Source organism: Halomonas sp. IOP_31, from assembly GCF_021151495.1.
GTDB lineage: Bacteria > Pseudomonadota > Gammaproteobacteria > Pseudomonadales > Halomonadaceae > Modicisalibacter > Modicisalibacter zincidurans.
This window is the reverse complement of sequence record NZ_JAIRBP010000015.1, coordinates 1-56339: the sequence shown is the minus strand read 5'-3', so window position 1 is coordinate 56339 and position 56339 is coordinate 1. Positions and strand designations below refer to the sequence as shown.

Sequence of the window (56339 nt, the reverse complement as noted above, 5' to 3'; positions counted from 1 at the left end):
CGGCCATCGTGACGAGTTGCTGATCTCCACCAAGGCGGGCTACACCATGTGGCCGGGGCCCTACGGCGACTGGGGCAGCCGCAAGTACCTGACGGCGAGCCTCGACCAGAGCCTCGAGCGCCTGGGCGTCGATTACGTCGACATCTTCTACTCGCACCGCTTCGATCCCGAGACGCCGCTCGAGGAAACCATGGGCGCGTTGGACAGCGCGGTGCGCCAGGGCAAGGCGCTTTACGTGGGCATCTCCTCCTACAACGCCCAGCGCACCCGCGAGGCGGTGGCGATCCTGCGCGAGCTCGGCACGCCGTGCCTGATTCATCAGCCGAGCTACTCGATGATCAATCGCTGGATCGAGGACGACGGCCTGCTCGACACCCTCGATGAGCTGGCTATGGGCGCGATCGCCTTCTCGCCGCTGGCCCAGGGCATATTGACCGGCAAGTACCTGGGCGGCGTGCCCGACGACAGCCGGCTGGCTCAGGGTGGCGCGCTGCGCGAAGCGCACCTGTCGGCGGACAACCTCGAGCGGGTGCGTGCGCTGAATGCGATCGCCGAGCGGCGTGGCCAGAATCTGGCGCAGATGGCGCTGGCCTGGGTGCTGCGCAAGCCCCAGGTCACCTCGGCGCTGATCGGCGCGAGTCGCCCGCAGCAGGTCGTCGATTGCGTGGGGACGCTCGCGCGTCTCGATTTCAGCGACGACGAGCTGGCCGAGATCGATCGTTACGCCGTGGAAGGTGGCGTCAACCTGTGGGCGGCCTCGGCGGAGCGCTAGACCTGCAGGGCTTGGCCCGGGCCGACAGGCTCCTGGGCTGGAAGTGGAGCGCGGCCACCAGGCTGACAAGACGATCGCATGCCTGGAATGCACATCAAGGAGGGACCCATGGCTAACCAGACGCAGGCACCGGGACAGCCAGCCCCGGCGCCGGATAGCGGGCCGGACGAGGAGACGATCCGCCTGGCCACGCAGATCTTCAATGCCGCACGGGAAGGCGAGACCGAGAACTTCCGTCACTGGCTCGGGCAGGGCCTGCCGCCCAACATGCGCAACCAGAAGGGCGACAGCCTGTTGATGCTGGCCAGCTACCATGGCCACGTCGAGACCACCCGCGTGCTGCTCGAGCATGGCGCCGACCCGGAACTGCGCAACGACAACGGTCAGAATCCACTGGCGGGCGCTGCGTTCAAGGGCAACCTGGCGATGGTCCGGTTGCTGCTGGAAAACGGCGCCGCGGTCGACGGCTCGTCACCCGACGGCAAGACCGCGTTGATGTTCGCGGCGATGTTCGACCATGCCGAGATCGTCGCTTGCCTGCTGGCCAAGGGCGCCGACCGACATGCCCGCGAGAGCAAGGGCATGACCGCCCACGACCTGGCCACGGCGATGGGCGCCAAGGCCACGCCGGCGCAATTGGCCCGGCCGGCTGACACCGGTGGGTAGCGTGCGCTAGCCCGGATCGAGCGCGCCGGGTTCGTCGACGTCCTTGATGACGCCCGGGTCGGCGGTGGCGATCTCGACGCAGGCTGCCGGGTTGTCGAGCAGGATATGACGCGCGCCGCCGTCGCCGTCCAGTTGGCACAGCACCGGCCAGAATTGCCGCCCGAAGACGACCGGATGGCCGCCTTCGCCCTGGAAGGTCGGACGCACGATCAGCGCTTCGCCGGCCCGTAGGGCCAGCGCCGCGAAGGTGGCATCGCGCACCCACGGCATGTCGCCGAGCATCACCGCCACGGCCCGGGCCCGGCTCTCCCGCAGCAGCGCACACATGCCGAAGGCCAGGCTGGCGCCCATGCCGCGCCGAGCGTCGGGATTGACGAGCGTGACGATGTCGTCCGGTATGCCCAGCCTGACGGCATCGTCATCGCCACCGATGACCACATGAATGTCGCGAAAATGCGGACGCAGCGTGGCCAGGGTGGCGACGAGCAACGTGCCGCGGCCGGGCAGTTCGGCGAGGCGCTTGTCGCTGCCGAAGCGCCGCGACTGACCGGCGGCGAGCACCAGCGCGGCGATGCTGTCAGAGGGTGTCGCGTGCTCGGCCATTAACAGTGGACTCTCATCACGTCGGCGATCGTGGCCCGGTCATCGGCGCTCTTGCGCGAGCCTATCACGCCGAGATGCCGGCGAAGGACCCTAGGTCGAGACAGCCACGGGGCTTGGTCGCCGCGAGCCCAGTCGAAAGCGTGCGGCAGCACACGAATATCCATGTCGAGCATCGCAGCGTCCGTTGTAGGTTGGCCGCCTGGAAGCGGCTGGCGAGGGTAGCCCTTACTATGGTTCGAAGGCGCGTGTCGTGCCAACTCATTCTTCTTTCAATGCTCCACCAAGGTCGTCTTGCCGCCCCGGCCGGCAGCGACGAGGCTGAGTCGATACCGACAATAACGCCGAGGCTCGCATGGCCAACCAGTCGCTCGCCGGGAACCAGCCCGAGCAGTGGGATGCCGCCCTGCTGCTGCACGGCCTCGACGCCATGACCGAATGGGTGGTGGTGGTCGACGCCGAGGGTCGCATCAGCTACCTCAACGCCCCCTATGCCGACTTTCTCGAGATCGATCCGGTCGCGGCGATCGGTCGCCCGGTGAGCGAGATCATCGAAAACACCCGCATGCCCGAGGTGCTGGCTTCGGGCAAGGCCGAGCTCGCGCAACTGCAGATGGTGCGCGGCCACCACATGATTGCCCATCGCTACCCGATTCGCGCCGGCGGCCGGGTGATCGGGGCGATCGGTACAGTGATCTACCACGACACCTGGGAATGGCGCCAGATGAACGCCCAGGTCGAGGCGCTGGAGGCCGAGGTCGACTACTACCGTCAGGCGCTCGATGTCCGCGTCGGGGCGCGCTGGCAACTGACCGACGTGGTCGGCGAGAGCGAAGCGATGCGCACGCTCAATGCCAAGGTCCGCAAGATCGCGCCGGGCGATGCCTCGGTGCTGATCCGTGGCGAGTCGGGCACCGGCAAGGAGCTTTACGCCCATGCCCTGCATCGGCTGTCGGAGCGCGCCGCCGGGCCGTTCATCAAGCTCAACTGCGCGGCGATCCCCGAGCAGTTGCTCGAGGCCGAGCTGTTCGGCTACGAAGAGGGCGCCTTCACCGGTGCGCGCAAGGGCGGCAAGCCGGGCAAGTTCCAGCTCGCCCACGGCGGCACGCTGTTTCTCGACGAGATCGGCGACATGCCGCTGGCGATGCAGGTCAAGTTGCTGCGCGTGCTGCAGGATCGCGAGATAGAAGCGGTCGGCGCGACCCGGCTGGTACCGGTCGACGTGCGGGTGATTGCCGCGACCCATCGGCCGCTCGAGAGCCTGATCGCGCGCGGCGAATTCCGCGAGGACCTGTTCTATCGCGTCAACGTGGTGCCGCTGATAATTCCCGCGTTGCGCGAACGCCGCGAGGACGTGCCGGGGCTGGCCCGACACCTGCTCAAGCGGCTGGCCGAGCGGCGCGGCCGGCGCTGCCCGACGCTGTCCGACGCGACGCTTGAGTGCCTGTGTCGGCACAGCTGGCCGGGCAACGTCCGCGAGCTGGAAAACGTCCTCGAGGCGGCGTTCTACCTGGGCGGCTCGCGGCTCGAGGTCGACGATCTTCCCGAGGCGTTGCGCTGTACGCCGGCGCTTTCACGCCATGGCGACGGCTCGCTGCGTGCCACCCTGGAGGCCGCCGAGCGCGAGGCGCTGGAACGCGCGCTGATCGAAAGCGGCGGCAACCGCACACGGGCCGCCAAGCGGCTGGGCATCGCCAAGTCTTCCTTTTACGAGAAACTCGCCCGGCATCGCCTGGCCGAGGTTTCCACGGTGTCCTGAGTCCGAAAGAACGGATGCCATCCGAATATTCGGACAGTAGCGGGGCGCCCTTCCCGCGCTTGCTTTTCGCGCTGGTACGTCGATGCGTCCGATAAAACGGACGCTTGTCGCCGTGCCCCGCGTCAAGCAACCGCCATCCACCCATGGTTGACGTTAAGGTCAGCATGCAACTGGTTGAAATATAAAGCGCGATTCCAGGCTGGCCGCTGACTTGCTGGGTCAGTTCACCCCGGGTTCGCGGGGACAACAACAACGTCAAGGAGACGCATCATGCCAAGCGCTGTTCTCACCCGTTCGCTGCTCGCCTCGGCGGTCGGCCTGGCCATCGCCGCCAGCCTCACTGCCCCGGCCCGTGCCGAAGGTCCCAAGCGGCTCGATGTGGCAAGCACTTTCTCGACCCAGAACTTTCTCGGCGCCGGTGCCGAGCGTCTGTCAAAGGAGCTCGAGACCGCCACCGGCGGCGCCGTGTCGCTGCGCGTCTACGACCCAGGCGATCTGGTACCCGCCTTCGAGGTCTTCAACTCGGTCTCCTCGGGTGCGGTCCAGGCCGGCTGGGACTGGATCGGCTACTGGGCCGGCACGGTGCCTGTCACCAACCTCTACGGCGCCTTGCCGTTCGGCCCGTCGCCGGAGGCCTTCATGTCGTGGATGTGGGCCGGCGAGGGCACCGAACTGCTGCAGAAGGCCTACGATCCCTACGGCGTGAAGGTGTTGCCGTGCTTCATCTCGCCGCAGGAAACCGGCGGCTGGTACAACAAGGAGATCAATTCGCCGGCGGATTTCGACGGTTTGTCGATGCGCATCTCGGGGCTCGGCGCCAAGGTGCTCAACAAGCTCGGCGCCTCGACCCAGCTGGTGCCGGGCGGCGAGATCTATCTGGCATTGGAGCGCGGGCGCGTCGACGCCACCGAGTTCTCGGTGCCCCAGGTCGACGCGGCGATGGGCTTCGACGAGGTCGCCGAGTACTACTACTTCCCGGGTTGGCATCAGAGCGCCAGCTGGTTCTCGCTGCTGGTCAACCAGAGTGTCTGGGATGAGTACAGCGACGAGCGCAAGGCGCAGTTCGAGACCGCCTGCCGGGCGACCCTGCAGTGGTCGATGGCCGAGGCGCCGCCCGAGCAGATGCGCACCATCCGCAAGCTTGAAGAGAAGGGCGTCAAGGTCAAGCGCTTCCCCGACGAGGTAATCAACGCGCTGCAGGATGCCTGGGTCGAGGTGCGTCAGGAGGAGATGGCCAATAATCCGGCCTTCAAGGAGGCCTACGAGTCGCTGATGAAGCACGTCGGCTTGATCGACGAGTGGTACAAATTGCAGGCGCTGCCCGCCCCCAAGCCGATTCAGGACAGCGGCCAGGAGGATAGCTGATGCCACGCACCTCCCTTGCGCCCTGGCGCGAGCGTGGCGGTGCGGTGTGTGACGGCCTGGCCCGGCCCCTGGTCGGGCTCGGGTTGTGGGTCGGCCGCGTTACCAGCTGGCTGGTGCTGCTGGTGATGCTGGCCGTGCTCATCACCGTGACGCTCAACGCGCTGGGCATCAACCAGATCGCCGCCTGGCAGAATGACGTGCTGTTGTTCGGCAAGGCGCTGACCATCAACAGCGTCACCGAACTGCAATGGCATCTGTTCGGTATTCTGACCCTGCTCGGCGGCACCTATGCGCTGCATCACGACAGTCACGTGCGCGTCGACCTGATCTACCAGAAACTCTCGCCGCGTGGTCGCGCGGTCATCGACATCCTGGGCCACGTGGTCTTTCTGATTCCGTTCTGTCTGCTGGTGGCCTGGCTCTCCCGGCACTTCGTGATGATGTCCTACGTTTCCGGCGAGCAGTCCAATTACGGCGGGCTCACCGATCGTTACCTGATCAAGGCGATGTTGCCGATCGGCCTGGTATTTCTGGCGCTCGGCGCGCTGGGCCAGGTTCTGCACAATCTGGCCGGGCTGTTCGATCCGGCCCGTCTGACGCCCGCCGCCGACGCCAAGGAGGCGCTGCATGGCTGAGTTCCTGTCGGAATACGCGCTGGCCCTGACGATGATCGCCACCCTGCTGATAGGCATCTTCAGCGGTTATCCGGTGGCCTTCCTGCTCGGCGGACTGGGCATCGTCTTCGCCTTCATCGGCGGCATTCCGATTCCGTTTCTGGGTACCGTCGGCTCGCGGATCTTCGGCGGGGTGATCGAGAACTGGTTGATGATCGCCATCCCGCTGTTCGTGTTCATGGGCTTGATGCTCGAGCGTTCGGGGGTCGCCAAGCGCCTGCTGTTGACCCTGCAACGGCTGTTCGGCCGCACCCACGGCGGGTTGGCGGTGTCGGTGGCACTGCTCGGCGTGGTGATGGCGGCGAGCACCGGGATCATCGGCGCCTCGGTGGTGATGCTGGGCCTGCTAGCGCTGCCGGTGATGCTCAAGCAGGGCTACCGCGCCGAGATGGCCTGTGGGGTGATCGCCGCCTCGGGCACGCTGGGCATCCTGATCCCGCCGTCGATCATGCTGGTGTTGATGGGTTCGATCCTGCAGGTCTCGGTGGGCGCGCTGTTCAAGGCGGCGCTGCTGCCCGGGCTGCTGCTCGGCGTGCTGTACATCGGCTATCTGCTGATCACCGCGCGGCTCAAGCCCGAGTGGGCGCCACTCGCCGATCCCCATGCCTTCGACGTCGACACCACGCCGCTGCCGATCGCTCTGTTGCGCGACCTGCTGGGGCCGGTGGTACTGATCGTCGCGGTGCTCGGTTCGATCATGGCGGGCATCGCCACGCCCACCGAGGCCGCAGCGATCGGTGCCGCGGGCAGCCTGCTGCTGGCGCTGGCGATGCGCAGCCTGGATTTCGCGACGTTGCGCGATGCCGTGCGCGACACCTCGCGGACCTCGGCGATGATCCTGTTCGTGGTCATCGGCGCGACCGGCTTCTCGGTGGTCTTCAAGCGTCTGGGCGGCGACTACATGATCGAGGAGCTGATCACCGGCACCGGCTTCGGTCCCTACGGCCTGCTGCTGTTGATCATGGGCCTGATCTTCGTGCTGGGGTTCTTCCTCGAGTGGATCGAGATCAGCTTCGTGGTACTGCCGCTGGTGGCCCCGGTGGTCGAGGCGCTCGATTTCGGCTATGGGCTGTCCGGTCAGGCGCTGTTGATCTGGTTCGCCATTCTCGTGGCGATCAATCTGCAGACCAGCTTTCTGACCCCGCCGTTCGGCTATGCGCTGTTCTACCTCAAGGGCATCACCGAGGGACGGATCGGCATCGGCACCATCTACCGCTCGATCATTCCCTTCGTGCTGCTGCAGCTGACCGGCCTGATTCTGTGCATGGTGTTTCCGGCGTTGGTGTTGTGGCTGCCGGGACTGCTATAAGGAAACACTGAAGAAATGTCTGCGCTTACCAATCGCTGCGTTGCGCGGTGCTCGACAACTCGCCTAACAACCAGTTATGTCTCGTTGTCTGTGCGCCGTGCGCCTTGCGCTTGGCAATGCTCGTCGATTTCTCAGCGCTTCCTGAAAGGAGGAGGTGGCTGTGCGTAAACGCGTGCTGATCGCCGGCGGCGGCGAGCTGATCGAGGCGTTAGCGCGGGCCTTCCTGGAAGAGGGCGCGAGCGTCGCGTTGCTGACCCCGGATGCCGCCAGCCTCGAGCACGTGCTCGACGGCCTGGGTGGCGAGCGCCATGATCGCTTCGGCCGGGTCGCCGGCGACGGTGCGCTGGATGCGCTGCTGGGGCGGCTCGAGCGGCTCGACGTGCTGGTCTGCGCGCCACCGACACTGCCACGCAGCGTGGCGTTGGCGCAGCGCCTGGACGAACAGGTGGTCGGGCCGTCGAGCCTGCTGCAGGTGGCCCGCGCCTGGATGCACAGTCGCGGCGGCGGGCGCCTGGTGGCGGTCGCCCCGGAAGGCGACAGCCAGGCGGCGAGCATGGTGCGCGAGGCACTGGCCGCACTGGTGCGCCGGCTGGCCGAGGCCAGCGGGCCGGGTATTCGCATCAACCTGCTCTGCCCGCAGGGCGCGTCGAGCGCCTCGGTGGCCGACTGCGCGCGGTTTCTCGCCGGCGGCGGCGGGCGGGCGCTCAACGGTCAGGTGCTGACGCTGACCCTGCCGCCCTGAGGTCAGCTAGCGCGGCACCAGCCCTTTCAAGAACACCGCCACGCAGTGGCGCGCCCGCTCGTCGCATGCCTCGGCGGTGGGGGCGATCTTACGCCCGAGCAGGGCATCGATGTGCCACTCGCCGAGCAGCATGCCCATGAACATGCCGGCCGCCTCGCGCGGGTCGTCGATGGTCAATCGGCCGTGGTCGACCTGCTCGGCGAGATAGGTGGCAAGTTCCTGGCGGATGCGATCGGGGCCGCGACTCAGGAACATCTCGCCGAGCTCGGGCACTCGCTCGGCCTCGAAGGCCAGCCCGCGCTTGAGCCGGATGACCCCGGGATCGAAGTTCAGCTCGAGCATGCGCCGGCCCAGTTCGTGGAGCACCTGCTCGGGCGCCGTGGCCTCGCGACGGCCCTCCTCGAGCACCGCCCAGGCGGTGGCGATGTGGCGCTCCATGGCGGCGACGAACAGCCCCTCCTTGTTGCCGAACTGCTTGTACAGCGTGGCCAGCGAGCCGCCGGCGCGGGCCACCACATCGTTGACGCTGGCGCCGGCGTAGCCCTGTTCGAGAAATACGTCGCGGGCCGCGTCGAGCAGCCGCTCGCGGCGCGCGACGCCACGCGGGGTCAGGGCTGCATCGGGCTTGTCGAACGGGGCTGGCCGGGTCATGGCGCTCCTTGGTCGTCTTGGCTCATCGCGTGGGCGGGCGCACCTGCCCGATCGCACCCATTGTAAGGATTGCGGCCGTGAAGGCGATCTTGCTGGTCATGTAGTGTAGCATTCATTACACTGCGAGCCCTGGTTCGTTGTCCACTCGCTTGAGTGGTGGCGAAAAGCCTGACAGCAGCTTCAAGGCAACAGCTACAGCTTCAAGGAGGGGCGCATGAAGGCGGGTGGCACATTGAGCGGCAAGAAGCTCGTGGCGGTGCTGGTGGCGATCGTCGCACTGGCGGCGCTGGCCTGGTGGGCCATCGGCTGGTGGCAGACCGGGCGCTTCCTGGAGGAGACCGACAACGCCTACGTGCGCACCGACAACGTCGCGCTGCGCGCCGAACTCTCGGCGCGTATCGCCGAGGTGATGGTGGACGACAACCAGCGAGTCGAGAAGGGCGATCTGCTGGTGCGCCTCGACGACGCCAGCTATCGCGATCGGCTCGCCCAGGCCGAGGCCCAGCAGGCGGTCGCGGCGGCGTCGCTCACCCAGGCGAAGCGCCAGTACGAGCTGCAGAAGGCCGCGATCGATCAGGCCCAGGCGCAGGTGCGGGCCGCCGAATCCGATGTCGAGCAGGCGCGCCAGCATCTGGCCCGCTCATCCAAGCTTGAGTCCCGCAACTACGCCTCGCAGCAGCAACGCGAGGACGATCAGGCCGCGCTGCGAGTCGCCGAAGCGACCCTCGCCGCACGCCGGGCCGCGGTGGTTTACGCACAGCGTCAGCTGGCGGTCGCCGAGTCCAGCATCGAGAGCGCGAGAGCCAATCGCGACGCCGCGGCGGCCGATCTGGCCTACGCCCGCCATCAGCTTGACAAGACCCGCATCATCGCCCCGCGCGACGGCGTGGTCGGCAACATCACCGCCGAGGCCGGCAGCCTGGCGCAGCCCTCGCTGACTCTGATGCAGCTGGTGCCGATCGAGTCGGCCTATGTCGCCGCCAACTACAAGGAGACCCAACTGGCGAGGATGCGCGTCGGCCAGAGCGTCGAGCTGCGCGTCGATGCCTACCCGGATATCGCCTTCGAGGGCGTGGTCGACAGCCTGGCGCCGGCCACCGGTACCGAGTTCAGCCTGCTGCCGCAGGACAACGCCACCGGCAATTTCAACAAGATCGTCCAGCGCGTGCCGGTCAAGATCCGCGTTACCGGCCCCGCGGAGGCGCTAGGGCGGTTGCGCGCCGGGCTGTCGGTGGTCCCCGAGGTCGACACCCGCGAGCTCGAGCCGCGCGATGACGCCCAGGTTGCCCGCGCGAGCGCCGAGAAGGGGTCCCGGGAACAGCCCGGATCATGAGCGAGGCGACCGCCACTTCAGCGGCGGGCGTCAGCGACATGCCGCCCTGGCCGCAGCGCCTCGGCTTCATCGCCGCGGTGTTCGGCATGTTCATGGCGATCCTCGACATCCAGATCGTCGCCAGTTCGCTCAACGAGATCCAGTCGGGGCTGTCGGCCAGCCAGGACCAGATCTCCTGGGTGCAGACGTCGTACCTGATCGCCGAGATCGTGATGATCCCGCTGTCGGGGATGCTGATGCGCATTCTCTCGACGCGGGTGGCGTTCACCCTGTCGTGCGCCGGTTTCACCCTGGCCAGCCTGGGCTGTGCGCTGGCCACCTCGATCGAGCAGCTGATCGTGCTGCGCGCCATCCAGGGCTTCATGGGCGGGGCGATGATCCCGATCACCCAGGCGGTGAGTTTCTCGATCTTCCCGCGTCGGGTGATGGGCGGCGTCCAGGCGGTGATCGGCATGGTGGTGACCATGGCGCCGTCGATCGGCCCCACGGTGGGCGGCTACATCACCGAGACGCTGAGCTGGCACTGGCTGTTCCTGGCCAACGTGATTCCCGGCGTGCTGGTGTGCTGGGCGGCGTGGACCTTTCTCGACATCGACAAGCCCAACCATGCCGTGGCCCGGCGCCTGGACCTCATCGGTCTGGTGTTGATCGCGGTATTCCTCGGCTCGCTGGAGTTCGTCCTCGAGGAGGGCCCGGGCGACGACTGGTTCGCCAGCGAGCGCATCGTGGCGTTCAGCGCGACCTGCGTGCTGGCCGGGGTGTGGTTCTTCGCCCGCACATTGCGCCACGACCATCCGATCGTCGACCTGCGCGCCTTCGCCAACCGCAACTTCGCGCTGGGCGCCGGGCTGGGCTTCGTCATCGGCATCGCGCTCTACGGGCTGGTCTACATCATGCCGCTGTTCTTCGGCTACGTGCGCGGTTACTCGAGCCTGCAGATCGGCCAGGTGATGTTCGTCACCGGGGTGACGATGTTCCTGTGCGCGCCGGTGGTCGGCCAGCTGTCCAACCGCGTCGATCTGCGCGTGCTGCTGTTCTGCGGGCTGTTGCTGGTCGGCACGGGCACCATGATGAACGCCAACCTCACCGTGGAGTCAGGCTTCTGGCAGTTCTTCGTGCCGCAGATCGTGCGCGGGATGGGGCTGATCATGTGCATCATCCCCGCGTCGCGGATCGCGCTGGGCACCCTGCCGGCCCACGAGGTGGGCAACGCCAGCGGACTGTTCAACGTGATGCGCAACCTGGGCGGCGCGGTGGGCCTGGCGCTGCTCGACACGGTGCGCGACGTGCGCGAGGACTTCCACTGGAACCAGCTGATCCCGGCCATCGACGCTGGCCGCGAGGTGGTGGTGGCGGAGATCGCCAAGTATCAGGCGCTGCTTGCCGGCCATGTCCCGGATAGCTACCAGGCCGCCGTCGCCATGCTGGCGCAGCGGGTCTCGCAGCAGGCCCAGGTGCTGGCCTTCAACGACATCTTTCTGTGGCTGGGGCTGATCTATGTGGCCAGCGTGCCCTTGGTGTTCCTGCTCAAGCGCATCGATGCCTGAGCCTGTCCGACACTGGCCGCGCTCGGCCATACGGCGTTAAAGATCATCTCAAGGTACTCCTTTACAACGATAAGCTCGTGCGCTGGCCCGGTCCGCCTTTTCGCTGATTTGCACCTTGCCTGACCATTGCTCGCCGGGCTTTCAGACATGACTTGGGGACAAGTTCCTCGCCGGATTTCTTTCCCAAAAGCTTGTCGGGCTTTAGCCCCGGCACCCCTCGTCAGTTCAACTGCAACGGCCCTGGATGATTGGCACACGATACGTTCATGGCGCATCCTGTGCGGCATGAACCCAACCTCATCCCCGACCGACGTCCTCGGTGACGCTCTCGCCCGGCTGCGCGCGACGCTGGCCGAGCGGCGTCATCGTGCGCTGCTGTGGCTCGATGGCCCACTGGATCGCGTGCTGGCGCGGGCATTGGCGATATGGCAGGGCGCCGACTGGTCCGCGCCGCTGTGGCTGGGGCCGGACAGCGAGGCGATCCGCGGCGCCGGCTTGCCACCGTTGCCGGCCCGCCTAGCGCGCTCCCGGCTGGGCGGCGAGCATGACCTGGTGATCATCGATGCGCTGTCGCCGGGCGCCGGCTTCGATCCCGATGCCTTCGGTGCGCTGGCCGGCACCGTGCGCGCCGGCGGCCTGCTGGTGCTGCTCACTCCCGAGGCGTGGCGCGACGGGGTGCCGGCCGCCGATGCCGACTACGCGCGGCTGGCCGCCTGGCCGCACCCGCCCGAGGCGCTGAGCGCGCGCAACCTGACGCGCATCGCCCGGCGCCTCGCAGCCTCGCCCTGGGTCCTGCACTGGCCGGCTGCGGCCTCTGCCCCCGAATTGACTCTGCCCGATGCGGTAATTCCCACGCCGCTGAGCGCCGCCGACGATTGCCTGACTCACGACCAGGCCGCCGCGGTGTGCCGTCTGACGCGCCTGCGCCGGCGCCGACCGCTGGTACTGAGCGCCGATCGCGGGCGCGGCAAAAGCAGCGCGCTGGGCATCGCCGCGGCGCGGCGCCTGCAGGCCGGCGAGCGCGAGATCTGGCTGACCGGGCCACGCGCCGCCGCGCTGGAAGCGGTGTTCGCACGGCTCGGCGAGGTCTTGCCGGAAGGGCGTCGCGAGGCCCACGCCTTTCATGCCGAGCTCGCCCATGGCCCGGCGACGGTGCGTTTGCTGGCGCCGGATGCGCTGAGCGAGGCTTTGGAGGGCCCGGGCATCGATCCACGCTCGCCGCCGACGCTGTTCGTCGACGAGGCCGCAGCGATACCCGCGCCGCTGCTGGGGCGCTGGCTGGCGGCCTTTCCGCGTATCGCCTTCGCCACCACCGTGCACGGTTACGAGGGCACCGGGCGCGGCTTCGAGCTGCGCTTTCGCGCGCGGCTGGACAGCGAGACGCCCGACTGGCGCGCCTGTCGGCTGGAACAGCCGGTGCGCTGGGGCGAGGGCGATCCGCTCGAGGCGCTGACCCGCGAGCTTTTACTGCTCGACGCCGAGCCCGCCGCCGACGCGACCGTCGCCACGCCACTCGACGCCCAGCCGCTCGTTTGTCGCGAGCTCGATCGCCAGGCGCTGGCCGACGACGAGGTCGGCCTCGGCGAGCTGTTCGGCTTGCTGGTCCAGGCCCACTACCGCACCACCCCCGGCGATCTGCGCCAGCTGCTCGACGGCCCCGAGCTGACGTTGATCGGCGCCTACGTCGGCGCGCACTGCGTGGGCGTATGTGTCGGCCAGCGCGAGGGCGGCTTTCCGCCGCCGCTGGCCGAGGCGATCCATCACGGCCAACGGCGTCCGCGCGGCCATCTGCTGGCCCAGTCGCTGGCCGCCCACGGCGGTTTCTACGCCGCCGCCGAGGCGCGCTGGTGCCGAGTGTTGCGCATCGCCGTGCACCCCGCCGCCCGCCGCCGTGGTATCGGCTCGGCGCTGATCGAACGGCTGGCGGCCCGCGCCCGCGCGGCCGGCGACGACTATCTGGGCACCAGTTTCGGCGCCGAACCGGGGCTGGTCGCCTTCTGGCGCGCCCAGCGGCTGGTCGCGCTGCGCCTGGGGCTGTCGCGGGAAGCCTCGAGCGGCGAGCATGCGCTGATGATGGCGCGGGCGCTGCGCCCAAAAGCGCAAGACGCGCTGCACGAGTGGCGGATGAGCTTTGCCACGCTGCTGCCCAGCCTGCTCGGTGCCGAGCTCGACGGACTCGACGCGGCGGTGGCCATGGCACTGCTTGATGAGGCGCTGCCGGCGACCGACGCGCCGCCGATGGATGCCGAGACACTGGCGCGGCTGGCCTGGTTCGCCGCCGGCGGCGGCGAACTGGCGCTGGTCCGGCCGTGGCTGGCGCGGGCCTGGCGGGCGGGGCGTGTCAGCGCGCCCGGGGCGCTGGCCGAGGCGGACTGGCTGGCGCTGGTCGCGCCACTATTCCAGGGACGCGAGCCCGCCGGGGCCAACCGCCCCCGGGGGGCGGCGGGCCGCAAGGTGCGGCAGGCGCACTGGCGCGGGCTGGCCGGACGGTTGCGCGCAGCGCTGGGCGGCGAGTGATGCGTCGAGCGCCCCGGGCATCATGATGTCAACGCCACAAGGCGTCAGCAATCGTCTCCGGCGTTGCAATTATTCGTCTGGTAGCATTCGCCAGTACAATGAGCGTCGATTGTTTTGCCAACTGCGGGATCTGCTCATGAACGACCATCTGGACAGCCTGACGCCGGCGCCGCTGTGGCGCCATTTTCGCACGCTGTGCAATACCCCGCGGCCCTCCGGCCACGAGGCCCAGCTCGCCCGCACGATCGTCGACTGGGCGAGTGCCCGGGGAATGAGTCACGATTTCGACGCCGCCGGCAATCTATTGATTCGCAAGCCGGCCTCGCCGGGCCGCGAAAAGGCGCCAGGCGTCGTGCTGCAGGGCCATCTGGACATGGTCGCCCAGGCCAACGCCGACCGGCCCCACGACTTCACCACGGACCCCATCGAGACCTATGTCGCCGATGGCTGGCTGCACGCCCGCGATACCACGCTGGGCGCCGACAACGGCATGGGCGTGGCGGCGGCGCTGGCGATCCTCGAGGACGACACGCTCGAGCACGGTCCGCTCGAGGCGCTGTTCACCGTCGAGGAGGAGTCGTCGATGGGCGGCGCGCTGAAGCTCGCCGAGGGTTGGCTCGAGGGCGATATCCTGCTCAACCTGGACTCCGAGGATCGCGGCCAGGTCTACATCGGCTGCGCCGGCGGCGCCGACGTGGTGGTCGAGGCCAACCTGCCGACCAGTGCGCTGCGCGACGACGAGCGGGTCTGGCGGCTGTCGCTGACCGGCCTGGCGGGAGGGCATTCGGGTATCGACATCGACAAGGGCCGGGGCAACGCCAACCGGTTGCTGGTGCGCGTGTTGCGCGCGCTGGAGCCGTGCGGTGCGCGGCTGATCGACTATCGCGGCGGTACGTTGCGCAACGCCCTGCCGCGCGAGGCGTTCGCCACCCTGGCGCTGGCCGCCGACGAGAGCGAGGCCGCGCAGGCGCGCCTCGCCGAACTGCAGGCGGAATTGGTCGCCGAGCTGGCGGGCGTCGACGAGGGCCTGACGCTGGCGCTTTCCATGGCGCCCGAAGCTGCGCCGGGCATGGCATCCGAAGCTGCGCCGGGCATGGCATCCGAAGAAACCATGCCTGCTGGCACTCAAGAGGCGCTGACCGCCACCGCCAGCCATATGCTCATCGCCGCGCTGCACGTCGCGCCGTACGGCGTGGAGCGCATGAGCGTCGAGGTACCCGGGGTGGTCGAGACTTCCAACAATCTCGGCGTGGTCTCGCTCGAATCGGGGCGCTTTCACCTCTGCGCGCTGGTGCGCTCGCTGCGCGACAGCGCCACGGCGGATATCGCCGATCGTTTTCGCGCGCTGTTCGGGCTGATCGGCGCCGAAACCCGGGTCGAGAACGCCTACCCGGGCTGGACGCCGGAGCCCGACAGCCCGCTGCTGACGCGCTTTCGCGAGCTGCATCAGCAAAAGCTGGGCGTCGATCCCGAGGTCAAGGTGATTCACGCCGGGCTCGAGTGCGGGATCCTCGGTGGCAAGTACCCGGCGCTCGAGATGATCTCGTTCGGCCCGCAGATTCGTGGCGCCCATTCGCCCGACGAACGGGTCGAGATCGATTCGGTCGAGGAGTTCTGGTTGCTGCTGCGCGCGCTGATCGAGGCGTTGGCCTCAGGGCGCGCGGCCTAGTGTCCGATCGAAGCGGATAGGCTATCGGTCGAGGCGCTTATCGTGCCATCGTCTGAATCCCTATCTGATAGAAATAGAGCGGTGGCCGCTCCAAGGCGTGCGTAATCCGGGAAGAGGTCTTATATCTTGAGCAGTTCTCGTACGATCAATGGCCTCCTCTTCATCGTGGTGTCAATCGCCGCGGCCGGCGTGGCGTGGTTGTATTTCGGCGAGCGGGCCGAATTGAACGTCGAGGCGTCCGTCAGCGAGCCGGTAACGGTGCTAGCACAGCGTACACGCCCGCAGCCGCTGGCGGATCGCATCCAGGCCCTGGGAACCGCCCGCGCAAACCAGGCGGTGGAGATTACGCCCGAGATTTCCGGCGTCATCGATACGCTGCCCTTCAAACCGGGCTTGACGGTTCAGGCCGGCGAAGTGCTGGCGACGCTGGAAGCCGCTGGCGTCAAGGCCAATCTCGAGGCCGCGCAGGCGAGAGCCGCGCAAAGCTCGAGTGACTATGAACGCCAACGCGAGCTGTTTGGTTCCAACATGGTATCGGAATCGCAGCTGCAGTTATCCGAGACCCAACTGCGCACCGATCGGGCGGGGGTCGCTGTGGCCGAGGCGGCGTTGGCCGATCATGTCATTCGCGCACCATTCGGCGGTCGCCTCGGGCTGCGCGAGGTGAGTGTGGGCAGCTTGGTGCAGCCGGGTACCGTGATCACCACGCTCGACGATCTGACCCCTGTCGAACTCGAATTCACCGTGCCGGGGGTATTCGTGGGCACGCTGGAGCCGGGGCAAATCCTCACCGCCCGCTCGGCGGCTTATCCGGATATCGAATTCAGCGGGACCGTGCAGAATGTGGCGACACGCGTCGATCCGGTGACACGCTCGGTACGGGTGCGCGCGGCGCTACCGAACACGAAGCGGTTGATCAAGCCCGGCATGCTGCTGACCGTGCGCCTCACGCGCGATACCAAGTCGGCGTTGATGATCCCCGAGCAGGCCGTGGTTACCCAGAACGATCGGCAGTTCGTGTTCGTGATCGAGGACGGCGTGGCCAGAAGACGCCAGGTGCAAACCGGCGCACGTCGACCGGGTCTGGTCGAGATTACCGATGGGCTGGCCCCTAACGAGTCGATCATCGTGGAGGGAACCCTGAAAGTGCGCGACGGCACGCCGGTGACGCGGGTCGACGGGCCACAAGGCGGTGCGTTCGAGCCGGCGGGGAACGCGCCATGATGCTATCGGACGTCTCGGTGCGCCGTCCGGTATTCGCCGCGGTCATCAGCCTGCTGCTGCTGATCGTGGGTCTGATGGCGCTGCGTCTTCTGCCGTTGCGCGAATATCCGGATATCAGCCGCGCGTTCGTCTCGGTCGATGTGGTTTACCAGGGGGCCTCGGCCCAGGTCGTCGAAACCCAGATCACCGATGTGCTCGAAGAGCAGCTCGCCGGCATAACCGGGCTCGAGGAGATGACCTCGACGAGCGTCGACGAGCAGGCCGAGATCAACATGGAGTTCAGCCTCGATACGGATATCGCCGAGGCGGCGAACGACGTGCGGACTCGGCTGGGTCGTATCCGCGACAATCTGCCGGATGGGGCCGAGGCGCCGTCGATTCGCACCGCGGACTCCGGTGCCGAGGAGGTGATGTCGCTGACGCTCACCAGCGATCGCTTGAGTCCGCTTGAGATCACCGACTATGTCGAGCGCTACCTGGTCAACCGGCTGAGCACGGTCGATGGCGTCTCGCAGGTGCAGCTTTCCGGCGAACGCCGCTACGCCATGCGGCTGTGGCTCGACCGGGAGGGGTTGGCGGCCCGCGAACTCACCGTGGAGGACGTGGCGCAAGCGCTGAATACGCAGAACGTGGAACTGCCGGCGGGCCGTCTGGAGTCCGAATCGCGCGAATTCACGCTGCGCACCCTCTCGGGATTCACCCAGGCGCAGGATTTCCGCGAACTGGTGATTGGCCGTGGACCCGACGGCAACCTGGTGCGTCTTGGCGAAGTGGCCGACGTGGAGCTGGGTTCGGAAAGCCAGCGCAGCCTGGCGCGTTCAAACGGTCAGGTGGCGGTAAGCCTGGGTATTACCCCACAGGCGCAGGCCAATCCGGTCGCGGTATCGAGCGAGGTGCGAGAGCGCCTGGGCCCCATCCGCTCGACCCTGCCCGAAGGCATGCGGCTCGATGTGACCTTCGACAGTGCCGAATTCATAAAAGCCTCGATTTATGAGGTCTACATCGCGCTGGGGGTTTCGCTGGCGATGGTATTGCTGACCATCTACGGCTTTCTCGGCACTCTGCGCGCCACGCTGATTCCGGCGGCGGTGGTACCGATCTCATTGTTGGCGGCGACCATCGCGATGGCCGCGCTGGGCTATTCGCTCAACGTGCTCACGCTGCTGGCGCTGGTGCTCGCCATCGGCCTGGTGGTGGACGATGCGATCGTGGTGCTGGAAAACATCTACCGGCGTATCGAAGAGGGCCAGTCGCCGTTGCTCGCGGCATTGGACGGCTCGCGCGAAATCGCCTTCGCGGTGATTGCCACCACGCTGGTGCTGGTGGCGGCGTTCGTGCCGATCTCCTACATGGGCGGCGATGTCGGTCGCCTATTCGCAGAGTTCGGCCTTACCGTGGCCGCCGCCGTCGCCTTCTCCGCCCTGGTGGCACTCACGTTGACGCCGATGATGACCTCGCGGCTGTTCAAGGGCCGCGCCAAGCGCAGCGGGTTCGCCCATTGGGTGGATGCGCGCTTTCGCCGCATTGGCCAACGCTACGCGGCGATGCTCAGGCGGGTGGTGGCGCATCCCTGGCGCATGCTGACGGTTGCCTTGCTGGTATTGCTGGCTGCCGGCGCACTGTTCCGGGCGCTGCCCAGCGCGTATACGCCGCCCCAGGACCGCGGCGTGATCCGCGCGTACATGGTCGGCCCGCAGGGCGCCACGCTCGAATACACCCGGCGTTATCTCGACCAGGTCGAAGCGGTATTGGCCGAGTATCGTGCCGCTGGCGTGGTCGATCATTACCTGAGCCGTATTCCCGGTTCCTACGACGGCAATGCCGTGAACACGGCTCGCCTGACGATCACCCTGGTGCCCTGGGATGAACGCACCCGCGATGCGGCAACGATCGCCGCCGATCTGCGCGAGCGCTTTAAGTCACTGGCCGGCGTCGAGGTGTCGGCCTATGCCCGCGGTGGGCTGGGCGGTGGCGGCGGCGATGGGGCCATGGAGATGATACTCGGCGGCCAGGATTACCAGAGCCTGTCGCGCGAGGCCGAGGACTTGATGGCGTATCTGGAGTCCCAGCCGGCTTTCGTCGATGTCGAAACCGAATATAACGAGCGCAAGCCGCAGATTCGCATCGCCATCGACCGCGACCGCGCCGCCGATCTGGGCGTATCGGTCGCCGCGGTGGGTCGCACGTTGCAGACGATGATGGGCGGGCAGAGCGTTACCACCTTCTCGCGCGGCGGGGAGGAGTACGACGTCATCGTTCAGGGCCGCAAGATCGATCGGCGCACGCCCACCGATCTGCGCAATCTGTATGTGCGCTCCGATACCTCCGGCGAACTGGTGCCGTTGGCGAGCGTCGTCGCGCTCGAAGAGACCGCCGGGGCCGACACACTGAGTCATTACAACCAGCTACGCGCCGTCGAGGTTTCCGCCGGTCTGGTACCCGGCTTTCCGCTGGGGCGGGCGATCGATATCGTCGATCAATACGCGCAGCAGCTTCCGCCCACCATTCAGCTCAACTACGATGGCGCGGCCGGCGATTTTCTAAAAGCCGGTGCCTCGCTCTACATCACGCTGGGACTCGCGCTGGCGATTGTCTATCTGGTGCTGGCGGCGAATTTCGAGAGCTTCCGGCAACCGCTGGTGATCATGACCACGGTGCCGCTGGCGCTGACCGGCGGGCTCATCGGGCTATGGCTTACCGGCATCACCATCAATATCTTCTCCCAGATCGGCGCCATCCTGCTGGTGGGGCTGGCGGCCAAGAACGGCGTGCTGATCGTCGAGTTCATCAATCAGTTGCGCGATCGGGGTCAGGCGTTCCACGACGCCATCGTCAATGCTGCCGGCATCCGTCTGCGCCCGGTATTGATGACCTCGCTGTCGGCCGCCGCCGGCGCAGTACCGCTGTTGCTGGCGACCGGCCCCGGTGCGGAAGCCCGGCGCGCCGTGGGTGTGGTGGTGTTTTTCGGGGTGCTCTTCGCGACGTTTCTGACGCTGTTCATCGTGCCGGCGGCCTACGCGCTATTGGCCCGCAACAGCCAATCGCCCGACCACGTGGCGCGGCGCATTCGCCGTGAGCGGCAGCAAGCGGAGACGCTGGCCCGGGGCCAGCCGCCTAGCGTTTTGTAGCCGGGCGCGTTCAGGCTTGCCTGGCGCGGCGTTCGCTGATGTCGGGGGCGCGGCGCACGGCTTCCAGGCCGGCACGGGATATCAGCCCTTCGCGATGGGCGTGTTCGGCCATGCGCACGCTGTCGCTGGCCAACACCAGGGTGCAGCCGTCGGCGGCGACTTCGTCGGCGAGCGCCTCGATCGCGGCGTCGCGCGAGGTACTGCGGCCGATCTTGCGGATGTAGATGGCGCGGATGCGCCCGGGGTATTCGCGCACGATGCGGGTGTAGGTTTCCGGATCGTGCTGGCCGCTGTCGCCGATCAGCACGAACGGCAGGGTGTCGTAGAGGCTGAGCATCTTCTCGATCATCTTGGCCTTGTGATCGACCGCCTTGCGCGGCAGCGGGCGCTGCAGGCTCAGCCCCCATTCGCGCAGGAACAGGATCGGGCCCACCGGGATGCGGTTGCGCTGGAAGAACGCCTCGAGAATTTCGTAGATGCTCCACGGCCCGCGCGAAACGTAGAGCAGCGGGCGCCGCCGCTGGCCGTCGGCGCCGGCGAACAGCGCCTGATAGAAGGGCGCCACGCCGGCAAAGGCGGTGCGCCGGTCGGCCTTCTCGAAGAACAGCCGATAGAACATCTTGAGCTTGTTGGCGACGCCGGTGTACATCACGGTATCGTCGATGTCGCTGATCACCGCCAGGTCGACCGCCGGCGGCGGGACATAGACCTCGGTCTTGCCGCTGATCGTGTGTTCGTCGTCGAGATACACGTCGAGCGTCGCCTGATGCCAGCTGCGGTCGTCGGGCAGCGGCCGATCCAGCGCCATGTGCACGTCGAAATAGCCGTCGCGATCGGTCTCCACGGTATGCCGGCTGCCGTCGATCTCGACGACTACCGTGGCCGCCTTGACGCCCCAGCGCACGCTACGCCGCAGCACGTCGAGCAGATCGCGAAGCAGCGTACCTTCACGCGCCGGCAACCCCAGGCTGGGTTGACGGAAGACCCGCCCCATCAGGTAGGCCTCGCGCGTCGAGCCGTAGCCGCGATAGGCCTGCACCACCACCCCGCCGCGTCCGCGATCGGATTTCATCGGTCGGGCGGCGAGTTTCAGCAGTTTGCGCAATGCCTGATAGGGCGTTCGAGGGCCGTGGGCCATGCGAGCTCCGGGTCGAGAAATGATGGGCGCTAACGTGCAAACGTCCGCCGCGCCGATGGCAGGGCGGACGTGAACAGGCGAGACAACGGCTCAGGCGTGCTGTTCGCTGTGACGCCCTTCGCCGATCTCCTCGATCAACTTGCTGCAGAACGCGTCGAGATCCGCCGGCTTGCGGCTGGTCACCAGCCCGCTGTCGACGACCACTTGCTCATCGACCCACTCGGCACCGGCGTTCTTGAGATCCTGGGCGAGGCTCGGGAACGAGGTCATGCGGCGGCCCTTGACGACACCGGCATTGATCAGCAGCCAGGGGCCGTGGCAGATCGCGCCGACCGGCTTGCCGGTTTCGAAGAAATGCCGGGCGAAGGCCTGGGCCTTCTCGTTGACGCGCAGGCTATCCGGGTTGAAAAGGCCGCCCGGCAGCACCAGGGCGTGGTAACTCGCGACATCGGCGTCGTCGAGCGCGACATCGACGTCGTAGGTGTCGCCCCAGTCGGTTTCCGCCCAGGCGCGGATCCCTTTCTTGTCCGGGGCGACGACATGCACGGTGATGCCCTGCGAATCGAGTTCCTTCTTGGGCACCGCGAGCTCCGATTCCTCGAACCCGTCGGTGGCGAGAATCGCAACGCGCTTTCCACTCAGCTTCTGGCTCATGGCTACCTCCTTGCGGCACAGTGAGCGGCACGGCATGAGGCCGTGCTTCAGAGACTTTCTGGGGATCATCGGCGACGATCACAAGGGCGATCGCCGGACGATGTCCCTTCAGCATAGGCAATGGCGCTAAGACGGCAATCGTCGCGCCGCCAGCGGCGGCATTCAGAAACGACGCCGCCGCCCCGTGGGGCGGCGGCGTGCAAGCGCTAACGAACGGTGCTCAGCCGAGATAGGCGTTAAGCATCCAGATGGTCTTTTCCTGCTCGCGGATATAGTCGCCGACCTGCGAGGCGGTGCCTTCGTCGTCGGCGTCGGCGGCCAGGCTGAGCAGCTCGCGCTGCAGTTCGATCAGCGTCTGATAGCCCTGGACGATGCCGCGCACGCAGGCCTCGCCCTGGTGAACGTCCTTGTCTTCCTGGATGGAGGCGATCTTGACGTAGTCGCTGTAGGCATGGACCGGCTGATGGCCCAGGGTCAGAATCCGCTCGGCGACTTCGTCGACCTTGGTCAGCAGGTCGTCATAGAGCTCCTCGAACTTGGTATGCAGCTCGAAGAACTGATGGCCCTTGACGTTCCAGTGGTAGCCGCGAACGTTCATGTAGAAGATCTGGTAGTTGGCCAGCAGCGTATTGAGCTTGTCGGCCAGTTCGTTGGCGCTGCTGTTGTGCAGGCCGATGGCGTTGGTATCGCTCATTAATGCCCCTCCATAAAACGGTTGTCCGATGGTAGCTGCCCACGGCGAACGCGGACAGCCATCGCGATGCATCGTCGAGATAGCGCTATCCTATTGATTTGGGGCATTCCCGCCACTTTCAAGGGGGCGATGAGACGCGTGGCTCTGGACGCGACAAGACCATCAGCCGGGCCACGGCTTCGGCGCGCTCGGCGAGCAGTTCACCACAGCGCGCCAAGGCCTCGTCGAGGCTCATCGGGCCGTCGGCCAGCGCCAATGCGGCACAGACGCCTTCGTCGTGGGCGGCCTGCCAGCCCTCGCCCAGCCGACCGGCGAGCACCACCGTGGGCACGCCGTGCGCGCGGGCGCGCCGGGCGATGCCGATCGGCGTCTTGCCGGCCAGGCTCTGGCCGTCGAGCTGACCCTCGCCGGTGATCACCAGGTCGCTGTCGGCGAGCGCTTTATCGAAGTTGGCCTGATCCATGACCAGCTCGATTCCCGGGCGCAGTTCGGCATTCAGCAGCGCGCGGGCGGCAAAGCCCATGCCGCCGGCAGCACCCGCCCCGGGATAGTCGCGCTCGTCGCGGCCCAGCGTGTCGGCGAGGCAGTCGGCGAAGTGGGCCAAGGCGCTGTCGAGGCGCTCGACCTCGGCCTCGCTGGCGCCCTTCTGGGGGCCGAACACGGCGCTCGCCCCACGCGGCCCGGTCAGCGGGTTATCGACGTCGACGGCGGTCTCGACCCGTAACCCGGCGAGGCGCGGGTCGAGCCCGGAAAGATCCAGGCTGGCCAGCTTGGCCAATGCCGCGCCGCCGGGGGCCAGCGGCCGGCCGGCGCGGTCCAGAAGGCTCGCGCCGAGCGCCGCGAGCATGCCCGATCCGGCATCGTTGGTGGCGCTGCCGCCCAGCGTCAGGATCAGCCGCTCGGCGCCGGCGTCGAGCGCGGCCAGAATCAACTCGCCGACCCCGCGGGTGGTGCTGGTCAGCGCGGTTCGCTCGTCACGCCCCAGGGCCTGCAGGCCGCTGGCCTCGGCGAGTTCCACGTAAGCGGTGCGGCTGGTCGCGTGCCAGCCCCAGGCCGCCTCGGCGGGCCGGCCCAACGCATCGTGGACGGTGGCGGTGCGCCGCTCGGCGCCGGTCGAGGCGAGCAGCGCATCGAGCGTGCCCTCGCCGCCGTCGCCCATCGGGCACTCCACCAGTTCGGCGTCGGGCAGCACCCGACGCAGGCCACGGGCGATCGCCGCCGCCGCCTCGCGGGCGCTCAGCGCGTCCTTGTAACTGTCGGGAGCAATCAGCACCTTCATGGCATTCCTCAGGTAGTAAGATCGAATGTCGAGTGAGCCCGGCGCGCCACGCAGGCTTTGCCAATATGCGCCAAGCCAGCGATAAAACAAAACCCATGGCGGTTCGTGGCGCCGCGGATATGCTTGAATGGTGGCCTGTCGGTTATCGGAGCGGGCCGGACGCATGCTGCTTTGGTCCTGTTTGGCGCGACCCGGCGAACGCCCGACAATAAGCCGCGCTACGCTTTAAGAATACCGATTTCCGCCGCTTTGGAGGCGCTCGCCATGACTAGTGGGCTTCGCGTATTGGCCGTTATCGTCAGCCTCGTTCTGGCCGGCTGTCAGTCAGGCCCCGGGCCATTGGCAGCGGGCGCCTCGGCCTCGCTGCCGGCGGCCTGCAGCTGGCCCCGGCGCTCCGAAGCGTCGGTACAAACCTGGGTGCGGGCGGGGATCGCCGAGCTCGAGGCGCGCGGTTTCGACATCCGCAACGCCGATCTGGCGCTGGGCGTGGTCAGCGCCGAGCGTCGTACCCGCCAACCGGGCAGGGGGGCCGTCGATCGCCCCTGGTACGACGGCATCTCCTTCTGGGGCGGCTCGCATCGCCGCGCGGCGAGCGGGTTCGGGCTGGGCTTCGGCGTCGGCGGAGGCTTCGACGATCCGGTACAGATCGAGCGCGTGTCGCTGGTCGTCGGCGACCAGACAATCAAGCTGACCCGCGACTCGAGCGTGATCGACGCCGGTGGCTACGTGCTCGATGCGCGTGCCTACAATCGCGACGCCTTCTGTCGCCAGGTCAGCGGTGCCATCGAGTCGCGCTTGCTGAACATGCCGGAGGCCTCATGAGACGCCTGGTGCCGGTAACGGTATTGCTGCTGATGCTGGCGACGTCGGTGACCGGTTGCGCCACGTCCCGCGTCGCCCCCAGCGAGCGACTGGCGGTGATGGACGCCACGCCGCGCCGGACGCTGGCCAGTGCCATCGACGAGCTGGTCGCGCGGGGTTTCGTGATCCGCCTGGCGAACGCCGAACTGGGGCGGGTCGACGCCGTGCTGGCGACTCGCTCGGGCTATGTGCTAACCCTCGTGGCCAGCCCGGCGACTGCCGGCACCCGTCTGGCCATCCAGGGGCGCCAGGGCGGTCAGCCGCTCGATCCGGCTCGCTTCGACCCGCTGCTGGCGGCGATCCAGGCGCGGCTCGCGACGGCCAGTCCTGCACCGTGAGTCCGGTTCGCCGACGCCGGTTGCGTCGCCTGGCGGCGCTGGCTGGCGGCTTTGCTACCGTTGCGCTGCTGTGGTGGGTCTGGCACTGGCAGTTCGACAATGCCCTGCGCGAGGCGCAGCGTCACGCCGATACCCGACTGGCGCTGTATACCAGCAGCCTCGAGGGTGCGCTCGAGCGTTTCGCCTACCTGCCCGATCTGTTGGCGCGCCAGCCGCTGATTCGCTCGGCGCTGGGCCGCCAGCCGCAGGATACTCTCAATGCAGCGATGATCCGGCGGATCAACGCGCACCTGGCGCGGGTCGCGGCAAGTTCCGGCGCCGAGGCGATCTATATGATGAACGCCCGGGGGCTGACCGTCGCGGCGAGCAATGCTGCCCGCGAGGACAGCTTCATCGGCCAGCGCTACGACTACCGGCCCTACTTTCGACAGGCCATGCGTGGCGGGCAGGGCGAATTCTTTGCCGTCGGCAGCACCACCGGCCGGCCGGGGTATTTTGTTTCGGCCCCGGTGACGGCCGGCGATGTCTCGGTCTCGGTAACGGCCGGCGAGACCGCATCTCGAGGAGCGTCCGCAGCGCCGCCGCTCGGGGTAGTCGCGGTCAAGGTCTCGCTGGAGTCGCTGCAGGCCGATTGGCGACAGGCCGGCGAGAAGGTGATGCTGAGCGATGCCAATGGCGTGGTGATTCTCTCCAGTCGCGCCGACTGGCGCTATCGCTACATGGGTGGACTGGACGCCGAGGCGCTGGGCGAGATCCGCGCCCAGCGCCAGTTCAACGGCACCGAACTGCGCGCGCTGGGCGAGCGGTTGGGCGATGGCTCGCTGTTGATCGACGGCAACGGCGTCGGCAAGCGCTTCTTCACCGTCACGGCGGACAGTACGGCTGGCGGCCTGGGCTGGCGAATGCATTATCTGGTGCCGGTACGCCCGTTGTATGCCAGGGCGCGCAATGCGGTGCTGGTCGCCGGGGCGCTGTGCCTGGCCTTGCTGCTGCTGGGACTCTGGCTGCGCGAGCGCCAGCAACGTCTGTGGCTGCGCGAGCGCGAGGCGCGGCTGATGCGCGACGCCAACGAGCGCCTGGAGAGCCGTGTCGAGGCGCGCACCCGCGAGCTGGAATCGGCCCAGGCCGAGCTGGTCCAGTCCGGCAAGCTGGCGGCGCTGGGCACCATGGCGGCGGGCATCGCCCATGAGCTCAACCAGCCGCTGGCCGGCATCCGCACCTATGCGGCGAGCGGCGCGCGGCTGCTCGAGCGCGGCCGGCCCGAGTCGGCGCAGGACAACTTCCAGCGCATCCAGGCGCTGTCCGAACGGCTCGCCACGCTGATCCGCCAACTCAAGCTGTTCGCCCGAAAGGGCGGCGCCCGCGAGCCGATCGACCTGCTAGCGCGGCTCGACTTCGTGCTCGAGCTGCTCGACGAGCGCATCGTGCGACAGGGGGTCGAGCTCGAGCTGCCCGAAAGCGTGCAGCCGGTCTGGGTGGCCGGCGACAGCGTGCGCATCGAACAGCTGCTCACCAACCTGCTGCGCAACGCCCTGGACGCCCTGCGCGAAGTCGCCGCGCCGCGACTGAGCGTGGACGTGGCGCTGAGCGACACGCGGGTGGTGCTGACGGTCGCCGACAACGGGTCGGGGATCGACGAGGCATTGATCGGGCAGCTCTTCGACCCGTTCTTCACCACCAAGGAGGTCGGCGACGGGCTGGGGCTCGGGCTGTTCATCGCCTACGGCATCGTGCAGGATCTCGCTGGACGCATCCGCGCCGAGAATCGCACTGGTGCGCAGAGCGGCGCGGTCTTCATCGTCGAATTGCCGCGTGCCTTCGAGACCCGACGCCGCCAACCCAGCGAGGAGGATTCCGTGACATGAGCGAACTGCCGGTCTGGCTGGTCGACGACGACCCCGGCGTGCGCGAGTCGCTGAGCCAGTGGTTCGAGCTCGGCGAGCTGGCGGTGAGGAGTTTTGCCAGCGGTGAGGCGGTGCTTGCCGCGCTCGATGCCGGCGAGCCCTGCGGGGCGCTGATCTCGGACGTCAAGATGCCCGGGCTCGATGGTCTGAGCCTGTTGCGCGCTGTCCAGGCGCTCGACGACGAGGTGCCGGTGCTGCTGATCACCGGGCATGGCGACGTGCCCATGGCGGTGGGTGCCATGCGCCAGGGCGCCTGGGACTTCATCGAGAAACCCTACGAGCCCGAGCGCCTCGAGGAGCAGGTGCGCCGCGCCCTCGAACGCCGCCGCCTGAGCCAGGAAAACCGCCGCTTGCGCCAGGCGCTGCGCCAGGGCGGGCTGGCTGCGCGGCTGATCGGCGAAGCGCCGGGCATGCAGCGGCTGCGCGACGAGCTCGCCAATCTCGCGCCGACTCGCGCCAATGTGCTGGTGTTCGGCGAGACCGGCAGCGGCAAGGAGGTGGTAGCGCGCTGTCTGCACGAATTTGGCCCCGGCCAGGCGGCGCCGTTCGTGGCGCTGAACTGCGGGGCGATCGCGCCGGAGCTGTTCGAGTCGGAACTGTTCGGCCACGAAAAGGGCGCCTTCACCGGCGCGCTCGAGACCCGGGTCGGCAAGCTCGAGCATGCCAGCGGCGGCACGCTGTTTCTCGACGAGATCGAGTCGATGCCGTTGACCGCCCAGGTCAAGCTGCTGCGCGCGTTGCAGGAGGGCGAAGTCACCCGGCTGGGCAGCAATCGGGTGATCGCGCTCGATCTGAGGGTGGTGGCGGCGAGCAAGAGCGACCTGCTGGCGCTGGCGAGCGAGAGGGCGTTCCGCGAGGACCTGTACTACCGGCTGGCGATCGCCGAGCTGACGATTCCGCCGCTGCGCGAACGCCGCGAGGACATTGCGTTGCTGTTCGCGCATTTCTGCCGCCAGGCCGCCGAGGTGCATCAGCGACCGCTGCGCGAAATGGACAGCGAGCTGTTCGCCGCGCTCAGCCGTCACGCCTGGCCAGGCAATTTGCGCGAGCTGCGCAACGCCGCCACCCGTCACACCCTGGGGCTGGATATCCCGCAACTGACGCCGCAGCCGGGCGACGTCCCACGCGAGGCGGCCGGCGGTTCGCTCAACGATCAGGTCGCGGCCTTCGAGGCCTCGCTGCTGCGCGCCGCGCTGGCGCGCCATCAGGGCAATATCCAGGCGGTGCTCGATGAACTGGACCTGCCGCGGCGCACTCTCAATCAGAAAATGCACAAGTACCGCCTGCGCCGTGACGCCTTCGTCTGAATACAGCTGTCTACGCCCTCCTAGCGGGTCTCGAGCGCGTTGATCAATGGCATGATCAGCCGGCAACGCGCGTCGAGTTCGCTCGTGGCATAAGGCTCGGGCGTGCCCACTCCCCACACCGGGCCCGGCCAGGCGGCGTCGTTGCGGTAGCGGACGATGACGTGGAAATGCAGCTGGGGTACCTGGTTGCCCAGGGTGGCCAGGTTGAGCTTGTCGCCGCCCAATGCGGCCTTGAACGCGCTGCCCAGTTGCGTCGCTTCTTGCCACAGCCGGGCCTGGTCGTCGGCGTCGAGATCGCCGACCTCGACGATCCCGGCGCGACGCGGTACCAGGATCAGCCAGGGGAAGCGGGCGTCGTTCATCAACAGCACCCGGCACAGCGCCAGGTCGACGATGACGTGGGTGTCGGCGGCCAGCCGCTCGTGCAGGGAGAAATCGTTCATGGCGAGCCTCGCTGGTTTCGGCATCGTATCGGCAATAAATTGCCGATATCGAAGTTGGTGTCGGCGTCTTGTTGCCGATCGGCGGTGGCCGCGATTGCGTAGGCGGCGGTTAATGCCTTGAATCGATGTCATTTTGGAACACTGGCAAGCGATTTGCAGGGGTTGTCGCGCCTCAACACAATAACTGCCAATTTCAGGAGAAAAGGCATGCACAAGCGTCAGTTCCTAAAGTCTGCATTGACCCTGGCCAGCGCCGCGGCATTGGGCATTTCCGCCTCGTCGGCCTTCGCGCAGGATGACTCCCGCCAGTATATCATGGGCACCGCGACCACCGGCGGCACCTACTATCCGGTGGGCGTGGCGCTGTCGACGCTGGTCAAGGTCAAGCTCGAGCCCAGCACCGGGATCTCGGTGTCGGCGATCAGTTCCGCCGGCTCCGGCGAGAACCTCAAGCTGATGGACGAGAATCAGGCCCAGTTCGGCATCCTGCAGGGCTTGTACGGCGCCTATGCCTGGAACGGCACCGGCCCGGTGCCCAAGGCGTACAAGAACCTGCGCAGCGTGTCGATGCTGTGGCAGAACGTCGAACACTTCGTGGTCAACAACGAAATGGCCGAGTCGGGCACCATCGCGGACATGACCAACCTGTACGGCGAGCCGTTCTCGATCGGCGCGCGCAACTCGGGCACCGAAGGCTCCGGGCGCTACATCCTCGGCCAGTTGGGCATCGAGCCGGACAAGATGGACATTGCCTACCTGGGCTACGGGCCCAGCGCCGACGCCCTGCAGAACGGCACCATCCAGGGCATGAACATTCCCGCCGGCGTGCCGGCCTCGGCGGTGACCCGGGCCTATGCCAACGCGGGCGAGGACATCACCACGCTGAACTTCACCGACGAGCAGCTCAAGCAGGTCAACAGCGAGTTCGACCTGTGGACGCCCTACGAGATACCGGCCGATACCTATCCCAACCAGTCCGAGCCGATCAACACCATCGCCCAGCCCAACATTCTGGCGGTGCGTGCCGATGTGCCGGCCGATGACGTCTATGCCATCACCAAGACGATGTACGAGAACCTGCCGTTCTTGCAGAACATTCACCCGGCGACCAAGGCCATGGCGCTGGAGAAGGCAATCGCCGGTCTGCCGATGCCGCTGCATGAAGGCGCGGCGCGTTACTTCAGGGAGCAGGGCCTGGAAATTCCCGAGCGCCTGCAGCCGGTCCCGGCCGAGTAAGCCTTTCCTTCCCGAGGCCTGGCGTCCGCCGGGCAGCACGAGCCTCCCGGCACCCGACCGGGAGGCTCGTTACCGATTCGCGAGGAGTGAACCGTGAGCGATCCCATCATCGAACAGGTCCGCGACGAGGACGCCAGCGCAGCCGAGGATCGCCTGCAGCATCCCTGGCTGGGGCGCTTTCTGTTTGGCTTTGCCATCGTCACGGCCCTGGTGCACCTGTATTTCAATACGTTCTCGACCATTTCCACGCTGTGGACGAGCGCCATGCATTTCGGCTTCTTCGGCGTGTTGTGCGCCCTGTCGGTGCCCATGGCGCGGCCGGAGGGTGCCGGCGCCAAGCGCCTGGTGCTGGGTGTCGACGTCATTCTGGCCCTGGCGACGGCGGGTTGCGTCATCTACCTGATGGCTTTCGAGGATGCCCTTTACGCGCGGGGTGTGACCTTCATCGCCTCGGATTGGGTGGCTTCGATCGCCGCCGTGGTACTGGTCCTCGAGTTCGCCCGGCGCACCACCGGCTGGTTCATCCCGGTACTGTGCATCATCGCGCTGACCTACGTCGCCTGGTGGGGGCAGTATGTCGACGGTATCTTCAACTTTCCCGGCCTGAGCTGGGAGACGGTGCTGTTTCGTAGTTACCTAGGCGGCCAGGGCATGCTGGGCTCGATCGCCCGCATCTCCTGGTCGTACGTGTTCATGTTCATCATGTTCGGCGCGTTTCTGGTCAAGTCCGGCGCCGGCGACTTCATCATCGACCTGGCGCGCTGCGCCGCCGGTCGCTTCGTCGGCGGGCCGGGCTTCGTCGCGGTGTTCTCCTCGGGACTGATGGGCTCGGTGTCCGGCTCGGCGGTGGCCAATACCGTGTCCACCGGGGTGATCACCATCCCCTTGATGCGCAAGGCCGGTTTCCCGGCGCGCTTTTCCGCCGGCGTCGAGGCCGCCGCTTCCACCGGAGGGCAGCTGATGCCGCCGGTGATGGGCGCGGGGGCGTTCATCATGGCCTCCTACACCCAGGTGTCGTACCTGACCATCATCGGTGTCGCCGCGCTGCCGGCGCTGCTCTACTTCCTGTCGGTGGCGATGTTCGTGCGCATCGAGGCCAAGCGCAGCAACGCCCAGCATCTCGCCGACCCGGATGCCCCGGGGATCGTCGAGGTGCTCAAGACGGGCTGGCATTTCCTGCTGCCGCTGGTGGTGCTGGTGTGGGCGCTGATCTACGGTTTCACCCCGACCTATGCCGCGGGCATCGCGATCGCCTCGGTGATCGTGGCGTCGTGGCTGTCCAAACAGCCGATGGGGCCGAAGAGGGTCATCGAGGCGCTGGTGCTGGGGACCCGCAACATGATCACCACGGCGATCCTGCTGATTACCGTGGGGCTGATCGTCAACGTGGTCTCGACCACCGGCATCGGCAACACCTTCTCGCTGATGATCACCGACTGGGCCGGCGGCAGCCTGCTGGTGACCATCGTGCTGATCGCCATCGCCTCGCTGATCCTGGGCATGGGGCTGCCGGTCACCGCCTCGTACATCGTCCTGGCGACGCTGTCGGCGCCAGCGCTCTACAATCTGATGGCGAATGCGCAGTTGCTCGATCTGCTGGTGGCCGGCGACCTGCCGGAACAGGCCAAGGCGGTGTTCATGATCGCCGCACCCGACCAGCTGCAGGCGCTGGCAAGTCCGATGAGCATGGCCGAGGCCCAGGCGCTGCTGGCGAAGGTCCCCGACACCTTCTCGAGCCAGCTCTACGAGCAGGCGCTGTCGCCGCAATTCCTGACCATGTCGCTGGTCGCCGCGCACATGGTGATCTTCTGGCTGTCGCAGGATTCCAACGTCACCCCGCCGGTCTGCCTGACCGCCTTCGCCGCGGCGGCGATCGCTGGCACGCCGCAGATGCGCACCGGCCTGACCGCCTGGAAACTCGCCAAGGGGCTGTATATCGTGCCGCTGCTGTTCGTGTGGTCGCCGTTGATCACCGGTACGCCGCTGGAAATGGTCACGGTGTTCGTGATGGCGCTGTTCGGCGTCTACGCGATCATCGCCGGGCTGGAGGGCTATCTGGAGCACGAGCTGTCCTGGTGGCTGCGCCTGCTGATGTTCCCGATCGGCGCGCTGATGCTGTGGCCGCACGGCATGCTCAGCGTCGACCTGCTCGGGGTGGCGATCTTCGTCGCGGTGCTGATATGGAGCGCGCGTCAGGGGGCTGGACCGGCGCGGCCCGCAGCCACTCAGGGTTGACGGTGGCGATGACAGGGAGCGTCCATGGGTTGGCTTGATGGAGTGATGCTGGTGGCATTCGGCGCTGTCGCCGGCTTCATCAACGTGCTGGCGGCCGGGGGCTCGATGCTGACCCTGCCGCTGCTGATGCTGCTGGGTTTGCCGCCGCAGGTCGCCAACGGCACCAACCGGGTGAGCATCGTGCTGCAGAGCGTCAGCGCGGTGGGCAGTTTCCGGCGTGCCGGCGCGGGCGATCTGGGCGTCAGCCTGCGCTTGTCGCTGCCGGCGGTGGCTGGCGCGCTGCTGGGCGCCTGGCTGGCCCTGCTGGTCTCCGATGCGATCTTTCAGGGCGTACTGATCGCAGCGATGGCGCTGGCCTCGCTGATGATGCTGCTGCCTCAGCCGCGGCTCGCCACGCAGACCTTGACCCCAGCGCGGATCACCCCGACGGTCCATCTGGCGATGTTCGTCATCGGCCTGTACGGCGGTTTCATCCAGGTCGGCGTGGGGGTGCTGTTCATCGCCGTGCTGTATCGGTTGCTCAGGATCGACCTGGCCCAGGTCAACGTCTTCAAGGTCTTCATCATTTTAGTCTATACCCTGCCGGCGCTGGCAGTGTTCGTGCTCAACGGGCAGGTGCGCTGGGGTTACGGCTTGCTGCTGGCGCTGGGCAGCATGAGCGGCGCCTGGCTGGCGGTGCGGGTCAACATGGGGCCGCGCGGCGCGCTGTGGGTCAAGTGGCTGACGCTGGCGGTGATTGTGGCGATCATCCTGCGGCTGGCATTTTTCTGACGTCTCGGCGCTTGCGTCCGCGTACGAATTGCCGCTTGCCGAGGCGCCGTTCATGGGTGATAACTGAACTATCCACACGACATTTCAGGGGAAGGCGATGAAAGGCTCATTGAGGATGGCGGCATTGTTGCTGCTGGTTGCGCTGGCCGGCTGCAACACCATGGAAGGGCTGGGCAAGGACGTCAAAAAGGTCGGCTCGGAAATCGAACAGGCTGCCGGCTGATCTGCTGGGCGGGTGGGTGTGCGCAATCGCCCATCGCCTGTTAGGCTTTGGGTGTGACGTTTTGTCACAAGGCCGCTCAAGCGGCGACTTCATTCGTTAAGGAGGACCCAATGAAGAAACTGACAGCGATGATGTTCCTGATGCTGATGGCTGCCGGTACCCTGGCAGGCTGCAACACCCTGGAAGGGGCTGGTGAAGATATCGAGCAGGGCGGCGAAGAGATTCAGGAAGAAGCCTCCTGATAGACTTCGTGCCGCCCGATCCGCTCGGGCGGCACTAGCTATCGTCCGCCCCTCGATTGCAATTCTCGCCCTTTACCGCAGTTCGTTTCTCCCGGCCGGCCTTTCGACGAATCCGTCACCTCTCAACCACCGAAGCGAAAACGCCGTTCCAGACGTTCGAACAGCAGATCGCTGACGATCGCCAGCAACCCTACCAGCACCGCCCCCTGAATCACGTAGGCGATATTGCCGCCGACCAACCCGGCGATGATCGGCGTGCCGAGGCTCTGCGCACCCACCGTCGAACCGATGGTCGCGGTGCCGATATTGATGATCACCGAGACCCGGACGCCGGCGATGATCACTCGCATGGCCAGCGGCAGCTCGACCCGCCAGAGAATCTGCCAGGCGCTCATGCCGGTGCCGCGTGCGGCTTCCAGCGTGGTGGGCGGCACCGAGCCGAGCCCGGCGATGGTGTTCTGGACCACCGGCAGCAAGCCGTAGAGCGACAGCGCAACGATGGTCGGCACGAAGCCGAAGCCGGCCAGCGGCACCACGATCGCCAGCACCGCCGCAGGGGGAAATGTCTGACCGATCGCCGCCAGCGACGACACCATCGGCTCGAACTCGCGGCCTGCCGCACGGGTCACGAACAGCCCCGCCGTGGCGCCGATACCGATCGATATCAGTGATGACACCAGCACCAGGCCAAGATGGTCGAGGGTCAGCTGCAGAAAGCTCTCGCGCTGGTAGATGGCCTTGTCAAGCTCCGGGAAGGCGGCCGCGAACAGCGGCTCGAGCTCCTCCATGAACAAGGTCAGGACGACGAGCAGCGTGGCGAGGATCGGCAGCAGCCAATCGCGCGGCGTGGCGGGCACGAAGAGGCTTGCGCGATTCATGGCTGACGCCCCATTACGCCCTCCATGGTCACTTCGCCGATCAGCTTGCCGGCCTCGTCGATCACCGGCAGTACCATGACCCTGAACCACACCATGCGCGACAGCGCTTCCTTCATGGTCATCTCGGGCGTGGCGATCCATTCGCCGTTGACCGCGGTCCGCGTCTCGCCGTCTGCGCTGAGCCGGCCACCGTGCAGCGCCAGCGGGCGTCCGTCGGCATCGACTTCCCAGCTGTGCCGGCTCGCAGCGCGATCGCGCGCGAGGCGCGGCGGCCGGCAATACTGGTCGACCCAGCGCCGCGAGAGCAGCTTCAGGCCCAGGTCGGCCTTGCCGATGAAGTCGCTGACGAAGCCGTCGGCGGGGTCGACCAGCAATTCGATGGGTCGGTCGTACTGCACCAGCCGGCCCTGGTTGAGGATCGCCACCTTGGAAGCCAGCTTGAGCGCTTCGTCCATGTCGTGGGTGACGAAGACGATGGTCTTGCGGGTCTGTTCGTGGACCCGCAGCATCTCGTTTTGCAGTACCTCGCGGGTCAGCGGATCGACGGCGCCGAACGGCTCGTCCATCAGCAGCACCTCGGGGTCGGCGGCCAGTGCGCGGGCCACGCCGACGCGCTGGGCCTGGCCGCCCGACAATTGATGCGGATACTTGTCGCGGTATTCGCCGGCCGCAAGATGGAACAGGTTCATCAACTCGTCGATGCGCGCATCGATGCGCGACCGGGGCCATTTGAGCAGGTTGGGCACCACGGCGATGTTCTCGGCCACCGTCCAGTGCGGGAACAGCCCGATCGACTGAATCGCGTAACCCATGCGCCGACGCAGCTGTTCCGGCTTGAGCCGACTGACATCTTCGTCGCCGAGCAGGATCCGCCCGCGGCTCATCGGTATCAACTGATTGATCATGCGCAGGGTGGTCGACTTGCCGCAGCCCGACGGGCCGATCAGCACGCCGAATTCACCGCTCTCGACGCGCAGCGAAATGTCGTCGACGACGTTCTTGCCGGCGTAGGTCTTGGTGAGGCCTTGCAGTTCAATCATGAGATGGCCTTGCTGAAAATGGCTGCGCTCGTTCATGCGGCGTTAAAAATAAGCTCAAGATACTCATTTACAACAGTAAACTCCGTCCTCTCGCTGATTTTTGCCTTGCCTGACCATCGCTCACCATCTTTTCAGTCAAGGCCGGTTGGTTATTGCCAATTAGCGCCCGCCGGCGGGACGGCTGATGGCGACCAGGATCTGCAGCAGGAAATCGGCGATTACCGCCAGGGCGATGGTCGGTACCGCGCCGAGCAGTACCAGATCGATGGCGTACTGACCGAGCCCCTGGAAGACGAACGCGCCCAGCCCGCCGGCGCCGATCAACGCCGCGACGACCGTCAGGCCGATCGCCTGCACGGTGACGATGCGCAACCCCGAGAGGATCACCGGTAACGCCAGCGGTATTTCCACCCGCCACAGCACCTGGCGCCGAGTCATGCCCATCCCGCGCGCCGCCTCGAGGGTCGCCGCTGCAACCCCGGCGAAACCGGCGTGGGTGTTGCGCACCACCGGCAGCAGTGAATACATGATCAGCGCGATGATCGCCGGTGCGGCGCCGATGCCCTTGATTCCCAGCGCACGCAGCAACGGGAAGCTGTCGCCAAGTGCCGAGAGCGGCGCCACCAGCAGCGCGAACAATGCGATCGAGGGGATCGTCTGGAAGAAATTCAGGGTGCCGAACAGCGAGCCGCGCAGCGCCGGCCGGCGATGCGCCAGCAATCCCAGCGGCAAGCCGATGGCCAGGGCCGGCGTCAGCGCCAGCGCGACCAGTCTCAGGTGAGTGAGCAGCTGAGCGATGAAGGCGTCCTGGATGTTGAAATACTCGCGGAGAATCGACAGCGCATTGAACTGGCCGCTGGCAAATAGCCCGGCGATGGCGGCGGCCAGGGCCAGGCCGTAGGCGCCGCCGACCCATAGCGGCGCGCGCAGGCGCTGGAAGGCATCGACGATCATCAGCAGCGTACAGAACACCAGCACCCAGAAGGCCGCGCCCTGCGAGACCCGCGCGACCGGCGAGGCCTCGACAAGCGCACGGGCGGCGTAGTCGCCGAGCGCGTAGAGGGTCAGCAGCAGCGTCAACGGTGCGACGGCCAGTGTCAGGCGCAGGCCCTGCTCGGCGGACAGCGGCCTGGCCAGCGCGGCGAGCGCCAGCAGCAGGGCCAGCAGCGCGAGAGTCGCGGCCTGCCAGGTCGTCAGTGCCGCCGCCAGGTTGATTGCTTCGCCGGATACCAGCCGATTGGGCGCCATGGCAGCGAACGGCAGCCACACGCAGCCCAGCAGCGCCGCTACCCACAGCGTCAGCAGCACGCGGTTGGCGACCAGGCGCCTGGCCTGGTCGCCGGTCGGAATCGCGTTGACGGTCACGGTCCGCTCAGTCCAGGAAGCCGTTAGCCTCGAGATAATCGCGGGCCACTTGCTTGGCCGGCAGGCCATCGACCTGAATCTTGCTGTTCAGTTCCTGCAGCGTCTCGCGATCGAGCGAGGCGAACACCGGCTCGAACAGTTCGGGGAGCTGCGGGTTGGCTTCGAGGACTTGCTCGCGCATCGCCACCGTCGGCTCGTAGACCATCTGCACGCCCTGAGTATCCTCCATGACCTTGAGCCCGGCGGGCTTGATCGCGCCGTCGGTGCCGTAGACCATTGCCGCGTTGGTGCCGCTGGTGCCTTCGGCGGCAGCCCGGATGGTCGCCGCGGTGTTGCCGCCGGAGAGCACCAGCAGCTGATCCTGCGAGAGTGTGAAGCCGTAGGCTTCCTGGAAGCTCGGCAGGGCCGCCTGGCTTTCGACGAACTCGGCGGAAGCGGCCAGCTTGACGCCCCCGCCGTCGTTCACCCACTGGCTGAAATCGGCCATGCTGGAAAGATCGTTCTTCTCGGCGAGCGACTGTTTCACCGCGATCGCCCAGGTATTGTTGGCCGGTGCCGGCTCGAGCCAGACGATGCCGTTCTTCTCGCGGTCCCAGTCGCGGACTTTCCGATAGCCCGCCTCGGCATCCTTCCACGCCTTGTCGTCGGTGGTGTTGCTGAAGAAGGCGCCGTTGCCGGTGTATTCGGGGTAAAGGTCGATCTCGCCCTCGAGCAGGGCGGTGCGCACGATATTGGTCGGGCCGAGCTGCAGCTTGTTCTCGACCGGGTAGCCGGCGTCCTCGAGCAGGGCGATCAGCATGTTGCCGAGCAGCGCGCCCTCGGTATCGACCTTCGAGGCGACACGCAACGGGTCGGCGGCCATGACCTGTCCCAGCGTCAAGGCGACGCCGACCGCGAGACCGAGTGATTTGCCCATCCTGGCCATGTTTCCATCCTCTTGTTGACGCGATGTGATGTGTTGAGACGACGCGCCCGAAATCCCTGGGGCCGCTTCGCGTGATGCACCGTCGGCATTGTCAAAGCCTAGCCACAATGCGCGTGACGCTCCACGTTTCAGCACTTTATCGAAACGGCGCGTGCCGAGTCCAGCGGCGTCGTCGCGCTGCCGTCGCGAAGATCAACAAGGCGGGCACGGTCGATGACGTGAGGCGGACTGTCGCCGATGGCGTTGCGATAGTTCGGTCTTTCTCCTCAACCCAGGATGAATACCACGGTGGCGGCGGTCATCGTGCCCATCAGGCCGTTGAAGATCCGCCAGGCGCGTGCGCTCTTGAGGTGGCGGCCCACGGCCATGCCGAAGCCGGCCCACAGCGAGATGCACGGCAGGGCGACGAGCTCGGCGAAGCCGGCCAGCAGCAGGGCGTCGACCCAAGTGCTGCCCTGTTCGGGCAGAAAGCCGGCCATCAGCGCCAGCCCCATCACCCACGCCTTGGGATTGGCGAACTGGAAGGCAGCGGCCTGCCAGAAGGTCAGCGGCCGGCCCTCGCCGCGCAGGCGCAAATCGGGCGGCGGCGCGCTGGCGATCTTCCAGGCCAGGTACAAAAGGTAGGCGCTGCCGATGATCTTGAGCAGCGTCTGGAACAGTGGAAAGCGTTCGAACAGCAGACCCAGGCCCAGCGCGATGGCCGAGAACAGCACGAAGCAGCCGGCCACGATGCCGAGTATGTGCGGCAGGGTGCGCCAGTAGCCGTAGTTGGCCCCCGAGGCGGTAAGCATAAGGTTGTTGGGGCCGGGGGTCAGCGTCATCGAGATCATGTACAGCGCGGCCGGGCCGAGCATGGCGAGCGTATCCATTTTGTATCCATACAAATTTCAGGTTTGCTTTGAATTGTCCCTCTTTGCCAGCATAATGGCGGTTCCAACGGCGTCAACGGATTTATTGTCACCATGACAATCTGGAAACCCGAGTTACCGGCCGGGGTGACGCGTTACCGGGCGCTGGCCGACGCGATCGCCGCGGCCGTCGCCTCCGGCGAGCTCGAGCCCGGCCAGCGGCTGCCGCCGCAGCGACGCCTGGCCGATACGCTGGGCGTTACCGTGGGCACGATCACCCGCGGCTATGACGAGGCCGAGCGACGTGGCCTGCTCGAGGCCCGCGTGGGCAGCGGCACTTATGTGAAAGATCGCCGCGCCAGCGCTCCCGGCTTTCGCCACGTGTCGGTTGAGCCGAGCGCGACCGCTGGCGAGCTGATCGATCTCAGCCTGAGCCTGCCGCCGCCGCATCCGCAGCGCCCGGCGGGTCTGGGCGAGGTGCTGGCCGCGCTCGCCGACGACCCCTCGGCGCTGCAGGCGGCGGTGGACTATCAATCCGAGCACGGCACGCCCGCGCATCGTCGCGCGTTGGCCGACTGGCTGACCCGGCTGGGCTTGCCCATGGTGGCCGACGAACTGACGATCACCCTGGGCGGCCAGCACGCCATCTTCCTGGCGCTGCAGGCGCTGACCCAACCCGGCGAACGCATCGCCGCGGCGGCGCTCACCTATCCGGGGGCGATCGCCGCCGCCCAGCAGTGCCACCTCAAGCTACAGCGCATTCCCTTGGACGATCAGGGCCTGGATGTCGAGGCGCTGGCGCGGCTCTGTCAGCAGCAACCGCCGCGGCTGGTCTATCTCACCCCCGAACAGAACAACCCGACCGGCGCGCAGTTGAGCGAGGCGCGTCGCGAGCGGTTGGTCGAGCTGGCGCGGCGCTACGATTTCTGGCTGATCGAGGACGGCGTGCAGTACCTGCCGCCCGAGGCGCGGGGCAGGCCGCTCTACCTGCGGGCGCCCGAGCGCACGCTGTACCTGTTCAGCACGTCCAAGGTGATCGCCGGCGGGCTGCGCATCGGCCTGCTGCGCGCCCCACCGACGTTGCAGGAGCGCCTGGCCAGCGCCCAGCGCGCGCAGAGCTGGATGGTGCCGCCGTTGATGGTCGAGGTGGTCTGCCGCTGGATCGACAGCGGTGCCGCCGAGCGATTGCTCGGCTGGCAACTCGACGAGATCGCCGCGCGCCAACGTCTGGCCCGGCAGCGGCTGGCTGCCTTCGCGCCGAGCGGCCAGCCTCACGGCTTCCACCTCTGGCTGGAACTGCCCAACGGCTGGCGCGCCGCGGCACTGATCGAGCAACTCGAACGCCAGGGGGTGCGGGTGACCAGCGCCGAGCCGTTCTGCGTCGGCAGCGAGCCGGCGCCGCAGGCGATTCGTCTGTGCGTCAGCGCGGCGGCCGACCGCGAGACGCTGGAGCGTGCGCTCAAGATCATCGCCGACACGTTGGCCGCGCCGCCGGCCAGCCCCTGGCGTACGCTGTGAACGGCGACGCTTGCATCGCCGGCTTATCGCCTCCACCTAGTAAGGCATCACCTCTTGCAAGGAGTCGCCCATGAATCGCGCCCAGGTACTTGCCCACGGCACGTTGCACTGTTTCCCCGTCGGCCTGCGCGATGCCGATGACAAGCCGGTCAACGCCGAGGTCTCGGCGGTGGTCTACGACGGTCGGCGGCTGATCCTGGCCAGCGACAAGCCGATCCCCGGCGAGTCGCGCTCGGCGGTGTTTGCGGTCGACATCGATGCGCACGGCATCCCCGACGATGCCAGCCTCGATTACTTCACCGAACCGGCGATCAAGAGCGCCGCCAAGTACGAGGATTTCGCGCTGACCGCCGACGGTCGTCACGTACTGGCGACCACCGGCTTCGATCGCATCGCCGAGGACGACCACACGCTGAATGCCTACAACCATCTGCTGATCTGGCCGCTGGGTCAGCCCGAGCGGGTGCAGGTGGTCGACCCCGATCCCCGAGACGGCGTCGAGGGCTCGTTGGAGCTGCGCAACAAGCTCGACGGTGCGATCGGCACGCCCTACTACAAGATCGAGGGGCTCGCGGCGATCCCCGGCGAGCGCGGCGACGGGCTGCTGATGTTCGGCGTGCGCGAGCAGGGCAACACTCACGCCGACTTCGATTACGTGTGCCGGATAGTGGGCGCGCACTATCGCGTCAACGCCCAAGGCAATCTCGAGTTCATCGACGAACTGCGCAGCCTGTATCGGTTCAATCCCGGCGACTTCCCCCAGGTGCGTCACGTCTGTGGCCTGTCGAGCCTGGAATACGACCCCTACAACGCCCGGCTCTACCTGCTGACCAGCTTCGAGACCGAGATCGACGGTGTCGAGCATATCGGCGGCTACCTGTGGACGATGAGCCTCGATGACCTCAATGCCGGCCGCGCCCCGCAACTGGTCGAGGACGAACACGGTGAGCCGCTGGTCTTCGAGCACAAGGCCGAGGGGCTGGCGGTACTCGACGAGGAAAGCTTGTTCGTCGCCTACGACAACGATCGCAACCTGGCGCTGGGGTCGATCGACGCGCGCGATGAGCGCCACGCCAACGAGGCGCCCTATACCATCCTGCGCATCGTCTGACGCTCAGTCGTAGCGTTGCTGCCAGCGCTTGGTGGCGATCTGTTCCTTGAGCAGTTCGAGGGTCTCGATCAGCACCTGCTCGGTGATGCGCTCGCTGCGCGTGTCGGCGACCATCAGGATGTCCATGCCGCTGTCGGTGGCGCGGCGCAGCAACTGCGAGAACTCCGGCGAGCGCAGGCCGCCGACCGCCTCGTGGATCAACCGGCCGGCCAGGTCACTGAGCGTCTGGTCCATCGCCTCGCTCAGCTGGCGGCCCATCGGCAGGCGCTGCAGGCGCTGAATCTCGGGGCTTTCCTGCAACGTACGCCCAACCAGGGCGCTGATATAGCGGGCGATCAGCGCGCGGTTGTCGGTGTAGATGTCGTTCAGGCCGGCTTCCAGGCGTTGGGCGATCTCGTCGACCAGCTGCTCCTTGCGCGGCGCCAGCACCTCGTCCGAGAGCCGCTGCGAGAGCGTGTTGCTGCGCCGGATCTCGTCCTGAACGCTGCCGATCAGACGCACCGCGACGCGATCGGAAAGCTCCTCCAGAAGGATGTTGTAATACTTGTGCACCACGCCGAACAGGTACCAACGACGCACTTCGATCAGGCCCAGACGCTGCAGGCGGTGAAGCAGCGCGACGACGCGCAGCACGCGCAGCCAGCGAAAGCCGGCCAGCGGAATGCAGCCGAGTACGTCGTACCAGTGCACGAAGGGGTAGAAGAACCAGCGATGATAGCGGCGCTCGGCGATTGCCACGATCCAGCCGAGTAGCACATCGAGAACGAAGATGCTGACGAACGCCAGGTCGATGGCGAAGAAGTGCTCGCGAACGTTCTGCTGATAGAGCCTCTGCAGTTGCGGAGCGAGCGAGGCGAATGCCTCGCGCAGCGGGGTCACCAGATAGAGGCTGTCGAACAGCAGCAGGGCCAGATTGGCGATCACCAGGACGATCACCAGCACATCCCAGCCCAGCTTGAGCCGTTCTCCGGGCGAGGATCGCTGGCGCTGCGACTTCGTCGGTGTCATGTGGCCTCCTTGCGTGCCCGGCCGGCTCTCAGGAAGCTGGGCCGGTGTATTGGCTGTCGTGCTCCCGCGAGGCCTGTTCGGCCTGCTTGCGCAATTGCTTGCGTAACGCGGCCTTCTCGAAGCGATGTTGCTGCAATGGCGTTGCCGGGCGCAGCGGCGGTACCTGGACCGGGCGTCCCTGCGCGTCCACCGCGACCATCGTCAGGTAGCAGCTGTTGGTGTGGCGGATGAGCTTCTCCTGGATCGACTCGGCGATGACCTTGATGCCGATCTCCATCGACGAGCGGCCGACGTGGTTGACCGAGGCCAGGAAGGTCACCAGCTCGCCGACGTGGATCGGCTGTTTGAACAGCACCTGATCGACCGACAGGGTCACCACATAGCTGCCGGAATAGCGACTGGCGCAGGCGTAGGCGACCTCGTCGAGTTTCTTGAGAACCGCCCCACCGTGGACCTTGCCGCTGAAGTTGGCCATGTCGGGGGTCATCAGCACGGTCATGGTCAGGGAGTGCTGGCGGGGCATGTCATTGGGCGTCATGGGCTGGCTCGTCACGGTGCGCGGTCTCTCGGTCGGCTCTCGGTCGGGCATGCGCAGTGGCGCAGCCCCGGTTGTATCATGTTTGAGGGCGCGCACGGGAGCCCGCGGCTTGGGGCATCGAATGCAATTTGTGCTGTACTGGTAGGACGATCAACGGATGAGGAGGCTTAACATGGATGCAGCCTTTCATGTCGGTGTCACGGTGCAGGCCCTGGATGGCACTCGGTTGGGCGACGTCGATGCGCTGGGCGGCAAGTATGCGCGCATCGTCGACACCGACGGCAACTTCCGCTGGCTGCCTTACACCCGGCTTTCGGCCACTGCCAGCGACCGCTTGACGCTGCTCGACGACCCCGACGGCCGGCTCGGCGCGGTACTCACCTCGCCGCCGCCGGGCGAGGAGGGGGCCCGCGTCGACGAGGCCAGCAGCGAATCGTTTCCGGCCAGCGATCCGCCGGCCTTTACTCCCGAGAAGGATTGAGCGACAAGCGCTGAGCGAGCAGCACCGAGTCGGTCGCACGACCGGCTAGCCTGTACCCTGGCGGTCAGCGCCGGTCGCTCGGGGTATGGCCACTCAAGGTATATAGCTCAGCCCCAGGCTGATGATGACGCCGGTGACCACCAGTTGGATCAGGCAGAAGCCCATGATGTCCTTGGCCTTGAGCCCGGCGATGGCGAGCACCGGCAACGCCCAGAACGGCTGGAGCAAGTTGGTCCAGGCGTCGCCCCAGGCCACCGCCATGGCGATGCGCGGAACATCGGCGCCCAGCGCCTGGGCCGCGGGCAGCATGACCGGAGCCTGGACTGCCCACTGGCCCCCGCCGGAGGGCACGAACAAGTTGACCACCCCGGCGCTGATGAACGTCCAGAACGGCAGCGTGTCGGCGTTGGCGATCGACACGAAGCCCTGCGACAGCGTTTCGGCGAGTCCCGACTGGACCATGATCGCCATGATCCCGGCATAGAAAGGGAACTGAATGACGATCCCCGCGCCGCCCTTGATCGCCTCGTTGAGGCTGTCGAGCAGGCGGCGTGGCGTCCTGTGCAGGACGATGGCCAGGAACAGGAACAGGAAGTTGACGACGTTCAGGTTGAGGCCGCCACCGCGCAGCAGGAAGTGATCGAGCAGGAACAAAAGCCCCGGAATGCCCACCAGCCAGGCCAGGCTGACGCTGTTCTCGAGATGCTCGGCGGGACGCGTGGCCACACCGTCGTGAGGCTCGACGTCGCTGAGCTTATCCGCCTCGACGTAGACGCTGTCCTTGTCGTCGGGCAGCATCCAGCGGTTGACCAGCGGTACCGCGATGAACAGCGCGACGACGATCGCCAGGTTGAACAGCGAGAAGATCGTCTGCGAGGTCGGGATCACGCCGATCTGGTCGGCGGTGAAGTGGCCCTCGGTGGCGATCACCAGCGGGATCGAGCCGGCCAGCCCGGCGTGCCAGACGACGAAGCCGGAGTAGGCGCTGGCGACCAGCAGCCGGTAGTCGACGCGGATCTGACGGGCCAGCTCCTTGGCGAACAGCGCCCCCACCACCAACCCGAAGCCCCAGTTGATCCAGCTCGCGGCGAGCGACACCAGAGTGACCAGCACGATCGCCCGCGCCGGCGTGCCGGCCTTGCCGGCGAGCCGGGCCAGCTGGCGCTTGACCGGCGGTGAGCTGGCGAGCATGAAGCCGGTCACCAGCACCAGCAGCATCTGCATCGAGAAGGTCAGCAGGTCCCAGAAGCCGTCGCCCCAGAAACGCAGCACCGCCAGTGGCGTCTGACGTTCCACGCCGATCGCCGCGGCGGCGGCGACCAGGGTCAGCAGCAGCACGAAGATGAAGGGGTCGGGCAGGTAGCGGTCGACCAGTTTCACGGCTGGTCGTGACAGGTATTTGAGCATGGATGTCTCGCTTGTTGTTGGCGGCGCGTTAGCAAAGCATAGCGGTAACCTTGCGTAACCGATAACCCGCGTCGGCGTCTCCGGTCAACGCTACTTGTGGCCAATGGCCTCGACCCGGTCGCTCCAGCGCGTGCGGCGGTAGTGCAGGTAGTACCCGCCCAGCGTCACCGAGCGCACCAGCGTGAACAGCAGAAAGGCCAGCCACAGGCCGAGATTGCCGAGCCCCAGCGGGCCGGTCAGCAACCACCAGCCAGGCAGGTAGACGATCAGCCCGGCGAACACGCTGTTGCGCATCTCGCGGGTCGCCGTGGCGCCGATGAACACCCCGTCGAGCAGATAGCTCCAGACCGCCAGGGCCGGCATCAGGATCATCCACGGCAAGTAGTCGGCGGCGGTCTCGCGAACCGCCGGCAGGTCGGTGAGCAGGGCGATCAGTGCCGTGCCGCCGAGCGTGAAGCAGAGCATGGCGGCGACGGTGGTCAACAGCGAGAAGCGTGCTGCGGCGCCGACCGCTGCGGAGAATTCGTTCCAGTCGCGGCGCCCGATGGCGCGCCCGGTCAGCGCCTCGGCGGCTTGTGCAAAGCCGTCGAGGCTGTACGAGGTGAGCATGATGAACTGCAACAGCACGGCGTTGGCGGCGACCACCACGTCGCCCTGGCTGGCGCCCTGGGCGGTGAAGAAGGCCAGCGCGAACAGCAACCCCAGGGTGCGCAGGAACAGCTGGCTGTTGACCTGGAACAGTTCGCGGTAGGCGGCCAGCCGCCATAGCCGCTCGCGGCGAAACACGCCGCCGAGTTCGGCGAGCTGGCGGCGCACCAGCCATAGCCCCAGCGTCAGCGCCGTGTAGTCGGCGATCACCGTGGCCCAGGCGACGCCGTCGCTGGCCATTCCCAGGCCGACCACGAACAGCAGGTCGAGGACGATGTTGACGCTATTGGTGAGCACCAGGATCGCCAGCGTCACGCGGCTGTTCTGCTGGCCCAGGAACCAGCCGAGAATCGCGTAGTTGGCGAGCACCGCCGGCGCCGACAGGAAACGGATGACGGCGTAGTCGCGGGCCACCGCGGTGGCCTCGGCGCTGCCGTCGAGCAGCCACAGGCCGAGGGCGGTCAACGGCCGCGAGAAGACGATCAGCAGGCCGCCGATGACCAGCGCCATCACCAGCGCCTGGCCGAGCAGGTTGCGCACCGCGGTGGCGTCGTCGCGGCCCTGCGCCTGCGAGGTCAGACCGGTGGTGCCCATGCGCAGAAAGCCGAAGCCCCAATAGAGAAAGCTGAACAGCATCGCACCCAGCGTCACTCCGGCGAGGTAGCGCGATTCCGGCAGGTGGCCGACCACCGCGGTATCGACCAGGCCGAGCAGCGGTACGGTGATGTTGGACAGGATGATCGGCCAGGCCAGTGCCCAGACTCGCTGGGTGGCGGGGTATGCGGGGGCGGGTGCGGCAGACACGCGGATTCCTTGCTCGGCGTTGGCCTTGACGTTGTGGCGCGTCGGTGTCGCGTGACGATCCGGGTGGCGCAATGCGCTCGGGAATCAGGCGGCGCTGATCAGCTCGTACTTCTTCAGCAGCTGGTCGCGGGTCTCGCTGCGCGTCGGGTCAAGCGGGATGCAGTCTACCGGGCATACCTGCTGGCACTGGGGCTCGTCGAAGTGACCGACGCATTCGGTGCACAGGTTGGGGTCGATGACATAGATCTCTTCGCCGGCCGAGATGGCGTCGTTGGGGCACTCGGGTTCGCAGACGTCGCAATTGATGCATTCGTCGGTGATCATCAGGGCCATGGTTCATGTCCTCGCTGCGTAAAGAGGGATCATCACTGGCCTGGATTCCGCTCGCTGGGGCTCCGTCCGCCGGGGCCCTGGTCACAATGGAAGCGTTCGCGCAGCGTATCGGCGACGCGTGGATGCCGACGGCTGGTATCAACAGGGCACCTACACGTTCAGCGACGTGCCCTGGCGGCCACAATTGGCCTATCGGCGAGCTGAGTTCGGTGCCGATTACGACACGCTGTTCTACGATTTCGCAGGCGGTTGGGGCAACTGGTTCATGGGCGAGATTGAAGGCGAGTACATGCTGTTCAACAGCAACCTCGACATCGACACGCTCAGGTTTTCGTTGATGCCCAGCGACTCGCTGGAAATCGGCGCGATCGGTTATCGCTTTCGCTACCACGATCGCCGGGGGCCGACAGCGGTGACTTTGCTCACGAGTTCAACCTTTACAGTGATTGGGCGCTGATGCCCCAGTTGTCGCTGTCGGCTATCTACGGAGTGGCCTTTTCCGGCGAGGGCGCCGACGAGCGTTTTGCTGGCCATGACGACACCGCGCAATTGGTAGAACTGTACGCCACGTATCGCTTCTGAGCGAGGCGTCGCCCCAGAACGGCGAGGTCGCCATTCCCGGTCGGGTGGCGGCCTTTTTCTGTCGAGCGGCCGGATACTGGTTGTGATCTCTCTAAGCTTGTTCATCCGGAGCCTACCCCGAAACTGGAGATGCGAACCAATCGATCTCCCAGTCAGCCGGCTGGAGCTTTCCGTGAACGACCCGATGGGTTCACACACCTAAATGCAGGGGCTGACGAAGGGCTTGCTGGGCAAGGCGCTCACTGTTCGGGCACCACTGTTCGACGCTGATTTGACGACCCGCATCTTTATATTTATTTTGTTCAGTATGTTCAAAATATATTGAATATAGGGCTTTGCCATGCAGGAGATGGACACGCAGCGCCTGGAGCAGGCGCGCGACGTAATGATCAGCGCCATTGCCCAGAGCATGGTGGCCTATGGCGTCACGCCCTCGGTGGGGCGGATCTATGCCGTGCTTTATTTCGCCGAATCATCGCTGACGCTTGACGAAATCAAGGACGAGGTCGCCATGAGCAAGGCGAGCGTCAGCACCGGCATCCGTGAGCTGATCGATACCGGCATGGTGGTGAAGGTATGGAAGAAAGGCGATCGCAAGGATCACTACATAGCCGGGAAGGACTTCTTCAAGAACTTTCTGAGCTTCATGGTCAAGATGCTGCGCCTGGAGCGCGGCACCATTCACAAGGCAATCGAACAGACCGAGCCGGTGATGCTCGAGCTCGCCGATCACGCAGCGGACAGCGAGATCAGAGAGCAGGCCGCTAAGGATCAGGCGCTGATAAGCGGTTCTAAAGCCTACTTGCGCTGGATCATGCAGCTGGCCAATGCCATGGAGTCGGGTGAGATCTTCGAGCATTTTCCCCGGCCCGAGCGCGACGAGCAGTCATCGGGCCGCGAATCCAACCAAGAGAACGTCAAGCATGAAGAAAAATGAAACCGCCCTGGTGGTGATTGATCTGCAGAAAGAGAGCGGCTTCGGCCTGTCCGGGTTAGATGGCGTGGTGCGTAACACTCAGCGCATGATCGATGTTTGCCGCACGGCCGGTATTCCAGTGATCTACACACGACAGATCAATCGCCGCGACGGTATCGGGCTCTCGCTTGACGAGCCTCGCCACGCTAGCGGCGAGCCGCAGTTCTACGCCGATAACCGCGATAGCGTCGAGATTTTGGAGGCGGTCAAGCCGCAGGGCACTGATGTCGTGATCGATAAATACCGCTGGAGCGCCTTCTTCGACACCAGCCTGGACCTGATGCTGAAAAGCCTTGGCGTAAAGCAACTGATCATCGGCGGTGTCGTGACAGACGGCTGTTTGATGACATCAGTGTTCGATGCCTACTTCCGCGATTACCGCATCCATCTAGTGCACGACATGTGTACAGCCTCCAACGAGGGCGCCCACATGGCCGCCCTGACGATCATGGCCAACTGGGTCTACTCCCTAGAAGTGCTGAACACTGACAACATGATCAAGTGCCTGGAAGGGCGCAAGTATGCTGCTTGGCATGACGATAACGTTGATGCACTGCAATTTACCCCGGAAACCCTGCGCGAGGCCTTCGGCAAACTTACCGCGCCTGCCGAAAAGCAGTGACCAGGGATCTTTTGACCAAAACCAAAGGAAAAACGTATGACATTCACACGCATATCCACGACATTTCTGGCTTCCACACTGATCGCCGCAGGTGCCCATGCCACCGATCAACTGCCGCTGGCCGCCGAGGGCGTCGAGGACACCACCATTACCTTCGGCATGCCGGCCTGGACCAGCACCGAAGCGCCGACAGCTATCGCCGAGCAGATTCTGGAAGAGGCGGGCTACAGCGTCGAGAAGAAGCTGCTTGCACAACCGGCGATCTTTCAGGGCATGCAGATCGAGCAGATCGATTTTTTCATGGACGCCTGGCTGCCCTACACTGAGCAGGCGCTGTGGAGCGAATACAAAGGTGATCTACAGAAAGTCGCCACCAGTTATGAAAACGTGCCGCTAGGCTGGGTGGTACCTGCTTATGTCGAAGCAGAAACCATCGGCGACTTGGCGGGAAAGGCTGACAAGTTCGGTGGCCAGGTAGTGACCATAGGCGCCGGTGCAGGCATCGTCGATATCTCCGAGCAGGTGATGGCAGATGAAGACTATGACCTTGATGGGTATCAGCTCGCCTACACCAGCGAGGCCGCCATGATGGGCGTTCTCAGGGAAAAGATGCCGAAGAAAGAGCCGTTCATCATCACAGGCTGGCGTCCGCACTCCATGTTCTCGCAGTATGACCTGAAGTTTTTGGAGGATACGGAAGGACATTATCAACTACGACAGCGTTTTCGTGCTTTCTTATCAGGGTATCGAAGATAAGTACCCGCGCGCCTACGACATCATGTCTCAGTGGAGCATCAGCGTAGCCGAGCTGGAAGCGATGATGGCCGCGTACGAGGAGGATGGCACCTCATTCGAGGCCTCTGCCGCCGCGTGGATCGAAGACAACCGCGAGCGAGTGGACGAGATACTTGGGCGTTAATGCCCTGAGTTCAGGCAATAAGCGCACCACTTGCGTTATTCAGCATTCCTGACTACTAACCTAGTTAAGACTGTACCGGTGTCCCAGCCGTACGGATTGCTCTTCCAGGTAGGCGGCTCGGTAGTGGAGCGCGGCCTCGGCGCCTAGCTGTGATCTCTCGATGGATACCGTCTTGCGTATCAGCTTGCAATAGCCAATGCCGGATCGAACGGCTTGCCGGATTTGAGCACGCCATAAACGAGATGCAGCAGTTTACGCATAGCGGCGCAGACGATTTGCTTCCCGGCCTTGCCCCGTTTTCGGAGGCGCTCCTGAAGTGCCTTGACAGCGGGGTCATGGTGACGATGGCTGACATGTAGAGACCCGCGCGGAGTCGGGCCGAGCCTGCGCGCGAGATGCGCGCAGTACCTTTATGTTGGCCGGATTCCTGCAGCTTCGGATTCAAGCCAGCAAAAGCCACGATCCCGCGCGCGTCGGTGAACGTTAGCGGATCGCCGAGTTCAGCCAGCAATCAAGCCGCCGTTTTGTCACTGATTCCGCGAATGCTGAGCAGCAGATCGCGCTTGTGCCGTAGGCTGGAGTCATTATGGATATGATCCTTGTCCGCGGTCAGCAGCTCCGTGATTTGTGTGTGCAACTGATCAAGTACGCCGCGGATCGAGGCCTGCACACTCGTATCGGTTGCTACCTTCAGACGGTTGCGTTCCATGCGCTCAAGAGTCTGTAGATCTTCGATACGCCTCAGCAGGGCTCGAAGCCTGCGTTGGGCCGACGGCTCAGGCTGAACGGTCTATAAATGGGTGCGCCGCTATCGGGGAGAAGGCTCGGCGGACTACCAATCTTCAGTCACCTGATAGGGTTACACAGCTAGCCATACCGAAAATCTAGGAATGGCTGAGGCGGCTTTCAAGGTTTTGAAAGGCACTGTAATACGCCTCGCAGTCCTCGTTACTTTATTAGGTCAGAACTCTATGACCTGTCGAATAGCCTTACCTTCGGCCAACATATCAAAACCTTCATTGATTTCATCAAGTGTTAAGCGGTGGGTCAGCAGTTTATCAACCGGCAAACGTCCAGCCTGATAAAGTGCGATGTACTCCGGCGTGTCCAGCGCAGGTACATGGCCCCCAAGATAAGACCCTATCAGCTTACGTTCTTCAGCAACCATACGGGTCGGACTAATCGAAAGCCTAACATCAGGATGCGGTAACCCCGATGTTACTGTAGTACCACCCTTACCCGTCGCCTCGTAAGCGAACTCTAGTGCCTTAGCAACCCCGGCAAACTCTGCAGCGATATCTACACCGCCACTTGACAAGTCACGTACTTGTTCCAGCGCATCAGGATCAGCGCTATTAACACAGTGAGTCGCACCCATTGCCTTTGCCATTTCAAGCTTCTCAGGACTAATGTCGGCAGCAATGACCTGCCTCGCTCCACCTGCGAGAGCCCCAAGCACCGCAGATAAGCCTACACCGCCGAGTCCAACCACCAAAACAGACTGTCCAAGACGCAACCCAGCTGAATGCACGACTGCTCCTACTCCGGTTAGTACTGCACAACCAAATAGCGCTGCGATATGAAACGGCACTGTCGGATCAATCTTGACCAGGGAATGGCGTGAGGCAACAGTGTACTCGGCAAAACCGGATACACCGATATGATGGTTGATGCTCTCATCGCCGCGATGAAGTCGGATGCCTCCCCCTAATAAAGTACCGGCAGCATTGGCCTCAGCGCCTGGCTTGCATAATGACCCTCGCCCAGATAAGCAAAAATTGCATGATCCACAATTTGGTGCGAATGAGAATACCACGTGATCACCAGGGGCGAAGTTATCGACGCCAGGTCCCACTTCGACTACTTCACCAGCCGCCTCGTGGCCAAGCACCATTGGCAGCTGGCGAGGGCGGTCGCCGTTGATTGTCGAGAGATCGGAGTGACACAACCCTGCTGCACGCACACGAACCAGTACTTCGTCACGCTCGGGCGGATCAAGGTCGATTTCTTCAATACACAGCGGCTTTGTCCTACCGTAAGGCCGCTCCAGAGACATCTGGCGTATTACTGCTGCACGAGTTTTCATATTTGCTCCACTTTATATAACTTATATTGGCATTATTTAACTATTTACTATTATTTAATATTACCGAGGCACAGGTATTTAAGTTCTGTATATTCATCGAGACCATAACGTGACCCCTCTCGACCAATGCCAGAGGCTTTCACACCACCAAAAGGCGCCGAGGCAGTAGATATCAATCCAGTATTGATACCGACCATGCCATATTCCAGCGCCTCAGAAACTCGCCAAATACGTGTAACGCTCTCTGAATAAAAATAAGCTGCCAGTCCAAACTCGGTCTCGTTAGCTTCAGCAATGACATCAGCTTCGTTATCGAAGCGGAACACAGGGGCCAGCGGGCCAAAGGTTTCTTCTTTAGCACAAGCCATGTCAGCCGTAGCACCTGAAATAACGGTTGGCTGAAACCAGCCTCCACCCAAGGCGTGACGCTGGCCCCCGGTTAGTAGTTGGCCACCTTTGGCAAGCGCATCCTTAATATGCGCTTCGACCTTCTCTATGGCTTGGCTATTAATCAGAGGGCCAACCTCGACTCCCTCCTCGCTACCTACACCTACCTCCAGCTCGGCCGTCCTCTGAGCAAGCCGCTCAACAAAAGCATCATAAATTCCGCTCTGTACGTAAATGCGGTTGGCACAAACGCAAGTCTGACCTGCATTACGGAATTTACTATCTAGTGCACCTGCCACAGCGGCCTCTAAATCAGCATCATCAAAAACAATGAAGGGAGCATTCCCCCCCAACTCCAGTGATATTTTCTTCACTGTCGGAGCACAGGCGGCCATCAGCTTGGCGCCGACCGGAGTGGAGCCGGTGAAGCTCAGCTTTCTGACTACAGGGCTGTCGGTGAGTACCGGGCCGATCTCACGGGATGGGCCAGTAACGATATTGAGCACACCTGCAGGTACACCGGCCTGTTCGGCTAATGCTCCCAGCGCCAGGGCAGTAAGCGGAGTCTCCTGGGCCGGCTTGACTATCATGGTGCAGCCAGCGGCAAGCGCCGGAGCGACCTTACGAGTTATCATTGCCGCCGGAAAATTCCATGGCGTAATGGCAGCACATACACCTACCGGTTCACGGGTCACCAAGATACGCTTGTCGCGAGCATGCCCCGGGATGGTATCGCCATAGAGACGCTTGGCTTCCTCTGCAAACCACTCGATGAAACTCGCAGCATAAGCGATCTCGCCGCGAGCCTCCTTCAGAGGCTTACCCTGCTCAAGCGTCATCATCAATCCTAAGGCTTCTTCATGTTCCATCACCAATGCATGCCAGCGCTTCAAGACCGCGGCTCGTTCTGAGGCAGTAAAAGCCCGCCAAGCGGGATAAGCAGCCTGAGCCGCCTCAATAGCACGGTTCGTCTCGTCAGCGCCCAGGGCAGGCACATGAGCAATGATCTCGCCGCTTGCGGGATCGTTGACCTCGATACGCTTACCACTGTCGGCGTCTATCCAGACACCATTAATGAGACATTGCTGTTTGAAAAAGGAAAATTCTTTAATATTCATAGGATACTCTCGTTATTGCTTTCTATTAGTATTGGCGGTGTAACGCCAGCGGTGTGTCTTTTTAACCAAGGTAGACTGGTCAATACCAAGCGCAGCGGCGGCTGCCCGAGTAGTGCCATATTTCTGCAGTGCCGTCTCAATCAACTGGCGCTCCAGCGCAGCGACCTGTTCTCGCAAAGTGCCATTAGGGAGGCTTCTAGGAGTCGCTACTGGTGGTATAGTGTTAACAGGGAGCCAGCGCGGGGTAATTTCGTCTTCGCTCGTGGTAACCACCAAACGCTCTGTTAGATTAATCAATTCGCGGATATTACCTGGCCAGCTATGGGCCAGCAGCAACTCTAGCGTCTCGAGATGCCAGCGACACGATCGTCCATAGCGCTGATTAAATACATCCAAGTAATGGCGTAGTAATGGAATAATTTCGTCGCTACGCTGACACAGTGGGGGGAGCATCAGAGGTACGACACTGATGCGGTAATATAAATCTTCACGAAAGCGACCATCTCGAATTCGCTCCTGCAGATCTTGGTGAGTTGCGGTAATTAAACGTATGTCAGCATAGCGCAGTTCGGTGCCGCCAACCGGAAAAAAACGACTATCTTCAATAACTTTAAGTAGTTTAACCTGTATTGATAGTGGAAGGTCGCCGATCTCATCGAGAAATAAAGTGCCACCATGGGCCGTATCCAGGAGCCCCTGTTTGCCACGTTGTGAGGCACCAGTGAATGCTCCAGAACTATAACCAAATAACTCAGCTTCGATTAACCCCTCGGGTACGGCGGCACAATTCAGCTCTACAAAAGGTCCTTTTGCACGCTCGCTGCATCGATGGATATAGCGTGCCATCATAGTTTTGCCAGTCCCCGTTCCGCCCTGAATCAGCACCTTGGCTTGGGTCGTCGCGACGCGTTTGGCTAGTGCATAACAATCTTTGGTTTGAGTGCTGGAAATTATGCGATGTTCCTGATCGCCGAACTCTTCCGCAATGCTATGGAACTCACGAGTACGTTTGATTTGTTCAAGCTGATCTTGGGCATGCTTGGCAAGTAGCAGTTCAGTCACGTCGCGAACACTGGTGACTACATATTTTAAATAACCCAACTCATCAAACATCGGTGTACCGCTAACAACAATCTTTCTATCACCCTTGATAGATTGCACCAGAGTAATAGGACGTTTTTCATGAATAACCTCTAATGACACCGATTTCGAGATATATCCTTCCTCAACCAAATCAGACATATGCTTGCCGACTATGTCCTCGCGGCGAATGCCGGTAATACGCTCATAAGCCTTATTTACGCTTACTGTGACGCCTTGGGCATCGGTGATATAGACCCCATCGTGGAGGGCATCCAGAACCGAGCGCAGCGTTTCACCATTGACACTGTTGGCCGAAGGCACTCTTGGTATATCCCCAGCACGACGTCCAATATATTCCCCAATTCGTTGCTCAAGTTTACTACCCTGCGCTGCAGCTGTTATATCAGCATGGGTCAGCATGCCCATTACCTTTCCTTTATTGCTAAATACCTCCACAGCATCCTCGCCCTGCTCATGAAACAAGGCTAGTGCCGCTTCTATCGTCAGGTCTTCCGTGATCCGTTGCATTACCTGTAATACCTAAGAAGATACCTGCCGGAACTCCGACAGGTATGCTGGCTATGTCAGCGAGAGTCGGCCGGGGCAGCCGGATCCGACAGGTTGCTAGACTGCTCGGAGGTGGTATTTGTTAAGAAAGCATCGCTACCGACTACGTCCTTAACAAAGGTTTCATCATTCTCGCCAGTGAAGAATCTCTTTCCATAAATAAGTGCACACAGCGCGACACCTACGGCGAAAGCCCACGCAGCCCCCTTAGTCACCAACACAGCAGCAATAACCCCAGCAATGCCTAAGTCGCGTTGACTCCGCGCTTCCATAATGCCGATGCGAACGCTGACATAACCTTGAATTAACAGAGTCAGTGCGAGCGCAATGCCAAGAATTGGTTGAACCAAACTAACGATAGGCATCAGTAGCAGGCCAGTATTAGTCCCCCAACGAAAGGAACCAGAGCCGCCAAAGATAGAATTCATGGTATCCTTGCCTTCCTTATAACGTTCAGTAATAACGACATGCATCGCCGCCCAGAGTGGGCCTGCCATTACCACATCAGGACCCAGAATACTCATAAGAAAATTGCGGCCGCCAAAGATCAGGTGGGCCCGGTTAGGGTCATAATCGATCTTTTCATCAAGACGCTTCTCGTCAGCTTCATCCAGCAGGGCCTTACTTTGGAGGACATCACCAAATAAAACTATGTATGCCGCCAGCACCGTAGGGATCGCACTTATAAACATCATCAGCGGTGGCAACCCCACCCCAAAAACCGTGTACTCACTAAACATCAGCATGAAATCAGGCTGACTAAAGCCCCATTCCATGTCCGGCCACGGGGCCTCACCAAATAACGGCGCAACTATAATCGCCAGTACAATGATTGGGAAAATACCCAGCTTACCCAAGACTCCCCACAAGCCGCCTTGTGCTTTCAATTTATTGAAATGACGAGAAAATATAAGATAGAAAGCTAAACCAACGGCAATGCTGATAGTAAAGGGATACTGTTCAAAGCGTCCCCCTTCTTCGAAGATAACCACTACAGCAGCCAAACCGGCACCCATTATCACACCGGCCTTTATAGCAGAGGGGATCATTCTGACTACTTTGCTTGCCAGCCCCGTTCGGCCTAAAATTAGGGCTAATATGCCCAACATCAATTGGAAGGATATCAGCGCATGCACACGGGCTTCTCCCTCAGGGAAGGTAGCGACATAGGCCATGACCAGAGGAATAGCTGGCGTGATCCAACCAGGAACAACGGGATCGCCCAAAAGATGGTGTAAAAGGTAAAGCACACCGTTAAGCATGACGATTGCTAAGGCAGCCTCAAACGGCATGCCCAACAATTCAGTCATTAAGGGAATGGCGGCCAAATCTACCGCGCACATTAATAAGCCTTGCAAGTAGTCGGGCAACTCGAAGCGGTAATGAATAAAAGGAAGGCGTAGCTTAAAGGGCCCCAAGGGAATATATGGCGCTTCCGTGCCATCTGCGCGGTGTTTCCAAGTAGCCATGGCGTGTCTCCGAAGTTGTGGCCATCGTTTATCTTTGTGATGGGCAAATACATCACATATGTTCTGTATGTGCCATAAACAGAAGAAGCAAGATGTATGCCAAGTTATGTTTATAATTAACTCATTGATTTTATTGAAAATAATATCTTTTAAATGTAGACTAAAGTCCAAGATATAGTGATGAATATCATCATCAAATTTTTCTGCGATGACTATATTCATCAGGCTCTTCGACGTTTCATGTGGATTTGGCCTGATCCAGCAGGCTCCCCACCGGGCTGCCAATCAGATAGATCATGGTGATGAAGTAGCCCTCGTTGCGGTACCCGCGAGCCCGTGATCGGG

General features: G+C 64.5%; 54 protein-coding genes (1 of these 54 running past the window's edge). 31 read left to right on the top strand and 23 right to left on the bottom strand.

All coding sequences use genetic code 11. The features are described 5' to 3' along the window. Both mgrA and K7I12_RS09695 read left to right on the top strand, forming a co-directional pair. Positions 1-772, top strand: the 3' portion of a protein-coding gene (gene mgrA, locus K7I12_RS09700; protein ID WP_031382254.1) for an L-glyceraldehyde 3-phosphate reductase. It extends 257 nt beyond the left edge of the window; only the last 772 of its 1029 coding nucleotides appear in the window; the start codon falls outside the window, past its left edge; the stop codon is at positions 770-772. A 108-nt stretch (positions 773-880) separates the two neighbouring features. Continuing rightward, positions 881-1438, top strand: a complete 558-nt coding sequence (locus K7I12_RS09695) for an ankyrin repeat domain-containing protein (protein WP_031382255.1) — start codon at positions 881-883, stop codon at positions 1436-1438. Positions 1439-1444: 6 nt separating this feature from the next. Here K7I12_RS09695 and K7I12_RS09690 read toward each other — a convergent pair whose 3' ends face one another. Then, the gene (locus tag K7I12_RS09690) at positions 1445-2041 is read right to left on the bottom strand and encodes a nucleotidyltransferase family protein (RefSeq protein WP_231664026.1); all 597 of its coding nucleotides are present in this window, start codon (positions 2039-2041) and stop codon (positions 1445-1447) included. 352 nt (positions 2042-2393) lie between these two features. Between K7I12_RS09690 and K7I12_RS09685 the strand changes: the two genes are divergently transcribed. The 5 genes from K7I12_RS09685 to K7I12_RS09665 all read left to right on the top strand — a co-directional run bounded on the left by K7I12_RS09685 (position 2394) and on the right by K7I12_RS09665 (position 7887). Further along, complete coding sequence (locus tag K7I12_RS09685) at positions 2394-3797, top strand: sigma-54 interaction domain-containing protein (RefSeq protein WP_051907300.1); 1404 nt, start codon at positions 2394-2396, stop codon at positions 3795-3797. Between the two features lie 270 nt (positions 3798-4067). After that, positions 4068-5162, top strand: a complete 1095-nt coding sequence (locus tag K7I12_RS09680; RefSeq protein WP_231664025.1) for a TRAP transporter substrate-binding protein — start codon at positions 4068-4070, stop codon at positions 5160-5162. Beyond that, the gene (locus K7I12_RS09675) at positions 5162-5797 is read left to right on the top strand and encodes a TRAP transporter small permease subunit (protein WP_231664024.1); all 636 of its coding nucleotides are present in this window, start codon (positions 5162-5164) and stop codon (positions 5795-5797) included. The genes K7I12_RS09680 and K7I12_RS09675 overlap by 1 nt, the downstream gene beginning before the upstream one ends. After that, complete coding sequence (locus K7I12_RS09670) at positions 5790-7145, top strand: TRAP transporter large permease (protein WP_231664023.1); 1356 nt, start codon at positions 5790-5792, stop codon at positions 7143-7145. Before K7I12_RS09675 ends, K7I12_RS09670 begins: the two co-directional genes overlap by 8 nt. Positions 7146-7305: 160 nt before the next feature. Beyond that, positions 7306-7887, top strand: a complete 582-nt coding sequence (locus K7I12_RS09665) for a hypothetical protein (RefSeq protein ID WP_231664021.1) — start codon at positions 7306-7308, stop codon at positions 7885-7887. Positions 7888-7893: 6 nt separating this feature from the next. Here the strand turns inward: K7I12_RS09665 and K7I12_RS09660 are convergent, their stop codons facing one another. Beyond that, entirely contained in the window at positions 7894-8538 is a 645-nt protein-coding gene (locus K7I12_RS09660; protein ID WP_231664020.1) for a TetR/AcrR family transcriptional regulator, read from the bottom strand. A 214-nt stretch (positions 8539-8752) separates the two neighbouring features. Here K7I12_RS09660 and K7I12_RS09655 point away from each other — a divergent pair, with 214 nt between their 5' ends. The 6 genes from K7I12_RS09655 (at position 8753) to K7I12_RS09630 (ending at position 19956) form a co-directional block, all read left to right on the top strand. After that, complete coding sequence (locus K7I12_RS09655) at positions 8753-9871, top strand: HlyD family secretion protein (RefSeq protein WP_231664019.1); 1119 nt, start codon at positions 8753-8755, stop codon at positions 9869-9871. Beyond that, positions 9868-11418, top strand: coding sequence for a DHA2 family efflux MFS transporter permease subunit (locus K7I12_RS09650; protein WP_231664018.1), 1551 nt, complete (start codon positions 9868-9870; stop codon positions 11416-11418). The genes K7I12_RS09655 and K7I12_RS09650 overlap by 4 nt, the downstream gene beginning before the upstream one ends. Before the next feature lie 285 nt (positions 11419-11703). Then, positions 11704-13935: a tRNA(Met) cytidine acetyltransferase TmcA gene (locus tag K7I12_RS09645; protein WP_035575034.1), complete on the top strand. Its 2232-nt coding sequence runs from the start codon at positions 11704-11706 to the stop codon at positions 13933-13935. A gap of 136 nt (positions 13936-14071) precedes the next feature. Then, a complete protein-coding gene (locus K7I12_RS09640) occupies positions 14072-15604 on the top strand; it encodes an aminoacyl-histidine dipeptidase (protein ID WP_031382266.1) in 1533 nt (510 codons plus the stop codon). A 126-nt stretch (positions 15605-15730) separates the two neighbouring features. Further along, a complete protein-coding gene (locus K7I12_RS09635; RefSeq protein WP_231664017.1) occupies positions 15731-16828 on the top strand; it encodes an efflux RND transporter periplasmic adaptor subunit in 1098 nt (365 codons plus the stop codon). After that, positions 16825-19956 carry an efflux RND transporter permease subunit gene (locus tag K7I12_RS09630; protein WP_035575038.1) on the top strand — a complete coding sequence of 1044 codons (3132 nt, stop codon included), beginning with the start codon at positions 16825-16827 and terminating at the stop codon, positions 19954-19956. The genes K7I12_RS09635 and K7I12_RS09630 overlap by 4 nt, the downstream gene beginning before the upstream one ends. A 10-nt stretch (positions 19957-19966) precedes the next feature. On the opposite strand, the gene K7I12_RS09625 is transcribed toward K7I12_RS09630, so the two are convergent. From K7I12_RS09625 to K7I12_RS09610, 4 genes are all read right to left on the bottom strand, one after another. Continuing rightward, positions 19967-21094 (bottom strand): App1 family protein, encoded by a 1128-nt coding sequence (locus K7I12_RS09625; protein WP_031382269.1) that lies wholly within the window; start codon positions 21092-21094, stop codon positions 19967-19969. 90 nt (positions 21095-21184) lie between these two features. Next, complete coding sequence (locus K7I12_RS09620; protein ID WP_031382270.1) at positions 21185-21748, bottom strand: type 1 glutamine amidotransferase domain-containing protein; 564 nt, start codon at positions 21746-21748, stop codon at positions 21185-21187. Between the two features lie 220 nt (positions 21749-21968). Beyond that, positions 21969-22442: a Dps family protein gene (locus K7I12_RS09615; protein WP_031382271.1), complete on the bottom strand. Its 474-nt coding sequence runs from the start codon at positions 22440-22442 to the stop codon at positions 21969-21971. 118 nt (positions 22443-22560) lie between these two features. After that, positions 22561-23721, bottom strand: coding sequence for a glycerate kinase (locus K7I12_RS09610; protein ID WP_231664016.1), 1161 nt, complete (start codon positions 23719-23721; stop codon positions 22561-22563). Between the two features lie 264 nt (positions 23722-23985). Between K7I12_RS09610 and K7I12_RS09605 the strand changes: the two genes are divergently transcribed. The 4 genes from K7I12_RS09605 to K7I12_RS09590 are packed head-to-tail and all read left to right on the top strand — an operon-like array spanning position 23986 to position 28131. Continuing rightward, positions 23986-24543 carry a hypothetical protein gene (locus K7I12_RS09605; protein ID WP_150113064.1) on the top strand — a complete coding sequence of 186 codons (558 nt, stop codon included), beginning with the start codon at positions 23986-23988 and terminating at the stop codon, positions 24541-24543. Continuing rightward, entirely contained in the window at positions 24540-24920 is a 381-nt protein-coding gene (locus tag K7I12_RS09600) for a hypothetical protein (RefSeq protein ID WP_031382274.1), read from the top strand. The genes K7I12_RS09605 and K7I12_RS09600 overlap by 4 nt, the downstream gene beginning before the upstream one ends. Next, positions 24917-26785, top strand: a complete 1869-nt coding sequence (locus K7I12_RS09595) for a sensor histidine kinase (protein ID WP_231664015.1) — start codon at positions 24917-24919, stop codon at positions 26783-26785. Before K7I12_RS09600 ends, K7I12_RS09595 begins: the two co-directional genes overlap by 4 nt. Then, complete coding sequence (locus K7I12_RS09590) at positions 26782-28131, top strand: sigma-54-dependent transcriptional regulator (RefSeq protein ID WP_231664014.1); 1350 nt, start codon at positions 26782-26784, stop codon at positions 28129-28131. The genes K7I12_RS09595 and K7I12_RS09590 overlap by 4 nt, the downstream gene beginning before the upstream one ends. A 20-nt stretch (positions 28132-28151) precedes the next feature. Here the strand turns inward: K7I12_RS09590 and K7I12_RS09585 are convergent, their stop codons facing one another. Then, the gene (locus K7I12_RS09585; protein WP_231664013.1) at positions 28152-28574 is read right to left on the bottom strand and encodes an HIT domain-containing protein; all 423 of its coding nucleotides are present in this window, start codon (positions 28572-28574) and stop codon (positions 28152-28154) included. Between the two features lie 207 nt (positions 28575-28781). On the opposite strand from K7I12_RS09585, the gene K7I12_RS09580 reads away from it, so the two are divergent. The 5 genes from K7I12_RS09580 (at position 28782) to K7I12_RS09560 (ending at position 33281) form a co-directional block, all read left to right on the top strand. Beyond that, positions 28782-29810, top strand: a complete 1029-nt coding sequence (locus K7I12_RS09580) for a TAXI family TRAP transporter solute-binding subunit (RefSeq protein ID WP_031382278.1) — start codon at positions 28782-28784, stop codon at positions 29808-29810. A gap of 93 nt (positions 29811-29903) precedes the next feature. After that, positions 29904-32045, top strand: a complete 2142-nt coding sequence (locus K7I12_RS09575) for a TRAP transporter permease (protein WP_031382279.1) — start codon at positions 29904-29906, stop codon at positions 32043-32045. A gap of 24 nt (positions 32046-32069) precedes the next feature. Beyond that, the gene (locus tag K7I12_RS09570) at positions 32070-32816 is read left to right on the top strand and encodes a sulfite exporter TauE/SafE family protein (protein ID WP_031382280.1); all 747 of its coding nucleotides are present in this window, start codon (positions 32070-32072) and stop codon (positions 32814-32816) included. A gap of 97 nt (positions 32817-32913) precedes the next feature. Further along, positions 32914-33039 carry an entericidin A/B family lipoprotein gene (locus K7I12_RS09565; RefSeq protein ID WP_031382281.1) on the top strand — a complete coding sequence of 42 codons (126 nt, stop codon included), beginning with the start codon at positions 32914-32916 and terminating at the stop codon, positions 33037-33039. A gap of 110 nt (positions 33040-33149) precedes the next feature. Beyond that, positions 33150-33281, top strand: coding sequence for an entericidin A/B family lipoprotein (locus K7I12_RS09560; RefSeq protein WP_031382282.1), 132 nt, complete (start codon positions 33150-33152; stop codon positions 33279-33281). 122 nt (positions 33282-33403) lie between these two features. Here the strand turns inward: K7I12_RS09560 and K7I12_RS09555 are convergent, their stop codons facing one another. The 5 genes from K7I12_RS09555 to K7I12_RS09535 form a co-directional block, all read right to left on the bottom strand. Further along, positions 33404-34159, bottom strand: coding sequence for an ABC transporter permease (locus K7I12_RS09555; RefSeq protein ID WP_031382283.1), 756 nt, complete (start codon positions 34157-34159; stop codon positions 33404-33406). Further along, on the bottom strand, positions 34156-35199 hold the full coding sequence (locus tag K7I12_RS09550; protein WP_031382284.1) for an ABC transporter ATP-binding protein: 1044 nt from the start codon (positions 35197-35199) through the stop codon (positions 34156-34158). Before K7I12_RS09550 ends, K7I12_RS09555 begins: the two co-directional genes overlap by 4 nt. 159 nt (positions 35200-35358) lie before the next feature. After that, positions 35359-36564: an ABC transporter permease gene (locus K7I12_RS09545; protein ID WP_051907304.1), complete on the bottom strand. Its 1206-nt coding sequence runs from the start codon at positions 36562-36564 to the stop codon at positions 35359-35361. A gap of 7 nt (positions 36565-36571) precedes the next feature. Beyond that, a complete protein-coding gene (gene osmF / locus K7I12_RS09540; protein WP_231664012.1) occupies positions 36572-37489 on the bottom strand; it encodes a glycine betaine ABC transporter substrate-binding protein OsmF in 918 nt (305 codons plus the stop codon). Positions 37490-37755: 266 nt separating this feature from the next. Further along, entirely contained in the window at positions 37756-38358 is a 603-nt protein-coding gene (locus K7I12_RS09535; RefSeq protein ID WP_031382287.1) for a LysE family translocator, read from the bottom strand. 93 nt (positions 38359-38451) lie between these two features. Here K7I12_RS09535 and K7I12_RS09530 point away from each other — a divergent pair, with 93 nt between their 5' ends. Then, on the top strand, positions 38452-39855 hold the full coding sequence (locus K7I12_RS09530; protein WP_031382288.1) for an aminotransferase-like domain-containing protein: 1404 nt from the start codon (positions 38452-38454) through the stop codon (positions 39853-39855). Between the two features lie 70 nt (positions 39856-39925). Then, on the top strand, positions 39926-40966 hold the full coding sequence (locus tag K7I12_RS09525) for a hypothetical protein (RefSeq protein WP_031382289.1): 1041 nt from the start codon (positions 39926-39928) through the stop codon (positions 40964-40966). A gap of 3 nt (positions 40967-40969) precedes the next feature. Here K7I12_RS09525 and K7I12_RS09520 read toward each other — a convergent pair whose 3' ends face one another. Both K7I12_RS09520 and K7I12_RS09515 read right to left on the bottom strand, forming a co-directional pair. Further along, positions 40970-41974, bottom strand: a complete 1005-nt coding sequence (locus K7I12_RS09520) for a hypothetical protein (RefSeq protein ID WP_031382290.1) — start codon at positions 41972-41974, stop codon at positions 40970-40972. Between the two features lie 28 nt (positions 41975-42002). Continuing rightward, a complete protein-coding gene (locus tag K7I12_RS09515; RefSeq protein WP_031382291.1) occupies positions 42003-42512 on the bottom strand; it encodes an acyl-CoA thioesterase in 510 nt (169 codons plus the stop codon). A gap of 172 nt (positions 42513-42684) precedes the next feature. Here K7I12_RS09515 and K7I12_RS09510 point away from each other — a divergent pair, with 172 nt between their 5' ends. Next, positions 42685-42993 (top strand): hypothetical protein, encoded by a 309-nt coding sequence (locus K7I12_RS09510; RefSeq protein WP_031382292.1) that lies wholly within the window; start codon positions 42685-42687, stop codon positions 42991-42993. 93 nt (positions 42994-43086) lie between these two features. Here K7I12_RS09510 and K7I12_RS09505 read toward each other — a convergent pair whose 3' ends face one another. The 3 genes from K7I12_RS09505 to K7I12_RS09495 form a co-directional block, all read right to left on the bottom strand. Beyond that, positions 43087-44400, bottom strand: coding sequence for a short-chain fatty acid transporter (locus K7I12_RS09505; protein ID WP_031382293.1), 1314 nt, complete (start codon positions 44398-44400; stop codon positions 43087-43089). Between the two features lie 90 nt (positions 44401-44490). After that, on the bottom strand, positions 44491-45852 hold the full coding sequence (locus tag K7I12_RS09500) for an MATE family efflux transporter (protein ID WP_051907305.1): 1362 nt from the start codon (positions 45850-45852) through the stop codon (positions 44491-44493). An 84-nt stretch (positions 45853-45936) separates the two neighbouring features. Continuing rightward, positions 45937-46185 carry a YfhL family 4Fe-4S dicluster ferredoxin gene (locus tag K7I12_RS09495; protein WP_031382295.1) on the bottom strand — a complete coding sequence of 83 codons (249 nt, stop codon included), beginning with the start codon at positions 46183-46185 and terminating at the stop codon, positions 45937-45939. 118 nt (positions 46186-46303) lie between these two features. Here K7I12_RS09495 and K7I12_RS09490 point away from each other — a divergent pair, with 118 nt between their 5' ends. The 6 genes from K7I12_RS09490 (at position 46304) to K7I12_RS17500 (ending at position 49284) form a co-directional block, all read left to right on the top strand. Continuing rightward, positions 46304-46642, top strand: coding sequence for a hypothetical protein (locus K7I12_RS09490; RefSeq protein WP_231664011.1), 339 nt, complete (start codon positions 46304-46306; stop codon positions 46640-46642). Beyond that, on the top strand, positions 46642-46767 hold the full coding sequence (locus tag K7I12_RS17505; RefSeq protein ID WP_269438628.1) for a hypothetical protein: 126 nt from the start codon (positions 46642-46644) through the stop codon (positions 46765-46767). Before K7I12_RS09490 ends, K7I12_RS17505 begins: the two co-directional genes overlap by 1 nt. A gap of 340 nt (positions 46768-47107) precedes the next feature. Further along, positions 47108-47704 carry a GbsR/MarR family transcriptional regulator gene (locus tag K7I12_RS09485; RefSeq protein WP_231664010.1) on the top strand — a complete coding sequence of 199 codons (597 nt, stop codon included), beginning with the start codon at positions 47108-47110 and terminating at the stop codon, positions 47702-47704. Further along, entirely contained in the window at positions 47691-48365 is a 675-nt protein-coding gene (locus K7I12_RS09480; RefSeq protein WP_231664009.1) for a cysteine hydrolase family protein, read from the top strand. The genes K7I12_RS09485 and K7I12_RS09480 overlap by 14 nt, the downstream gene beginning before the upstream one ends. Positions 48366-48401: 36 nt before the next feature. Continuing rightward, positions 48402-49121, top strand: a complete 720-nt coding sequence (locus K7I12_RS09475; protein WP_269438627.1) for a glycine betaine ABC transporter substrate-binding protein — start codon at positions 48402-48404, stop codon at positions 49119-49121. After that, a complete protein-coding gene (locus tag K7I12_RS17500) occupies positions 49093-49284 on the top strand; it encodes a glycine betaine ABC transporter substrate-binding protein (RefSeq protein WP_331460583.1) in 192 nt (63 codons plus the stop codon). The genes K7I12_RS09475 and K7I12_RS17500 overlap by 29 nt, the downstream gene beginning before the upstream one ends. A 64-nt stretch (positions 49285-49348) precedes the next feature. Here the strand turns inward: K7I12_RS17500 and K7I12_RS17675 are convergent, their stop codons facing one another. The 6 genes from K7I12_RS17675 to K7I12_RS09450 all read right to left on the bottom strand — a co-directional run bounded on the left by K7I12_RS17675 (position 49349) and on the right by K7I12_RS09450 (position 56216). Further along, positions 49349-49795, bottom strand: coding sequence for a transposase (locus tag K7I12_RS17675; RefSeq protein ID WP_442908041.1), 447 nt, complete (start codon positions 49793-49795; stop codon positions 49349-49351). After that, positions 49796-49993 (bottom strand): hypothetical protein, encoded by a 198-nt coding sequence (locus K7I12_RS09470; protein ID WP_231664008.1) that lies wholly within the window; start codon positions 49991-49993, stop codon positions 49796-49798. It lies immediately after the preceding gene. Positions 49994-50245: 252 nt separating this feature from the next. After that, positions 50246-51370 (bottom strand): zinc-dependent alcohol dehydrogenase family protein, encoded by a 1125-nt coding sequence (locus tag K7I12_RS09465; protein ID WP_231664007.1) that lies wholly within the window; start codon positions 51368-51370, stop codon positions 50246-50248. Between the two features lie 50 nt (positions 51371-51420). After that, complete coding sequence (locus tag K7I12_RS09460; protein ID WP_231664006.1) at positions 51421-52875, bottom strand: NAD-dependent succinate-semialdehyde dehydrogenase; 1455 nt, start codon at positions 52873-52875, stop codon at positions 51421-51423. 12 nt (positions 52876-52887) lie between these two features. Continuing rightward, on the bottom strand, positions 52888-54486 hold the full coding sequence (locus K7I12_RS09455) for a sigma 54-interacting transcriptional regulator (RefSeq protein WP_231664004.1): 1599 nt from the start codon (positions 54484-54486) through the stop codon (positions 52888-52890). Between the two features lie 56 nt (positions 54487-54542). Then, positions 54543-56216: a solute carrier family 23 protein gene (locus K7I12_RS09450; protein WP_231664003.1), complete on the bottom strand. Its 1674-nt coding sequence runs from the start codon at positions 56214-56216 to the stop codon at positions 54543-54545. Between the last annotated feature and the right edge of the window lie 123 nt (positions 56217-56339).

Bases quoted from the DNA above. Each gene is read 5' to 3' on its own strand.
- K7I12_RS09475 (WP_269438627.1), top strand. From the start codon at position 48,402: ATGACATTCACACGCATATCCACGACATTTCTGGCTTCCACACTGATC.
- K7I12_RS09570 (WP_031382280.1), top strand. From the start codon at position 32,070: ATGGGTTGGCTTGATGGAGTGATGCTGGTGGCATTCGGCGCTGTCGCC.
- K7I12_RS09450 (WP_231664003.1), bottom strand. From the start codon at position 56,216: ATGAATATAGTCATCGCAGAAAAATTTGATGATGATATTCATCACTAT.
- K7I12_RS09645 (WP_035575034.1), top strand. From the start codon at position 11,704: ATGAACCCAACCTCATCCCCGACCGACGTCCTCGGTGACGCTCTCGCC.
- K7I12_RS09625 (WP_031382269.1), bottom strand. From the start codon at position 21,094: ATGGCCCACGGCCCTCGAACGCCCTATCAGGCATTGCGCAAACTGCTG.
- K7I12_RS09580 (WP_031382278.1), top strand. From the start codon at position 28,782: ATGCACAAGCGTCAGTTCCTAAAGTCTGCATTGACCCTGGCCAGCGCC.
- K7I12_RS09520 (WP_031382290.1), bottom strand. From the start codon at position 41,974: ATGACACCGACGAAGTCGCAGCGCCAGCGATCCTCGCCCGGAGAACGG.
- K7I12_RS09690 (WP_231664026.1), bottom strand. From the start codon at position 2,041: ATGGCCGAGCACGCGACACCCTCTGACAGCATCGCCGCGCTGGTGCTC.
- K7I12_RS09670 (WP_231664023.1), top strand. From the start codon at position 5,790: ATGGCTGAGTTCCTGTCGGAATACGCGCTGGCCCTGACGATGATCGCC.
- K7I12_RS09680 (WP_231664025.1), top strand. From the start codon at position 4,068: ATGCCAAGCGCTGTTCTCACCCGTTCGCTGCTCGCCTCGGCGGTCGGC.
- K7I12_RS09525 (WP_031382289.1), top strand. From the start codon at position 39,926: ATGAATCGCGCCCAGGTACTTGCCCACGGCACGTTGCACTGTTTCCCC.
- K7I12_RS09610 (WP_231664016.1), bottom strand. From the start codon at position 23,721: ATGAAGGTGCTGATTGCTCCCGACAGTTACAAGGACGCGCTGAGCGCC.
- K7I12_RS09650 (WP_231664018.1), top strand. From the start codon at position 9,868: ATGAGCGAGGCGACCGCCACTTCAGCGGCGGGCGTCAGCGACATGCCG.
- K7I12_RS17505 (WP_269438628.1), top strand. From the start codon at position 46,642: ATGCCCCAGTTGTCGCTGTCGGCTATCTACGGAGTGGCCTTTTCCGGC.
- K7I12_RS09505 (WP_031382293.1), bottom strand. From the start codon at position 44,400: ATGCTCAAATACCTGTCACGACCAGCCGTGAAACTGGTCGACCGCTAC.
- K7I12_RS09675 (WP_231664024.1), top strand. From the start codon at position 5,162: ATGCCACGCACCTCCCTTGCGCCCTGGCGCGAGCGTGGCGGTGCGGTG.
- K7I12_RS09565 (WP_031382281.1), top strand. From the start codon at position 32,914: ATGAAAGGCTCATTGAGGATGGCGGCATTGTTGCTGCTGGTTGCGCTG.
- K7I12_RS09455 (WP_231664004.1), bottom strand. From the start codon at position 54,486: ATGCAACGGATCACGGAAGACCTGACGATAGAAGCGGCACTAGCCTTG.
- K7I12_RS09620 (WP_031382270.1), bottom strand. From the start codon at position 21,748: ATGAGCCAGAAGCTGAGTGGAAAGCGCGTTGCGATTCTCGCCACCGAC.
- K7I12_RS09535 (WP_031382287.1), bottom strand. From the start codon at position 38,358: ATGGATACGCTCGCCATGCTCGGCCCGGCCGCGCTGTACATGATCTCG.
- K7I12_RS09460 (WP_231664006.1), bottom strand. From the start codon at position 52,875: ATGAATATTAAAGAATTTTCCTTTTTCAAACAGCAATGTCTCATTAAT.
- K7I12_RS09485 (WP_231664010.1), top strand. From the start codon at position 47,108: ATGCAGGAGATGGACACGCAGCGCCTGGAGCAGGCGCGCGACGTAATG.
- K7I12_RS09510 (WP_031382292.1), top strand. From the start codon at position 42,685: ATGGATGCAGCCTTTCATGTCGGTGTCACGGTGCAGGCCCTGGATGGC.
- K7I12_RS09530 (WP_031382288.1), top strand. From the start codon at position 38,452: ATGACAATCTGGAAACCCGAGTTACCGGCCGGGGTGACGCGTTACCGG.
- K7I12_RS09615 (WP_031382271.1), bottom strand. From the start codon at position 22,442: ATGAGCGATACCAACGCCATCGGCCTGCACAACAGCAGCGCCAACGAA.
- K7I12_RS09695 (WP_031382255.1), top strand. From the start codon at position 881: ATGGCTAACCAGACGCAGGCACCGGGACAGCCAGCCCCGGCGCCGGAT.
- K7I12_RS09660 (WP_231664020.1), bottom strand. From the start codon at position 8,538: ATGACCCGGCCAGCCCCGTTCGACAAGCCCGATGCAGCCCTGACCCCG.
- K7I12_RS09560 (WP_031382282.1), top strand. From the start codon at position 33,150: ATGAAGAAACTGACAGCGATGATGTTCCTGATGCTGATGGCTGCCGGT.
- K7I12_RS09480 (WP_231664009.1), top strand. From the start codon at position 47,691: ATGAAGAAAAATGAAACCGCCCTGGTGGTGATTGATCTGCAGAAAGAG.
- K7I12_RS09550 (WP_031382284.1), bottom strand. From the start codon at position 35,199: ATGATTGAACTGCAAGGCCTCACCAAGACCTACGCCGGCAAGAACGTC.
- K7I12_RS09600 (WP_031382274.1), top strand. From the start codon at position 24,540: ATGAGACGCCTGGTGCCGGTAACGGTATTGCTGCTGATGCTGGCGACG.
- K7I12_RS09605 (WP_150113064.1), top strand. From the start codon at position 23,986: ATGACTAGTGGGCTTCGCGTATTGGCCGTTATCGTCAGCCTCGTTCTG.
- K7I12_RS09470 (WP_231664008.1), bottom strand. From the start codon at position 49,993: ATGGAACGCAACCGTCTGAAGGTAGCAACCGATACGAGTGTGCAGGCC.
- K7I12_RS09685 (WP_051907300.1), top strand. From the start codon at position 2,394: ATGGCCAACCAGTCGCTCGCCGGGAACCAGCCCGAGCAGTGGGATGCC.
- K7I12_RS09465 (WP_231664007.1), bottom strand. From the start codon at position 51,370: ATGAAAACTCGTGCAGCAGTAATACGCCAGATGTCTCTGGAGCGGCCT.
- K7I12_RS09590 (WP_231664014.1), top strand. From the start codon at position 26,782: ATGAGCGAACTGCCGGTCTGGCTGGTCGACGACGACCCCGGCGTGCGC.
- K7I12_RS09630 (WP_035575038.1), top strand. From the start codon at position 16,825: ATGATGCTATCGGACGTCTCGGTGCGCCGTCCGGTATTCGCCGCGGTC.
- K7I12_RS09640 (WP_031382266.1), top strand. From the start codon at position 14,072: ATGAACGACCATCTGGACAGCCTGACGCCGGCGCCGCTGTGGCGCCAT.
- osmF (WP_231664012.1), bottom strand. From the start codon at position 37,489: ATGGCCAGGATGGGCAAATCACTCGGTCTCGCGGTCGGCGTCGCCTTG.
- K7I12_RS09585 (WP_231664013.1), bottom strand. From the start codon at position 28,574: ATGAACGATTTCTCCCTGCACGAGCGGCTGGCCGCCGACACCCACGTC.
- K7I12_RS09655 (WP_231664019.1), top strand. From the start codon at position 8,753: ATGAAGGCGGGTGGCACATTGAGCGGCAAGAAGCTCGTGGCGGTGCTG.
- K7I12_RS09495 (WP_031382295.1), bottom strand. From the start codon at position 46,185: ATGGCCCTGATGATCACCGACGAATGCATCAATTGCGACGTCTGCGAA.
- K7I12_RS09515 (WP_031382291.1), bottom strand. From the start codon at position 42,512: ATGACGCCCAATGACATGCCCCGCCAGCACTCCCTGACCATGACCGTG.
- K7I12_RS09555 (WP_031382283.1), bottom strand. From the start codon at position 34,159: ATGAATCGCGCAAGCCTCTTCGTGCCCGCCACGCCGCGCGATTGGCTG.